The organism is Limnospira indica PCC 8005 (assembly GCF_000973065.1).
In the GTDB taxonomy this organism is placed as follows: Bacteria; Cyanobacteriota; Cyanobacteriia; order Cyanobacteriales; family Microcoleaceae; genus Limnospira; species Limnospira fusiformis.
Genome location: NZ_FO818640.1, coordinates 6079274 through 6136944 on the forward strand (window position 1 = coordinate 6079274; position 57671 = coordinate 6136944).

The 57671-nt window shown below is 44.2% G+C and carries 57 protein-coding genes and 1 pseudogene (2 of these 58 running past the window's edge); 35 read left to right on the top strand and 23 right to left on the bottom strand.

Annotated elements, in window-relative coordinates:
* Both XZ46_RS26945 and msrB read left to right on the top strand, forming a co-directional pair.
* Positions 1-144, top strand: partial view of a DUF2996 domain-containing protein gene (locus XZ46_RS26945; RefSeq protein ID WP_008056402.1) — the 3' portion only. It extends 285 nt beyond the left edge of the window; the window shows 144 of its 429 coding nt (coding positions 286-429); the start codon falls outside the window, past its left edge; its stop codon occupies positions 142-144.
* A 58-nt stretch (positions 145-202) separates the two neighbouring features.
* Positions 203-601, top strand: a complete 399-nt coding sequence (gene msrB / locus XZ46_RS26950) for a peptide-methionine (R)-S-oxide reductase MsrB (RefSeq protein ID WP_008056400.1) — start codon at positions 203-205, stop codon at positions 599-601.
* 87 nt (positions 602-688) lie between these two features.
* Here msrB and XZ46_RS26955 read toward each other — a convergent pair whose 3' ends face one another.
* Complete coding sequence (locus tag XZ46_RS26955) at positions 689-895, bottom strand: hypothetical protein (protein WP_006622460.1); 207 nt, start codon at positions 893-895, stop codon at positions 689-691.
* Between the two features lie 312 nt (positions 896-1207).
* Here XZ46_RS26955 and XZ46_RS26960 point away from each other — a divergent pair, with 312 nt between their 5' ends.
* The 13 genes from XZ46_RS26960 (at position 1208) to XZ46_RS27020 (ending at position 13647) form a co-directional block, all read left to right on the top strand.
* Positions 1208-1648: an Hsp20/alpha crystallin family protein gene (locus XZ46_RS26960; RefSeq protein WP_008056397.1), complete on the top strand. Its 441-nt coding sequence runs from the start codon at positions 1208-1210 to the stop codon at positions 1646-1648.
* 1085 nt (positions 1649-2733) lie between these two features.
* Positions 2734-3714: a DnaJ C-terminal domain-containing protein gene (locus tag XZ46_RS26965; protein WP_006622457.1), complete on the top strand. Its 981-nt coding sequence runs from the start codon at positions 2734-2736 to the stop codon at positions 3712-3714.
* Positions 3715-3749: 35 nt separating this feature from the next.
* Positions 3750-4019 carry a hypothetical protein gene (locus XZ46_RS26970; RefSeq protein WP_006622456.1) on the top strand — a complete coding sequence of 90 codons (270 nt, stop codon included), beginning with the start codon at positions 3750-3752 and terminating at the stop codon, positions 4017-4019.
* A 33-nt stretch (positions 4020-4052) separates the two neighbouring features.
* Entirely contained in the window at positions 4053-5279 is a 1227-nt protein-coding gene (locus tag XZ46_RS26975) for an HhoA/HhoB/HtrA family serine endopeptidase (protein WP_006622455.1), read from the top strand.
* A 116-nt stretch (positions 5280-5395) separates the two neighbouring features.
* Positions 5396-6271, top strand: coding sequence for an ion transporter (locus XZ46_RS26980; protein WP_008056392.1), 876 nt, complete (start codon positions 5396-5398; stop codon positions 6269-6271).
* Complete coding sequence (locus XZ46_RS26985) at positions 6262-6480, top strand: hypothetical protein (protein ID WP_006622453.1); 219 nt, start codon at positions 6262-6264, stop codon at positions 6478-6480. The genes XZ46_RS26980 and XZ46_RS26985 overlap by 10 nt, the downstream gene beginning before the upstream one ends.
* 28 nt (positions 6481-6508) lie before the next feature.
* Entirely contained in the window at positions 6509-7687 is a 1179-nt protein-coding gene (gene bioF, locus XZ46_RS26990) for an 8-amino-7-oxononanoate synthase (RefSeq protein ID WP_008056390.1), read from the top strand.
* 44 nt (positions 7688-7731) lie between these two features.
* Positions 7732-8415, top strand: a complete 684-nt coding sequence (locus XZ46_RS26995) for an SDR family oxidoreductase (protein ID WP_006622451.1) — start codon at positions 7732-7734, stop codon at positions 8413-8415.
* Between the two features lie 50 nt (positions 8416-8465).
* Positions 8466-9758, top strand: a complete 1293-nt coding sequence (locus tag XZ46_RS27000) for an S-layer homology domain-containing protein (protein WP_008056389.1) — start codon at positions 8466-8468, stop codon at positions 9756-9758.
* A gap of 14 nt (positions 9759-9772) precedes the next feature.
* Complete coding sequence (locus tag XZ46_RS27005; protein ID WP_008056388.1) at positions 9773-11023, top strand: peptidase U32 family protein; 1251 nt, start codon at positions 9773-9775, stop codon at positions 11021-11023.
* A gap of 14 nt (positions 11024-11037) precedes the next feature.
* Positions 11038-12198, top strand: coding sequence for a U32 family peptidase (locus XZ46_RS27010; RefSeq protein WP_008056387.1), 1161 nt, complete (start codon positions 11038-11040; stop codon positions 12196-12198).
* 8 nt (positions 12199-12206) lie between these two features.
* Entirely contained in the window at positions 12207-12917 is a 711-nt protein-coding gene (locus tag XZ46_RS27015) for a tRNA1(Val) (adenine(37)-N6)-methyltransferase (protein WP_006622446.1), read from the top strand.
* An 82-nt stretch (positions 12918-12999) separates the two neighbouring features.
* Positions 13000-13647 carry a cyclase family protein gene (locus XZ46_RS27020; RefSeq protein WP_006622445.1) on the top strand — a complete coding sequence of 216 codons (648 nt, stop codon included), beginning with the start codon at positions 13000-13002 and terminating at the stop codon, positions 13645-13647.
* Here XZ46_RS27020 and XZ46_RS27025 read toward each other — a convergent pair.
* On the bottom strand, positions 13618-14229 hold the full coding sequence (locus XZ46_RS27025) for a LysE family translocator (protein ID WP_006622444.1): 612 nt from the start codon (positions 14227-14229) through the stop codon (positions 13618-13620). The genes XZ46_RS27020 and XZ46_RS27025 overlap by 30 nt on opposite strands.
* Before the next feature lie 151 nt (positions 14230-14380).
* On the opposite strand from XZ46_RS27025, the gene cmoA reads away from it, so the two are divergent.
* Together cmoA and cmoB are read left to right on the top strand one after the other, a co-directional pair.
* The gene (cmoA, locus tag XZ46_RS27030) at positions 14381-15136 is read left to right on the top strand and encodes a carboxy-S-adenosyl-L-methionine synthase CmoA (RefSeq protein ID WP_006622443.1); all 756 of its coding nucleotides are present in this window, start codon (positions 14381-14383) and stop codon (positions 15134-15136) included.
* Positions 15137-15195: 59 nt separating this feature from the next.
* Complete coding sequence (cmoB, locus tag XZ46_RS27035; protein ID WP_006622442.1) at positions 15196-16161, top strand: tRNA 5-methoxyuridine(34)/uridine 5-oxyacetic acid(34) synthase CmoB; 966 nt, start codon at positions 15196-15198, stop codon at positions 16159-16161.
* 94 nt (positions 16162-16255) lie between these two features.
* On the opposite strand, the gene XZ46_RS27040 is transcribed toward cmoB, so the two are convergent.
* Both XZ46_RS27040 and XZ46_RS31170 read right to left on the bottom strand, forming a co-directional pair.
* Positions 16256-17836 carry an NAD(P)H-quinone oxidoreductase subunit N gene (locus tag XZ46_RS27040; RefSeq protein WP_006670041.1) on the bottom strand — a complete coding sequence of 527 codons (1581 nt, stop codon included), beginning with the start codon at positions 17834-17836 and terminating at the stop codon, positions 16256-16258.
* A gap of 105 nt (positions 17837-17941) precedes the next feature.
* A pseudogene (locus XZ46_RS31170) lies at positions 17942-18333 on the bottom strand (zinc ribbon domain-containing protein); the annotation flags it as partial.
* A gap of 633 nt (positions 18334-18966) precedes the next feature.
* On the opposite strand from XZ46_RS31170, the gene XZ46_RS27045 reads away from it, so the two are divergent.
* Together XZ46_RS27045 and XZ46_RS27050 are read left to right on the top strand one after the other, a co-directional pair.
* A complete protein-coding gene (locus XZ46_RS27045; protein WP_006622439.1) occupies positions 18967-19704 on the top strand; it encodes a pirin family protein in 738 nt (245 codons plus the stop codon).
* 6 nt (positions 19705-19710) lie between these two features.
* A complete protein-coding gene (locus tag XZ46_RS27050; RefSeq protein WP_006622438.1) occupies positions 19711-20295 on the top strand; it encodes an NADPH-dependent FMN reductase in 585 nt (194 codons plus the stop codon).
* Positions 20296-20378: 83 nt separating this feature from the next.
* Here XZ46_RS27050 and XZ46_RS27055 read toward each other — a convergent pair whose 3' ends face one another.
* Positions 20379-21086, bottom strand: a complete 708-nt coding sequence (locus tag XZ46_RS27055) for a methyltransferase domain-containing protein (protein ID WP_008056386.1) — start codon at positions 21084-21086, stop codon at positions 20379-20381.
* A 103-nt stretch (positions 21087-21189) separates the two neighbouring features.
* Here XZ46_RS27055 and XZ46_RS31175 point away from each other — a divergent pair, with 103 nt between their 5' ends.
* From XZ46_RS31175 to radC, 4 genes are all read left to right on the top strand, one after another.
* A complete protein-coding gene (locus XZ46_RS31175; protein WP_008056385.1) occupies positions 21190-22776 on the top strand; it encodes a sulfotransferase domain-containing protein in 1587 nt (528 codons plus the stop codon).
* A gap of 18 nt (positions 22777-22794) precedes the next feature.
* Positions 22795-24057, top strand: a complete 1263-nt coding sequence (locus XZ46_RS27070) for a glycosyltransferase family 4 protein (protein ID WP_008056384.1) — start codon at positions 22795-22797, stop codon at positions 24055-24057.
* 505 nt (positions 24058-24562) lie between these two features.
* Positions 24563-26554, top strand: a complete 1992-nt coding sequence (locus tag XZ46_RS37715; RefSeq protein WP_008056383.1) for a calcium-binding protein — start codon at positions 24563-24565, stop codon at positions 26552-26554.
* A gap of 206 nt (positions 26555-26760) precedes the next feature.
* Positions 26761-27492 (top strand): RadC family protein, encoded by a 732-nt coding sequence (gene radC, locus XZ46_RS27080; protein ID WP_006622432.1) that lies wholly within the window; start codon positions 26761-26763, stop codon positions 27490-27492.
* Between the two features lie 4 nt (positions 27493-27496).
* On the opposite strand, the gene treY is transcribed toward radC, so the two are convergent.
* Genes treY through XZ46_RS27095 form a run of 3 tightly spaced genes read right to left on the bottom strand, consistent with a single transcriptional unit; the run spans position 27497 to position 33240 of the window.
* Positions 27497-30307: a malto-oligosyltrehalose synthase gene (gene treY, locus XZ46_RS27085; protein ID WP_008056382.1), complete on the bottom strand. Its 2811-nt coding sequence runs from the start codon at positions 30305-30307 to the stop codon at positions 27497-27499.
* A 40-nt stretch (positions 30308-30347) separates the two neighbouring features.
* Positions 30348-32168, bottom strand: a complete 1821-nt coding sequence (gene treZ / locus XZ46_RS27090; RefSeq protein ID WP_006670048.1) for a malto-oligosyltrehalose trehalohydrolase — start codon at positions 32166-32168, stop codon at positions 30348-30350.
* A 22-nt stretch (positions 32169-32190) separates the two neighbouring features.
* On the bottom strand, positions 32191-33240 hold the full coding sequence (locus XZ46_RS27095; protein ID WP_008056381.1) for a DMT family transporter: 1050 nt from the start codon (positions 33238-33240) through the stop codon (positions 32191-32193).
* Between the two features lie 361 nt (positions 33241-33601).
* Between XZ46_RS27095 and sppA the strand changes: the two genes are divergently transcribed.
* A complete protein-coding gene (gene sppA / locus XZ46_RS27100; RefSeq protein WP_008056380.1) occupies positions 33602-34423 on the top strand; it encodes a signal peptide peptidase SppA in 822 nt (273 codons plus the stop codon).
* A gap of 92 nt (positions 34424-34515) precedes the next feature.
* Positions 34516-34902, top strand: a complete 387-nt coding sequence (gene aroH, locus XZ46_RS27105; RefSeq protein ID WP_006670050.1) for a chorismate mutase — start codon at positions 34516-34518, stop codon at positions 34900-34902.
* 92 nt (positions 34903-34994) lie between these two features.
* Here the strand turns inward: aroH and rsmG are convergent, their stop codons facing one another.
* Together rsmG and XZ46_RS27115 are read right to left on the bottom strand one after the other, a co-directional pair.
* Positions 34995-35750, bottom strand: coding sequence for a 16S rRNA (guanine(527)-N(7))-methyltransferase RsmG (gene rsmG, locus XZ46_RS27110; RefSeq protein WP_008056378.1), 756 nt, complete (start codon positions 35748-35750; stop codon positions 34995-34997).
* 5 nt (positions 35751-35755) lie between these two features.
* Positions 35756-36424 carry an ABC transporter ATP-binding protein gene (locus tag XZ46_RS27115; RefSeq protein WP_008056377.1) on the bottom strand — a complete coding sequence of 223 codons (669 nt, stop codon included), beginning with the start codon at positions 36422-36424 and terminating at the stop codon, positions 35756-35758.
* A 138-nt stretch (positions 36425-36562) separates the two neighbouring features.
* Here XZ46_RS27115 and XZ46_RS27120 point away from each other — a divergent pair, with 138 nt between their 5' ends.
* The 6 genes from XZ46_RS27120 (at position 36563) to XZ46_RS27145 (ending at position 42640) form a co-directional block, all read left to right on the top strand.
* Positions 36563-37561, top strand: a complete 999-nt coding sequence (locus XZ46_RS27120) for a Sll0314/Alr1548 family TPR repeat-containing protein (protein WP_048895330.1) — start codon at positions 36563-36565, stop codon at positions 37559-37561.
* A gap of 134 nt (positions 37562-37695) precedes the next feature.
* Positions 37696-38154, top strand: a complete 459-nt coding sequence (locus tag XZ46_RS27125) for a DUF3531 family protein (protein ID WP_174447170.1) — start codon at positions 37696-37698, stop codon at positions 38152-38154.
* A gap of 33 nt (positions 38155-38187) precedes the next feature.
* A complete protein-coding gene (locus XZ46_RS27130; protein WP_006622423.1) occupies positions 38188-38616 on the top strand; it encodes an NUDIX hydrolase in 429 nt (142 codons plus the stop codon).
* Positions 38617-38647: 31 nt separating this feature from the next.
* Entirely contained in the window at positions 38648-39919 is a 1272-nt protein-coding gene (locus XZ46_RS27135; protein ID WP_008056487.1) for a hypothetical protein, read from the top strand.
* A gap of 80 nt (positions 39920-39999) precedes the next feature.
* Positions 40000-40350 carry a photosystem II reaction center protein Psb28 gene (psb28, locus tag XZ46_RS27140; RefSeq protein ID WP_006622421.1) on the top strand — a complete coding sequence of 117 codons (351 nt, stop codon included), beginning with the start codon at positions 40000-40002 and terminating at the stop codon, positions 40348-40350.
* A 631-nt stretch (positions 40351-40981) separates the two neighbouring features.
* Complete coding sequence (locus XZ46_RS27145; RefSeq protein WP_008056480.1) at positions 40982-42640, top strand: alpha/beta hydrolase; 1659 nt, start codon at positions 40982-40984, stop codon at positions 42638-42640.
* A 1-nt stretch (position 42641) separates the two neighbouring features.
* Here the strand turns inward: XZ46_RS27145 and XZ46_RS27150 are convergent, their stop codons facing one another.
* Both XZ46_RS27150 and XZ46_RS27155 read right to left on the bottom strand, forming a co-directional pair.
* Positions 42642-43406: a peptidylprolyl isomerase gene (locus XZ46_RS27150; protein WP_006622419.1), complete on the bottom strand. Its 765-nt coding sequence runs from the start codon at positions 43404-43406 to the stop codon at positions 42642-42644.
* Between the two features lie 122 nt (positions 43407-43528).
* On the bottom strand, positions 43529-44326 hold the full coding sequence (locus XZ46_RS27155; RefSeq protein ID WP_006622418.1) for a TIGR00297 family protein: 798 nt from the start codon (positions 44324-44326) through the stop codon (positions 43529-43531).
* A 200-nt stretch (positions 44327-44526) separates the two neighbouring features.
* Here XZ46_RS27155 and XZ46_RS27160 point away from each other — a divergent pair, with 200 nt between their 5' ends.
* Positions 44527-45654, top strand: coding sequence for an RNA-guided endonuclease InsQ/TnpB family protein (locus tag XZ46_RS27160; RefSeq protein ID WP_008056476.1), 1128 nt, complete (start codon positions 44527-44529; stop codon positions 45652-45654).
* A 37-nt stretch (positions 45655-45691) separates the two neighbouring features.
* Here the strand turns inward: XZ46_RS27160 and XZ46_RS27165 are convergent, their stop codons facing one another.
* Positions 45692-46294, bottom strand: coding sequence for an esterase/lipase family protein (locus XZ46_RS27165; RefSeq protein ID WP_006622416.1), 603 nt, complete (start codon positions 46292-46294; stop codon positions 45692-45694).
* A 202-nt stretch (positions 46295-46496) separates the two neighbouring features.
* Between XZ46_RS27165 and XZ46_RS27170 the strand changes: the two genes are divergently transcribed.
* Positions 46497-46934, top strand: a complete 438-nt coding sequence (locus XZ46_RS27170) for a hypothetical protein (RefSeq protein WP_006622415.1) — start codon at positions 46497-46499, stop codon at positions 46932-46934.
* Here the strand turns inward: XZ46_RS27170 and XZ46_RS27175 are convergent, their stop codons facing one another.
* Entirely contained in the window at positions 46935-47261 is a 327-nt protein-coding gene (locus tag XZ46_RS27175) for a hypothetical protein (RefSeq protein WP_006622414.1), read from the bottom strand.
* A 551-nt stretch (positions 47262-47812) separates the two neighbouring features.
* Here XZ46_RS27175 and def point away from each other — a divergent pair.
* Together def and XZ46_RS27185 are read left to right on the top strand one after the other, a co-directional pair.
* Positions 47813-48376, top strand: coding sequence for a peptide deformylase (gene def / locus XZ46_RS27180; protein ID WP_008056475.1), 564 nt, complete (start codon positions 47813-47815; stop codon positions 48374-48376).
* Positions 48377-48422: 46 nt separating this feature from the next.
* Complete coding sequence (locus XZ46_RS27185) at positions 48423-48623, top strand: hypothetical protein (RefSeq protein WP_006622411.1); 201 nt, start codon at positions 48423-48425, stop codon at positions 48621-48623.
* A gap of 53 nt (positions 48624-48676) precedes the next feature.
* On the opposite strand, the gene XZ46_RS27190 is transcribed toward XZ46_RS27185, so the two are convergent.
* From XZ46_RS27190 to groL, 9 genes are all read right to left on the bottom strand, one after another.
* Positions 48677-49060 carry a hypothetical protein gene (locus tag XZ46_RS27190; RefSeq protein WP_006622410.1) on the bottom strand — a complete coding sequence of 128 codons (384 nt, stop codon included), beginning with the start codon at positions 49058-49060 and terminating at the stop codon, positions 48677-48679.
* A gap of 10 nt (positions 49061-49070) precedes the next feature.
* Complete coding sequence (gene ruvC / locus XZ46_RS27195) at positions 49071-49589, bottom strand: crossover junction endodeoxyribonuclease RuvC (RefSeq protein WP_006622409.1); 519 nt, start codon at positions 49587-49589, stop codon at positions 49071-49073.
* A gap of 45 nt (positions 49590-49634) precedes the next feature.
* A complete protein-coding gene (gene bchI / locus XZ46_RS27200; protein ID WP_006670057.1) occupies positions 49635-50792 on the bottom strand; it encodes a magnesium chelatase ATPase subunit I in 1158 nt (385 codons plus the stop codon).
* A 111-nt stretch (positions 50793-50903) separates the two neighbouring features.
* On the bottom strand, positions 50904-53465 hold the full coding sequence (locus XZ46_RS27205) for an exonuclease domain-containing protein (RefSeq protein ID WP_008056474.1): 2562 nt from the start codon (positions 53463-53465) through the stop codon (positions 50904-50906).
* Positions 53466-53747: 282 nt separating this feature from the next.
* Entirely contained in the window at positions 53748-54047 is a 300-nt protein-coding gene (locus tag XZ46_RS27210) for a hypothetical protein (RefSeq protein ID WP_006670060.1), read from the bottom strand.
* A 102-nt stretch (positions 54048-54149) separates the two neighbouring features.
* Positions 54150-54899 (bottom strand): alpha/beta fold hydrolase, encoded by a 750-nt coding sequence (locus XZ46_RS27215; protein ID WP_008056473.1) that lies wholly within the window; start codon positions 54897-54899, stop codon positions 54150-54152.
* A 38-nt stretch (positions 54900-54937) separates the two neighbouring features.
* Positions 54938-55105, bottom strand: a complete 168-nt coding sequence (locus XZ46_RS35675) for a hypothetical protein (RefSeq protein ID WP_164468737.1) — start codon at positions 55103-55105, stop codon at positions 54938-54940.
* 132 nt (positions 55106-55237) lie between these two features.
* Positions 55238-56266, bottom strand: coding sequence for a chlorophyll a/b binding light-harvesting protein (locus tag XZ46_RS27220; protein ID WP_008056472.1), 1029 nt, complete (start codon positions 56264-56266; stop codon positions 55238-55240).
* Between the two features lie 338 nt (positions 56267-56604).
* Positions 56605-57671: the 3' portion of a chaperonin GroEL gene (groL, locus tag XZ46_RS27225; protein ID WP_006622402.1), read on the bottom strand. The gene runs 571 nt beyond the window's last position; only the last 1067 of its 1638 coding nucleotides appear in the window; the start codon falls outside the window, past its right edge; it ends in the stop codon at positions 56605-56607.

Genomic DNA, 57671 nt, shown 5'->3' on the forward strand with positions numbered 1-57671 from the left:
AAGTTTTTTTCCTGGGCGGCTAATGGTACTCAACCATCGGCGATCGAGGGATTTTTGGGAGATGAGCGCCGGATTACTTTAGATTTGCTGGTGTTTGGGGTGGTTCAGCGCCTGAATGCTCAAAAATGGCTGGCGTTGAATTAGGTTTTAAGTTAGGCTTTAAGTTAGGCTTTGGGAGAACACAAATCGGAGTGACTCATTTATGGTTGAGAAAGTACAAAAAACTGAGGCAGAGTGGAAGCAACAGCTAACACCAGAACAGTTCAAAGTCACCCGGAAAAAGGGGACTGAACGCGCTTTTACTGGCATATATTACGATAACAAAGAAAAGGGTGTTTATCGTTGTGTTTGCTGTGGTAATGAGTTATTCACCTCAGAAACCAAATATGATTCCGGTACGGGATGGCCAAGTTTTTGGGAACCGGTTTCCGAAAATAGTGTCCGATATGAACAGGATAATAGTTTGTTTATGCGCCGGGTAGAGGTACTCTGTGCTAAGTGTGATGCTCACCTAGGTCATGTTTTTGAGGATGGACCAAGACCGACAGGAAAGCGTTACTGCATGAATTCGGCTTCCCTAGACTTTGAAAAGACTGACTAGGTTAATGGGTTTGTAGGAAGTATCACGGAGAATATTTAGATAATCCAGCCCGGTACTTTGGGGCTGGATTTTAATTTGATGGGGGTGCTAATTGAGTTTTAAGGCGCTAACAGGGACATCATCCCAAGACTCGACAGTGCGGAGTTTGGCGACCCAACCCATTTGCTTTTGAGTTTCGGTGAGATTGTTTTGGAAAGACTCATGACATTCCATAGCTTGAGTTTCGTCACAACAAGCAATGCAAGAATAGACAATACCATTGGGATCTAGCTGTTCGTTGACCCAAATTTTCATAGTACCCTCAGTACCCTCAGAGTGTGGATTGTCTAAATATAACGCTGCTGGAGGGGAAAAGGCAAGGCAAGTCGGAAATCAGACTGAGACAGGGGTAATATCTGGATTAATGAATGATGGGGGTGGGTTCACTTTTCACGACCATTAAGGTACGGTTTAACGTACCATAAAGGGAAACTAAAGCAGTTCGGTTATTGCCATATTCTCAGTGTTTAAAACCGAATCCACAACTAAGATAAATTGACTATTCTGTAAGACAAGAGGTAAGAGATAACCTCCAGTAAACCAAGATATAAAACAGGAGCAAAGATTATGGCACTCGTTCGTTTTGGTTGGGAACCTTTCCGGGAAATTGACACTCTGCAACGTCAAATGAATCACTTGTTTGATAGCTTGACTACTACTTCGGAAGATGTGGGTTCGGCATTTGTACCACCAGCGGAACTTCAGGAAACGCCGGAAGCCTTACATCTGAAATTAGAAGTTCCCGGAATGAATCGCGAAGATATTGATGTACAGGTAACAGCGGATTCTATTGCTATCAGTGGGGAACGGAAATTAGAAAGACACACGGAAGAAAAAGGAGTAACCCGCAGTGAGTTTCGCTATGGTAAATTCCGCCGGGTGATTCCTCTACCAATTCGGGTCCAAAATACTAATGTTCATGGAGAATATAAAGATGGCATTCTTAGCCTGACTCTCCCTAAAGCTGAGGAAGAAAAAAATCGGGTGGTTAAGGTCGATCTGGCTTAAATCAGTTATAATGTAGGTGAAGGTGCGAGACGTTTAGGAGTGAAATAAGGCTGCAATGCCTGAAATAACCTCCTAGAGGGAGATAAACTGTCAACCAGTTTACCCCTTAACTGTATATATGTCCCAACGCTTAGGAAGGTGTGATTCTAAGCAAGGTAGGGAACTCATGGTCAATCCCATTTTAAGAAATCGCAATACACCGTCCAAGTATTACCTAGGAGGAGTATTATAACTTACTTGGAGCGATTATGGGAAAGAGTAACGGCGATAGCCACCCCAAGTTTCAGAAATCACAAATCTGGGATTTAAGCGGGGAACGGAAGGCGTGAGGGAAAACCTATTCCCAAAATCCGACCACTGCCAACCATCCATGATTAGGGAAACCGAATGTCTGGCCTGAACCATCGTCAACATTAAGTAGCGAAATAGGTTGACACGCTGCGCTCAAAAGAGCAAGGGGAAAAGTAGGAGTTTCTTCACACTACCTACACAGACCTTTAATTTTACCCCGGTGGAAAGGACAAATCTAAAGATGGAATACCCATATATACGGAACGTTTAAACCCCTATTGGGCTCTCTGCGAGTACATCTCGTAAAGTAGTGAAAAGTGTAAGCGAATGCCCATAAGGGGAAAGGATGTGACTGAAAGCCAATGCCTAACTGTAATGGTTGGGATATGCCCACTAGTCACGGTGTGGATATAGAGACTGCAATAAATAGGAGTATAGTGGCGAAAACGAGTTTAAAGACTACGTGTGGCATAAAGCTCCTAAAGTTGAAGTCATAAAGCGAGGGGTCGTAACCTTGTTCCTACTGACAATAGGGTATCCACATCAGGAGCCGTGTGATGTGAAAATATCAAGCACGGTTTTGAATTGGAGTTAGGGAAGGTGACTTCCCTTTCGACCATAACTGAATGCTGATCTGGCTGGCTGATATGTACTCTGAACCCACCAAACCAGCGACTAGACTGCTAATATAAGAGGTAATAAGTTGGGAATGGGGAAGTAAAGGTGATCTGGCTTTGAACCCAATTCCCAATTTTGTTATCTTGTAGATAAGCGTGCGAAGGAGGTGCTTGCTGATGTCATCTAAAATGAACTATAAAGATTATTATGGGATTTTGGGGGTGGATAAGAATGCCAGTCAACAGGAGATCAAAAAAGTCTACCGGAACTTAGCGCGGAAATATCACCCTGATGTGAATCCTAACGATCGCGCTGCGGAACAAAGATTTAAGGATATTAATGAAGCATACGAGGTTCTTGGCGATCGCGATAAACGACAGAAGTATGATCAATTTGGGAAATATTGGGACCCTTCTAGTGCGGGACCACCACCGGGAGGGGTAGGTGATTTTGACTTTAACCAATATGGTAATTTTGATGACTTTATTAATGAGTTACTAGGCAGGTTTGGCGGTAATCCTCGCCAGCCCTACGGCTATCCCAATGGTAGCGGTTATAGTGCTTTTGATGAGTTTGGCGACTTTTTTGGCGGCGGTAATAGGGGTTATGAACAAGTACCGCCCCGCGATTTTACGGCCACATTGCCTCTGACTTTTTCGGAGGCTTTTAAGGGGGTGGAAAAGAAATTTAACTTGGATGGAGAAACAATTAAGGTTAAAATTCCCCCAGGCGCGAAGCCTGATAGTCGGATTCGCTTAAAAGGAAAGGGGGGAGTTAGTCCGACTTCTGGAAAAAGAGGGGATTTATATTTGACTGTTGAACTGGAACCACATCCGTTTTTTCAGTTTGATGGAAATGATTTAATTTGTGAGGTGGGAATTACTCCAGAGGAGGCAGTTTTAGGGGCGGAAATTCAGGTTCCTACCCCTTCGGGTAAGGTGACAATGAAGGTTCCCCCAGGGGTGGCATCGGGACAGTCTCTGCGGCTGCGAGGTAAGGGTTGGCCGATTCCTAAAGGGGGACAAGGTGATCAGATTGTGCGGCTCAAGGTGGTAGCACCGAAAACTTTAAGCGATCGCCAACGACAACTATACCAAGAACTACAACAAATCAGCAGTTTTAACCCTCGTCAAAACCTAGAAAATTGGCTTAATTAAGTAAGATGTATAACCACTCACCAAAAGGAGAAGCTATGAACTCTCAAACTACCTGGGAAAATTTGGTAATCAATCAAACCGGAGAAGTTCGTGACTGGGTGAAAAGGAAATTAATTGAATCGGAAAATATGGCATCTTCTACCCGTCCGATTCGGAATTTTGAACGGGACGATTGGGAAAATGCCACAGTTGTAGATGTGGAAACTATCGCCTCTGAGGTGGTAGATGATCAGCCTGAAAGGTTATGGCGCAAGGTGAATGGCTGGTTTAAAACAGCTAGTGATATTTTGTGGCCGGCTATCTAAAATATAATCAAATGCTTGTTGGGAGACTGGTTAATGCAAGACAAAAAAGGATCTAATTTTGGTCAGTTTGGCGGTTATGCGATCGCCATTGTGTTGAGTGTAGGGTTAACTTTAGGATTCCTGCGATTGTTTCCTGATTGGTTAACCCCTGTAGCCCAGGCGACCATTAAGCAGGAAGTAGTAATGGCATCAAATACGCCACCGGAAACCGTGGCGCGTGTCCCCCAAAGGGTCGGAAATTTTGTCTCCGATGCTGTCAATCGTGTGGGTCCGGCGGTAGTGCGATTGGATACAGAAAGGACTGTTTCTACTAATATTCCTCAACCTTTTTTTGATGATCCATTTTTCCGGCGTTTCTTTGGGGAAGATATGCCACAATTTCCCCGGGAATATCAACAACGGGGACAAGGTTCGGGTTTTATTGTGGACAGTAATGGGATGATTTTAACTAACGCCCATGTTGTCCGAGGTGCGGATAAAGTTACCGTCACCCTGCGAGATGGTCGCCAATTTCAAGGAGAAGTTAAAGGCGCTGATGAACCTTCTGACTTAGCGGTGGTTAAGATTAATGGTAATAATTTACCAGTGGCTAAGTTGGGAAATTCGGCGGAAGTACAGGTAGGAGATTGGGCGATCGCTGTTGGTAATCCCCTCGGATTAGATAATACCGTGACTTTAGGAATTGTTAGCACTTTAAACCGCCCTAGTTCTCAGGTAGGAATCCCTGATAAACGCCTAGAATTTATCCAAACAGATGCGGCTATTAACCCTGGTAATTCTGGGGGACCTTTGTTAAATGAACAAGGGGAAGTAATTGGCATAAATACAGCCATTCGCGCTGATGGTCAAGGGATTGGTTTTGCCATTCCTATTGATACCGCTAAGGCTATTAAAGACAATTTAGCCAGGGGTGAAAGAATCCCTCATCCTTTTATTGGTATTCGGATGATTACTTTAACACCAGAATTAGCTCAGGAATTTAATAGTGATCCTAACTCCATGGTGATGATTCCTGAAATTGATGGAGTTTTGGTAGTTCAGGTTATTCCTGACAGTCCAGCCGCCAACGCCGGTTTACGTCGCGGTGATGTGGTGACTAAAATTGATGGTAAATCCATTACTCAAGCAGACCAACTACAGAGGGTTGTCGAAAAAGCCCAAATTGGGAAGCCTTTAAGACTGGAAGTTAGACGAGGAAATGCTACGGAACAAATCGCGGTGCGTCCTGGGGAACTACAGGATGCTAATTTGAGTCGGTAACACTGGGGCTATTCCCTAAGTTGACAATTGTGAAAGTGGCGATCGGGTAATCATTACGCGATCGCTGCTTTTCGTGTTTTATAATAAAGTCATCACATTAGCTGGGTTTATGAATCATGCTACCGAAATTAAAAAGACGACTTTTCCTTATTTTTGAAGTCTGGACTATCCATGATTCATTTAGTAAAATTTTTGATTTTTTTATTATTACTTTAATCGTCCTCAATGTCATCGCAGTTTCTTTGGCGACTGTCGCTGACTTGAGACAAAGATATTATGTTTTATTCCAAAACTTTGAATATTTTTCCATTGCTGCCTTTAGCATCGAATATCTTTTAAGGCTGTGGTCTTGTACCATAGATGAACATTACAAGCATCCATTGTGGGGACGAATTAAATATATGTTTACCCCTTTGGCTTTAATTGATTTGATGGCAGTTTTACCCTTTTACTTGCCGATGATGATTCCCGATATGAGGGCGGCGCGTTTATTTCGTTTAATTCGATTTTTGCGGTTTTTTAAACTGACTCGATATCTTAAATCATTTAACCTAATTAAAAGTGTATTAAATAATAAAAAAGAAGAGTTAATTATGACTCTGGGTATGGTGATAATTTTGTTATTTTTCTCCGGGAGTATCATCTATTTTTTGGAAAATGAAGCCCAACCAGAACAGTTTGCTAATATTCCTTTAGCCATTTGGTGGGCGGTAGTCACATTGACGACCGTTGGCTATGGTGATGTTTATCCCATTACCCCCTGGGGGAGATTATTGGGGGCGGTTCTCGCCATCACTGGTATTGGTATTATTGCACTTCCCGCAGGTATTATCGCCTCTGGCTTTGCGGAGGTCATTGAGGAAAGAAAAGCCCAAAAATATCAAGTCACTACATTTATATGCCCCCACTGTGGTAAAATGATTAATAGTAATGACCTAAAACACGCCCGTCATCGAATCAAAAAAGAGGAGATTATAGAAGAATGGGACTAGAAAGAAGAATGTGTAGGGAAATGTTTGAACCCACGGAAGTGGTGGAACTGCGCCAGATGTGTTTTACCCCTAATCGCATTTGGCAAGCCGGACAATATATGGTGGGGGAGTTGCCAGATATTGCCTTTGATATGGGATTAGTGGAAAGACTGCCTTCCGTGCGCGGAAATAGTGCGGATATCGATACTATTAACCCCTCTGAACATTGATGAATTTCCCCGATTAAAAAAACGAGTTATGGTTAAAGATGCTTATGGGTGGATGCAGCGATCGCTCAATACCATTCACCAGGCTAATTGGTATCGTTCCGTTACACCCATTGCTAGTCTTCCCGGTCCTATCATTACTGTAAATGGGCGAGAAATGCTCAATTTTGCCAGTAATGATTACTTGGGTTTAGCAGGGGATAAACGTTTAATAGAAGCCGCCATGAATGCGACCCGTGAGTGGGGGACAGGAACCACTGGCTCGCGACTTTTAACCGGACATCGGGAATTGCACAGACAGCTAGAATTGGCGATCGCCAACCTCAAAAATACTGAAGATGCCATAGTTTTTAGTTCCGGTTATTTAGCTAATATTGGCACTATTAGCGCCCTCGTTAATCAGCGAGATATCATTCTATCTGATGAGTATAACCACTCCAGTTTAAAAATGGGGGCAAAACTCAGCGGCGCGACCGTTTTTAACTATCCCCACAGCGACATTAATCACCTAACCAACCTGTTAAAAAATCATCGCCACCAACACCGCAGAGGTCTAATTATTACCGACACTCTGTTTAGTATGGACGGTGATTTATCCCCCCTACCACAATTAGTAGAACTCGCCCAAGAGTTTGATAGTATGTTATTAGTCGATGAAGCCCACGCTACCGGAGTCTTTGGAAAAAATGGCGCGGGTTGTGTCGAATACTTCCATTTGACCGGGACTCCCCTGTTACAAATGGGAACCCTAAGTAAGGCTTTAGGAAGTTTGGGAGGTTATGTAGCAGGTTCAGCCACAGCCATTGATTTTTTGCGAAACCGCGCCCCTAGTTGGATTTATACAACGGGTTTAACTCCAGCCGATACAGCAGCCGCTTTAACAGCAATTCAAATTGTCCAACAAGAACCCCAACGACGCGCCAAACTATGGGAAAATGTGGCAACTATTCAGGCAAAATTAAAGAATATTGATAATTCTGAAAATCCCAATTTTTCCGGCTTTACCAGTTTTACTTCCCCCATTTTATGCTACCCCCTAAAAAATGCAGCGATCGCTTTACAGGTAGCCCAAAAATTACAACAGCAGGGAATTTTTGCCCCCGCCATTCGCCCCCCCACCGTCACCACCAGCAGGCTGCGGATTTCCTTAATGGCAACCCATGAACCAGAACATATTGACAAATTTATAGAGTTTATTATGGCAATTTAAACGATTATCTGTTACACTAATTAATGGCTAAATAGGAGTTAATGATGAGTAAGATTATTTTAATTACTGGAGTAAGTCGAGGTTTAGGTAGAGTTTTGACCGAGAGTTTTATTGATTTAGGACATACCGTTATTGGTTGCGCCCGTTCCCGGGAACCCATAGACCTGCTGACCCAAAAATATGGAAAACCCCATAATTTTCAAGTAGTTAATGTCGAAGAACCTCAAGCCGTAGAAAATTGGATTAATCACCTATTTAAAAATTATCCAGCCCCCGATATAGTCATTAATAACGCCGCTATAATTAATCCACTTGCGCCCCTGTGGGAAGTGCCACCCCATGAATTTAATCAGGTAATTGATGTCAATATTAAAGGAGTAGCAAATGTGATCCGCTATCTAGTCCCCGCCATGATGAAACGGGGTACCGGTATCATCATTAATCTGAGTTCCGGTTGGGGGCGATCTACTTCTCCCCAGGTAGCCCCCTATTGTACCTCAAAATGGGCGATCGAAGGGTTAACCCAAGCCCTCGCGCAGGAACTTCCCCCAGGGTTAGCAGCCATTCCCATGAGTCCGGGAATTATTCACACAGATATGTTAGAAATTTGTTATGGGGAAGATGCAGCCGCTTTTACTTCCCCACAGGAATGGGTAAAAAAAGCAGTTCCCTTTATTCTAGGACTTAGCCCCAAACAAAATGGGGTTCCCGTAACTGTTCCCAATTAAATTATCAGCCATTTTTTGAGTAATTATCAACCCATTTATCACCAAAAATCGTGAAAATTATCAGCCAATATTTAATCAAACTTATCCCCATCATCGGCATAACTGCCCTATTAAGTAGTTGTGCCAACAGTACCCTAGGAGACTCTTTACAACAATCTTTAGAAGCAGATCCACAACTCCAAGAAAATCCCCCTTTTCAGGAATCGGCTGCCACAGAAAATCAGCCTATTTCACCCCCTGATGATTTTCTGAAATTACCCGAAAATTTCCCCCAGGAAATCTCCATTTATCCCGGTTCCAGCTTACAAGATGTCACCCTCGCCGCCAGCGATACACAAAAAACCTCAACAGTTTGGCGAACCACCGACCCCATTGATTTAGTCAGAACCTACTACCAAAATAGATTGGCATCAGATGGCTGGGAAATAGTTAGCAATGCTGACCAAGAAAGTGATGGTTTGTTGGTGGCGACTAAACAGGATTTACAGGTAACAATTAACCTGAAATTAGACCAAGTATTAGAGGGAAAAACTAAGTTTTCTATAGATTATTCTCGCGACCCAGAAGCGATCGCCTCTCAACCCCAACCTACCCCTTCCGAGTCCCCAGAGTCTCCTGACCCTACAGCCGCCACTTCAAGTCCTACCCCAGAACCTGAAACTACTCCCACCCCTACCCCCACCCCTTCTACAACTGGCGACATTCCCCAGGAATTAAAACAGTTTGCTATGGATGTCGCCAAACTAGGTGTTTTTGAGCAAAATTTTCCTAATCCTAACCAAGCTATTACCAGGGGAGAATTTGCCCGCGCTTTAGTCCAAGCAAACAATAAGATTTATGCTGATATTCCAGGTAGACAAATTCGTTTATCCATTTCTAGTAGTCAACCTGTATTTACCGATGTTCCCGCCAATCATCCCTATTTTGCCGAAATTCAAGGATTAGCTGAAGCTGGCTTAATTCCTAGTTCTTTATCTGGGGATACTACCGCCGTTCAATTCCGCCCAGATGCCCCCTTAACCCGCGAGTATTTAATCCTTTGGAAGGTCCCCTTAGATATCCGCCAAGGCTTACCCCAAGGGACTGTAGATGCCGTTGAACAACGTTGGGGATTTCAGGATGCCTCCAAAATTAATAGTAATGCCATCAGGGCGATTTTAGCAGATTTTGATAACGGAGATAATGCTAATATTCGGCGAGTGTTTGGGTTTACTACCCTATTTCAACCGCAAAAAACTGTCACCAGGGCGGAAGCAGCGACAGCTTTATGGTATTTTGGATTTCAAGGAGATGGGCGAACCGTTAGAGAGATTTTAGAAGTTAATCAGACACCAGTTAGTTAAGCAGTTTTTTGATTATGTGGAAACCAGAACTATTAGCCCCAGCCAAGAATTTAGAAAGATTACAAGTTGCCATTACCTATGGCGCAGATGCTGTCTATCTAGGCGGTCAAAATTATGGATTGCGAGCTAGGGCTGATAATTTTAGCCCCGAAGAATTACAGAGGGGTGTCACATTTGCCCATGAACGGGGGGCTAAAGTTTATGTGACTTTAAATGCTTTCCTCCATGATGAAGATTTTAGCGAATTTGGGGATTATTGTCAACTGTTAGAACAGCTCAATGTGGATGCAGTCATTGTCTCCGATTTGGGAGTTATGCGAGTTATTAAAAACTGTTCTAATCTGAAAATTCACCTATCAACTCAGGCTTCCTGTTTAAATGGATATGCAGCCAGACTCTGGGCTAGATTTGGGGTCGATCGCCTAATTTTAGGTAGGGAAGTTAGCATCACCGAAGCGGGTCAAATGCGGGCTAAATTCTCAGCCGAAAATCCCCAAGCAGCACCCTTAGAAATTGAGATGTTTATTCATGGGGCGATGTGTATGGCATATTCTGGACATTGTACCATTTCTAATTATACCGCCGGACGGGATTCTAACCGAGGTGGATGTATTCAATCTTGTCGCCTTCCTTATCAACTATCTTCTGAGGATTCTACCATTACGTTTATGTCCTCCAAAGATTTGTGGGGTATCTATCAGGTCGGTGATTTTTTCAAACATCACATTTGTTCCCTAAAAATTGAAGGACGGATGAAATCATCCTTTTATGTAGCGATGACTTGTAAAGCCTATCGTCGGGCGATTGATGCTTATTCTCAAGGTGAGTTAACCCCGGAATTATTGCAGGAAATAGTGGCAGATTTACAGTCAATTCCCCACAGGGATTATTTTTCTGGTTCCCTAGAAACGGCGGCGGGTGAGGGTTCGGTTTTTGAGCAAGCCGCCGGAAATAATACCGGAACTCATGATTATTTAGGGATGGTTTTAGATACGACTGAAGAGGCGATCGCTATCAAATTGGTAGAACCTTTATCTGTGGGAGATAAAGTCGAGTTTATCCTGCCCCATGGTCAGCCTATTAATTATCAAGTTAATCGTTTATTTTCCGTAGTCGGTGAGGAGATTAATTTTATGCGAAAAGATGGTATTGTTTGTATTCCAAAATTCCCCGAATTGGCGCAGGTTAACCAACTGCATTTGCTGAGATTATCTCCATCTAAAGTAGAAATAGCAGCCCCATACTCTATGGTTACTGGTAGTTAATTAGGGAATAATTGATGATATTTAATACTTTTGTGGGTAGTTTAGAGGACTTAGATAGATGCGCTAGGGTAGCTAATTTGAGGGAGGTTTTATTAGAACCTTTTTTATTAGCTAGACAGGGAAAGTTAACCGCGCCAGAGGTGTTTTTTCTGGCGGAAGAGGCGAAAAAGCGGGGGTTGCGTCCGGTTTTGGTGTGGGATATTTTAATGACCGAAGGGGTGATGATGCAAATTGTCGATCGCCTCTGTGATTGGGATCTCCTAAATTTTGCCGCTATTCGAGTATGTGATCCCGGCGCGGCAGAATGGTTAATCGTTCATTATCCCCAATTACCTATTCAGTTAATTGTAGAGACAGGAAATCATAATTTTGAGGCATTAACAGGATGGTGTGAACTGTTCGCTGGATGTTTAGAACGTCTGATTTTATCAATTGAAATTCCCGAAAATAAGTTAATTGAATATTGCCAGAAATTACCAGTACCCTGTGAAGTCTTGGGGGTGGGGAGAATTTTGCTTTTTTACTCACCCCGATCGCTATTAGCTGAACATATATCAGAGGAGAATAATCAAGGTTTTCTTGAGGTCAAAGCTAGGGCAGAAGAAAATGGCGATCGCCCCCTTCCAGCGGTAGAAACTCACCACGGAACTTTTCTATTTTTAGATAAAGATTGGTTTATTTTAGATCAACTTGAGGGACTACAAAAGGCGGGTTTACATACCCTGCGCCTAGACCTCAGACATTTCGGGAAAAATGGTAATTTAGCCCCAGATATTGACCAGATATGTGAGCAAATTTTCACCGACCCAGTAACCCTTAAAAACCATTGGCAGACTGAAGCGCGATCGCCATTTTTTAAAGCTAATCGAACTACCTCTATTTTCTCCCGAATGAAGTCAAAATCCAAAATTTCCCATTATCGCAATGATTTATGTGTCGCTGAAGCCTTGGGGGGAGAAAGTGGTAAATATATCGTTTTCCAAGTCCTACGTCCTTTTGATATCTCCGAAATTAATCAAGTGGCAATTCCCACCGGAGAAAAAGTTAATATTCCTGAAACTGTGACATTTAAAAATCTCCAAGGATACCCAATCACAAAAGGCGATCGTGACCAAATTATCATCACCAACTGGATTAAAAAAGTTACCCCAGGTAGTTTAATTTTACGCAATTAATCCTAGGTATGGTCAGCAATAAATTTCAGTTTAAACAGTTTACTATTTTTCAGGATCGCTGTGGGATGAAAGTCGGCACAGACGGGGTAATATTAGGAACCTGGACAGATATAAAATCTGTCGATAATATCTTAGATATTGGGACGGGAAGCGGATTAATTGCTTTAATCTTAGCCCAACGTTCCCCGGCGGAAATTGAGGCAGTAGAAATTGATAAAGATGCTTATATACAAGCCAGTGAAAATATAGCTAATTCCCCGTGGCGATCGCGTCTAAAAATCTATCATAATTCTATCCAAAAATATGCGGATTTCTGTGATATACAATACGATTTAATCATTTCTAATCCCCCCTTTTTTGCCAATGCTTATAAACCCGATAATCATCAAATAGCCCTCGCCAAACATAGCGACAGCCTCTCCCAGATAGATATCTTACAAGTAACTACCAAATTATTAAAACCCACCGGGAAACTGGCAATAATTTATCCCACAGCAGCCGCCATCAAGTTTCAAGAAATCGCCGCCACTTTCGGATTATATTGCGATCGTCAATTGTTAATCAAACCCACAGCTACACATTCCGTGAAACGCATAATTATGGAATTAGGAAAAACTCCAAAAACCTGTCAGACACACACCTTGATAATTGAAAAAGATCGACACATTTACAGTGATGAATTTATCGCCTTAATTCGTGATTTTTATTTAAAATATTAAAGGCTCGAATTGTCATCAGATGAATAGTAGGATAAATCATGCTATAATTAGATAGCAGTTGTCAATTAATGGAGTTATCAACATGGTAAAAATACTCGATATTTCCGTTGGTCTACACTCCCAACTACCTACTTGGCCAGGAGGTTTAAACTTTCAACTTGAGTCTACCAAAACCATTGACCAACATGGGGTAAATGTTTCTAAAATGGCAAGCAGCGTTCATGTGGGAACCCATGTAGATGCCCCCTCTCATTTTATTGATGGTGGTCCTACTGTTGAACAACTATCATTAGAGACGTTAATCGGGCGGGCTTTAGTAATTTCCGTGGCTGATGTTACCGCAATTACTGCTAATTTATTAAATCAATTAAACATCCCCAAAGACACGGAAAGACTCTTGTTTAAAACTGCCAATTCTCAGCTTTGGGAGCGAGGAATATCGGAATTTAAACAAGATTATGTTGCCTTAACTGCTGATGCAGCCCAATGGGTAGTTGATGCTGGTATTCAATTAGTCGGTGTTGACTATCTTTCAGTTCAAAGGTTTAATGATAGTCCCTTAACCCATGAAATCTTATTGACTGCAGGAGTGGTTATTTTAGAAGGCATTAATTTAGCTGAAATTGCACCGGGAGAATATCAGTTAATTTGTCTACCTTTAAAAATTATCGGGTCAGAGGGTGCGCCAGCTAGGGCGGTTTTATTGCCATATAACTGTAGCAATGGCTAAGATGCCAAAACTGATAATTATTAGCCCAGACACTCGATTAACCCATTGAAAAATAGTAGAATTTAAGCGATCGCGAAATAATTCAATGAACCCCACCAAGAGTAACCACCAGAGGGCGGAACCAAAAAAGACTCCTAACACTAACAAAGTGGCATCAAAATAGTTATTGGCTTCCCCTAAACCCAAACCCGAAAAAATACCAATAAACCCTAAAATCGTCATGGGATTAGTGAGAGTTAACAAAAATGTGGAAGCATAAGCACCGAGTTTATGGTTAATTTGAGCAGACTCATTAGCTGGTTTATCCCGAAAAATTTTTAAGCCCAAATAGCATAAAAATAAACCGCCCAATATTCTTAATAATGTTTGTTGACCGAGGAGTAAACTAGAAATTGCGGTGAGTCCAAAGCCAGCCATAAAGCCATAAATTGCATCAGCAGTAGCCGCGCCCAAACCAGATAATAAGCCAACTATTTTACCTTGAGTAAGAGACCTCCTAATACATAAAATTCCAATGGGTCCAACTGGCGCAGCAATGGAGAAGCCAATAACTAAACCTTTAGCCAAAAACATAATATTCATCTGGGTATTTGATGGTTGAACTATTACATGATATTATCAAATTTATAAATTGCAAAAATTATCAGTAATGTCTGTTACCGTCATTATTGATGTTGGGGAGGCAGGTTGGTTGTAAAATATGATTGTATGACCCGATATGGAAAATTAAATTATGACTAATTTCTGGGATACAGAACTTTATCTAAGTTCCGACAAAGACCAACTATTTGAACAGGAAACCTGGCCAAAACCTTTTACTTTTAATGAAGATGTGGTGCGGGTTTTTGATGATATGGTTTCCCGTTCGGTTCCCCTATATAAAGAAGTGGTCGCCTGTGCGGTACAATGGACGAAAGCCTATTATCAACCTGGTACTAAAATTATTGATGTGGGTTGTTCAACGGGGACGTTTTTAGAGTTACTGGGGCGATTTTTAAAAACACCTGCTACCCTAGTTGGTATTGACAACTCGGAACCCATGTTAGCGAAAGCTAAAGAAAAGTTATCAGGTTTAGAAGACATCCACGACATAGAGTTAATCTGTCAAAGTGCGGAAAATAGTAGTTTTGAAAATAGTAGTATTGTGGTGATGAATTATACTCTACAATTTCTGCCAGTTCACCAGAGACAACAGGTTTTAAATGCGGTTTATGAAGGGTTAGTTCCGGGTGGTTTATTATTCCTGAGTGAAAAATTACGATCGCCTTATCCCCAATTCCAGGAAACCATGACCCGCCATTATGAAGCCTTTAAAACCCGAAATGGCTATGCTCAAAATGAGATTGAACGCAAAAAGGAAGCCCTAGAAAATGTCTTGATTCCCCTCACTCAAATGCAACAGGTAGCCATGCTGCATGACAGTGGCTTTGCGGCTGTTGATTCTTTGTTAAAGTTTCACAATTTCACCTCATTTATTGCTCTAAAATAACCCCAAATAAACCTTCCCTAATTATTGATAAAAACTTGACAGGTAATCAGGATTATTATATGTACCATGCTGATGATTATTTAGCCGCCTATGATATCGACATTAACCGTGATGGGATTCAGCAACAGCGCCAATGGGCTTATCCTCGGTTATTTGATGATAAAATCAAGCGGTATAGAGAAGCAGTAGAAGCAGTTGAGGATATCCAAACCCAATGGTTTGATTTTTCGGGTTCGGTGGTGAAAATCGGACGCTTGGGGGAACTTTCCCCAGACCAGCAACAGCGGTTTGAGGCGACATTAAAGACTTTCTGTCCCTGGAAAAAAGGACCTTTTGAATTATTTGGAACGCTGATAGATGCGGAATGGCGATCGCATTTAAAATGGGAAAGAATTACCCCCCATATTCAGCCCCTCACACAGCGAAAAGTAGCAGATATTGGCTGCCATAATGGTTATTATATGTTTCGCATGGCAGACCAGCAACCCGATTGTGTAATTGGCTTTGAACCCTACGCCAAACACTTTTGGAACTTCCAACTAATGCAAAACCTAGTCCGTCAGGAAAACCTACATTTTGAATTATTAGGAGTCGAACATATAGATTATTATCCCCAATTTTTCGATACCATTTTCTGCTTAGGTATTCTCTATCACCACACCGACCCCATTGGTTTATTGCGAAAAATGCGGCAAGCCCTAGCCCCAAAAGGAGAAATCATCATCGACTGTCAGGGTATCCCCGGAGAAAAAGCGATCGCCCTCACCCCTCGCCAACGTTACGCCAACGCCAAAGGAATTTGGTTTCTCCCCACCCAGTCCTGTTTAGAAACCTGGATGATTAGGGCAGGATTTACTAAAGTTCGCTGTATTTTCGCCTCACCTTTATCAGTAGAAGAACAACGCCGGACTCCCTGGGCTAATATCGACAGTTTACAGGAGTTTCTCAACCCCGAAAACCCCCAAGAAACCATGGAAGGATACCCCGCCCCGTGGAGATATTATGCGATCGCCCAACGGGGGTAATTACTGCCAACTACTATGATTTGGGGCGAGTTTAGCCAGATTGGCGACCAACTAAAAAGCTGTCGATATCACCCGCCCCTAAACCAGGTAATCACTAATCCTTAGCGAGTATTGCCGGACTAGAAATCACATCAATAGTTGCCACAGTTTCCGCCTGAGAAATAGCCGCCTGTTGGAATAGGGGACTACGGCTCACAGAATCATTAGCCAGGGTAAACAAAGGATTAGATAAAATCCCCGCCAGAGAGGTGACAATTACCGACAAAACCAAACCCACCTGTAAGGGACGCATCCCCGGCAAATTCCAGCGAATTGGCGGATAATTTTTCACCACATCAGACATTTCGTGAGGTTCCTTAACCACCATCATTTTCACTACCCGAATGTAGTAGTAAATCGAAACCACACTGGTAACTAAACCCAGTAAAACCAGGGCATATAACCCCGCTTGCCAACCAGCCCAGAATAGATAAATTTTCCCAAAAAATCCAGCCAGGGGAGGAATACCACCCAAAGACAACAGACAAATACTCAACCCCAAAGTTAGTAGGGGGTCTTTTTGATACAAACCGCTATATTCACTAATTTGGTCTGTACCTGTCCGCAGAGAGAACAGAATCACGCAGGTAAAACCGCCCAAGTTCATAAACAGGTAAATCAACAGGTAAAATACCATGCTGGAATAACCCGCATCAGTTCCGGCAATTAACCCAATCATGACAAACCCAGCCTGGGCGATGGAAGAATAAGCCAACATCCGTTTCATGCTGGTTTGGGCTAGGGCGACCACATTTCCTAAGATCATACTCAGGATGGCTAGGGCGGTAAACACAAAGTGCCACTGTTCGGACAATACAGGGAAAGCATTTAATAACAGACGAATTGCTAAAGCAAACCCGGCAGCCTTAGACCCCACCGATAGAAATGCCACCACAGGAGTTGGTGAACCTTCATACACATCAGGAGTCCACTGGTGGAAAGGAACCGCCGAGATTTTAAAGGAAATTCCCGCAATTACAAATACTAAAGCAATTACCAGCCCCAGAGATTCACCTACTCCATTATTAGTAATGGCTTGGGCGATCGCATTTAGGTTAGTTTCACCGCCAGATAAACCATACAGCAACGATAAACCATACAGGAACACGGCCGCACTAGCTGCCCCAATTAGCAGATATTTCAGCGCCGCCTCATTAGACCGAGGGTCTCGTTTAGCGTATCCTGTCAGCATATAAGAGGAAATACTGAGGGTTTCCAGGGAGACGAAGATCATCACCAACTCATTAGCCCCAGACAGGAACATCCCCCCCAGAGTCGCTGTCAGCAAAATACAAATAAATTCTGCTAAAGCGGTTCCCGTTTGTTCAATATAGCTAACGGACATCAAAATTGTCACCGCGGCCGACAGGGCAATAATTCCCCGGAATACTATACTCAGAGGATCAGCATTAAAACTCCCCAAAAACGCTAGGGTGTTGGTATTATCCCATTGGGAGTATAAAGCCACGATAGACAGCAGCAACCCACCAATGGCGGCATATGGTGTCCATTTAGCAGATGCTGTCCGCCCTACAATTAAATCACCGATCAAGACCACCATCAAAGTGATCAATACAATACTTTCTGGTAAAATCGCCCCAGCATTCAACTGGGCTGCTAGATTAGAAAAATCCATAGGTTCCCACAGCAATTAAATTCACACACTGATACATTTGGCCCCTAGGGGACAGTCTTGGGTCTGTTAGCTTTCCGATTTTACCACCTGTTGGGTCTGATACATTTACGCGACATTTTTCCGGTTGTTCCCGGACAATGCAACGATAGCACTATTACCCGTTAAGGTAACAGAGGCGGTATCCCGCAAAGCTTTTAGAAAGATTCCAAAAGCACCGTTCCAGTCCCGTGGTAGAGTGAACCCGCACTCCGGACATCGGAACACTTTTGAGCCACCTAGCTGGGAATGGACATGACCACAGTGAGTACAGGTTTTGCTGGTGTATTCTTCGGTCACATCTACAACTGTTCAGTTATTTCCCCTTGATGTCTCAGGGTTAGTTTGAATCGATAATGCGCCCATTTCAGCATGGCGCGGGCAGTCTTAGACCTGATTAGACGCTTCACCTTGGCAACCATATTGGAAGTCTCGAAGGGGGGCAAAAAAATCAGGCTGTGTTATGGGATGGCCAGGGATGCGACCCAATCAACCAAGGGGTTGAAGTCCTCACCGGGTAGTTATTTCGCCCATTTCAGCTCTATTTCATACCCGAAGGTCTCGCACCATACTTGGTATTATACCGTATTGCCGTAAAATGTTAACCTAATTTGAGATTAAATCATGCTCTTTATCTTCCTACCGGAACCCAAGACTGTAGGGGCGGGTTCTGGGGTCAATTACATTGGATACCAGGATATTGGTAAACCCGCCCCACCCACGCCATAAACACTGGGGTCAATTACATTGGATACCAGGATATTGGTAAACCCGCCCCACCCACGCCATAAACACTGGGGTCAATTACATTGGATACCAGGATATTGGTAAACCCGCCCCACCCACGCCATAAACACTGGGGTCAATTACATTGGATACCAGGATATTGGTAAACCCGCCCCACCCACGCCATAAACACTGGGGTCAATTACATTGGATACCAGCATATTGGTAAACCTGGCCCACCCACCCCATATTATTGATTGCCAATTCTCGATTATTCTCGGATAGTTGATTAAGCAGATAATCGAGTTGTGTATTATGATATCAATAGTTGCCCACAAATCACTATTATCTAAAGCCGGGATAATTTTATGATCGAAATTCGGCCTAGTGGCGATCGCGGCCAAGTAAAGTTAGACTGGCTAGATAGTCGCCATACCTTTTCCTTTGGTCAATATTATGATCCCAATCATATTAGTTTCGCTACCCTGCGAGTAATTAATGAGGACCATATCCAACCCAGAGGCGGATTTAAAACCCACTCCCATCAAGATATGGAAATCATTACCTATGTGTTATCGGGGACCCTAGAACACCAAGATAGCCTCGGTAATGGTTCGGTAATTCGACCGGGAGAAGTGCAACGGATGACTGCAGGAACTGGCATTTATCATAGCGAATTTAATGGGTCGGAAACTCAACCAGTTCACCTGTTGCAAATTTGGATTATTCCTAATGAAAATGGACTCCCCCCTAGCTATGAACAAAAAGCCTTTTCTGAGGCTGAACAGTGGGGTCAACTGCAATTATTGGGTTCTCCTGACGGTCGGAATGGTTCGGTCACTATTCATCAGGATGTGGAACTATATGGGGCTAAATTAACTACCGAAGATGACCAGATAAATTATACCATAAAACCGGGAAGAGTTGCCTGGATTCAAATAGCTAGGGGTTCGGTAGTTTTAGGCGATCGCACTCTCAGTCAGGGAGATGGAGTCGCCATAACTCCCGCCGCCGATGAAACCCATATAATCCGATTAACCGGCACATCAGACCCGGCGGAAATCCTGCTATTTGATTTAGCCGTACCCTCAGATTATACCAACTAGAATATCATGGAAACAACACCCAAAATTTTGGCATTTGCTGGCAGTAAACGCGAGGCTTCTTTGCATAAAAAACTGGTCAAAATTGCTGCCGAAGGAGCCAGACAAGCCGGGGCGGAAGTTACTTTTATCGACTTCCAAGATTTGCCGATGCCCCTGTTTGACCAAGACTTGCAAGACCGGGAAGGATTACCGGAAACGGTGCTGCAATTTAAGCAATTATTAAAAACCCATCACGGCTTTTTAATTGCCTCTCCCGAATACAACAGTTCAATTACTCCTTTACTGAAAAATGCGATTGATTGGGCTTCCCGTTCAGAACCGGGAGAACCCCCTTTAGCCTTAACCTGTTTTCGCGGAAAAGTAGCTGCTTTAATGGCAACTTCTCCGGGTGGTTTAGGAGGTTTAAGGGGCTTGTTTCATGTGCGGTCTATTTTAGAAAGTATTGGTGTCTTAGTAATTCCCGAACAGAAGACTTTACCCAATGGCTATCAGATTTTTGACACCGATGGCAATCTGAAAGATGAACAACAACAGCAAGATGTGTTAAAATTAGGAGAGAGCCTTACTTCCCTACTTAAAAAATTGCTGTAAATATCCCCTTGAAATGGGGGTGCGTCAGAGATGATTTCCGCCTGACTTTCTGCTTCAGGTCTGACGCTACCCCGAAGGGATGCCTATCTGGATTTAGTCAAAATGGTAATAAACTCAGATGAGTTTTGAAATAAGCGCTGAACCTCTAAGGGAAAATTAAGGTGGTTTTTCAGGGAAACCAAGAAATCCAAAAAGTTCCGAGACTCCCACACATGGAAATGAATGCTATAATCGCGTTTAATTAACTTTTTGACAATATCCTGAACCTGAGATTTATCAGTTTCTTTAAGCACTAATTCCGCCCATTCTTGATAGTGACTGACCTTAGAATTTTCGGGGCCTTCCTGATAATCTTTCAACAGATGTTCAAAGGAAGTAATAGGCCGATCGCTATCAAAAGAGTAGCGTTTGTCGGGAACCGCCAGATAGAGAATCCCGCCTTTTTTGAGAACCCGGAGTAGATTTTCAATGGTGGTAATCGGGTCTTGACAATGTTCAATAAAATGATTAGCAATGACAAAATCCTGGCTGGCTTCCTCAACAGTTTGGAGATGTTCTCCATTGTCAATAATATCAACCTCAACTAGAGGTTCATCAGCCAACTCAGGATAATGCCGTCTGAGGTCTGCTACCGAGAGGCGATCGACATATTTAATTCTGGCAGTTTCTGGTAAAGCTAGAGGGTGATTAAGCGCCCCCACTTCAATGCCATCTCCATGGAGATACTGATTAGCAAAAAATCTACGATACTGATACAGTAAGGGTTCCGCCTCTATAGTTTCCGTTGACATGGTTTCAATCGCCAAAATACTGTCGGGGACGTGGTGATTGTAGCTGAATTTAGTGTACGATCGCTAGAGAAATTGGCCATTGAGGAAATAGTAAATAGTGGTAATGGAAACCGGAGGGAGTCCTTGGTCTTTGACCCCAGATGAAACTAAAGCGATCGCACCGCCGCCGCATTTTATAATTATCGGAACCCAGAAAGGCGGGACAAATTCTCTGTATCAGTATCTCTGTCAACATCCGCAAATTATCCCCGCAGCCAGCAAAGAAATTCACTATTTCACCCTCAACTACCATCAACCACCCCAGTGGTATCAATCCCAATTTCCCCGCCTACCTCACCCCCAGCAACTAACTGGGGAAGGGTCGCCCTATTATTTATATCATCCCGCAGTTCCCCAGAGACTGCACCAGTATTCTCCCCAGGTGAAACTAATTGTGCTACTGAGGAACCCGGTAGACCGGGCCATTTCTCACTATTACTGGGAAGTGAAGCTAGGCTGTGAACCCCTATCCTTAGAAAAAGCGATCGCAGCGGAAGCCGGGCGGCTGGAAGGGGAACAAGAAAAACTCAGCGCCAACGGAACCTATTACAGTTTCAACCATCAACACTATAGTTACCTTGACCGAGGTATCTATGTCCAACAATTACAAAGATGGATGGCCATATTTCCCAGATCCCAATTTCTGATTATCCGCAGTGAAGATCTATACACCCACCCCGACACCGTAGTTAACCAAGTATTTAACTTCCTAGACCTTCCCCCTTATCACCAAGGCAACTACAATCGCTACAATGCTGGGAACTATTCCCCAGTTTCCCCGCAGTTGCGCGAACAATTGGAGGCTTACTTCCAACCCTACAATCTCAAACTACGAGAATTTCTAGGCCAAGATTTAGGTTGGGATAGTCACGAGAAGTTAAACCTGTCAACTTTACCCCCCCAGGAGGTTAAACCCAAAACCGTGAGCGATACCATGAAAATAGACTATGAAGGCGCTTGGGATGACTACGCCCAAACGTGGGTAAGTACCAACCCCGACTTTAATCATATCGGTGATGAGTGGATTGGTAAAGCAGCAGGAGCGGCCCAATCACGGGCTGAGTATGAGCAAATTATAGAAAATACATTTATCGCCCCGTATATCCAGAAACAGCATAGAGTGCTAGAAATTGGCATTGGCGGCGGTAAAACAGCAGCCCTACTGCTGAAATATTGCGATCGCCTTACCTGTGCGGATATCTCCCATGAAATGTTAAAAGCTACCCGCGATCGCCTGGGAGAAGACAGAGTAAACTATGTAAAACTAGATGGCATTACCCTAGACCGCATTCCGCCAGCCTCCCTGGATGTATGTTTCTGTTATGACACCATGGTTCACATCGAACCCCGTGATATTTTTAACTATCTAACCCGCATTCCACCCCTACTAAAAGGCGATCGCCTGTGTATATTCCACCACACCAACACCCTCAGTGACCTCGGTTGGCAGAAATTCCTAGTAGATTGGGATCAGAACCTGCTGGGACGTAGACAAGGAACCGCCTTTTCCATAATGACCGACAACCTGATGGCTAAATTTCTCAGCCATATCGGCTACGAAATCTTACACAAAGACACCACCACCGTACCCCGTGACTGCGTTTGGATCTGTCGCGCCCCCGTTTCCCCCACAGTCAGTATCACTTCATAGCCCAACTATTCCTTGATTATGCGAGCATTATTCCTACATCCCAACTTTCCCGCCCAATATCGACATATTATCACCGCCCTGGGTGCAGACCCCAATAATCAAATCATTTTCGGTACCAAATACGAACGCCCAGAATGGAAAATTCCCGGAGTTACTAAAGCCCTATTCAGCCCCAACCGGGACAGCGCCCCCGAAACTCACCAATATTTGCGGGGAATAGAAAGTGCTGTAATATATGGTCAAGCCGTCTATCGGATGGCTGAGAAACTCAAATCCATGGGTTTTGTTCCCGATATCGTCTGCGGTCACTCCGGTTGGGGTCCCACCCTCTTCATCAAAGAGGCTTTTCCCGATACCCCTTTACTGTGTTATTTCGAGTGGTTTTATAAGGCTAAAGGTTCCGATGCCGACTTTGACCCCGCCGACCCCCTCACCGTTGATGATATGGCTAGGATTAGAGTCAAAAATTGCCCGATTTTAATTGACCTATACTCCTGTGATTGGGGGATTTCACCCACCTATTGGCAGCGATCGCAATTTCCCTCGGAACTCCAATCGAAAATCTCCGTCATTCATGACGGCGTAGACACCACCTACTTTAAACCCGACCCCAGCGCTAAATTGGTACTACCTAATTTAGACTTGAGTCAAGTTGATGAGATAGTCACCTATGTAGCGCGTGGTATGGAACCTTATAGGGGTTTTCCAGAATTTATCGAAGCCGTGGCGTACATACAGGAAAGACGACCAAACTGCCATGTGGTAGTTGTCGGATCCGAGAGAGTTTGCTACGGTAAATCCTTACCCAATGGCATGAGTTACAAAGACAAAATGCTGGCTCAGATCCCCCTGGATCTATCTAGGATTCACTTTGTCGGTCCCTTGCCCTATGGCCAATACCTGAAAGTGATTCAAGCCTCTGCAGTCCATGTATACTTAACTCGACCCTTTGTATTGTCTTGGTCTATGATAGAAAGCCTTTCCACCGGTTGTCTAGTCATTGGTTCCGACACCCCCCCTATTCGGGAGGTGATTCAAGATGGCTACAACGGCTTACTGGTCGATTTCTTTTCCCCCAAACAAATCGCCGACCGGGTTGATGAGGTATTAGACCACCCCAACCGTATGGCAGATTTGCGAGTCCGAGCCAGGGAAACAGTCCTAGAGCGTTATGATCTGTCCAAATTGTTGTCAAAACAACTGCAACTGATCGAACAAGTCGCTCAAAAATCCCAGCCCACCTCTGGGGAACAGATTTCCTCCCAGCCAGTCATTGCATAGGCGATCGAGGTTTCCCTAACCCGAAACTTTGACCCCAGATTATCTAATTTTGCTACAGCAAAGTTAGTGGTCAGAAATAACATATAATTCCCATCAAATAGACCTTTGACTAGACGAAAAAAGGAGGAGTTCCCGGGCATAAAATCATATCTGAGCGAAATCTTATCAGCGTGCTTATAAGACCCTTTTGGGCTGAAACTGGCTGAAATAAGGAGTGGGCAGGAACATAGTAGGGATATATTTCGTCCCAACAGCAAGAGTACCCAAGATAATCTTTAAGAGTAATGATTACCAGACATTTCTGGAGAAATTGCCCCAAGAACCAATCATAATACACCCAAGCAATCCTAACCACACTACAGACATTGTAGACAGAACAGTGGGGAAGGGACTAGACTTGCTGACGGTAAAAAGGTTAAACTACTGCGGAACAATCTCTGGTGTTTCAGGCAGTGTCTGTAGTCCCAACGGATCAAAAAACATCATTGCGGAGGAGTGAAACAAAATGACATCTGGAAGAGGTCCAACCTTTTTAACTAGCGGACCTGATCAATATAATCAGGACGCACCTTTTGCCCCTAGACCAGACACAATCCTGGGTCTTGGAGGAAACGACACCATTTTCACCTCAACCCTGGGAGGTAGTCTGGTTTATGGAGATAGCCTAGTTGGCAGTGACCTTAGTGGAAATGATGTCCTGGTAGCTCGTGGCCCCGGTGACACCCTATTTGGTGGCCCTGGTAATGACTCTCTGTTAGGTCGTGCTGCTGGGGTGGCTTTAGTGGGTGGAGACGGTCGCGATACCATCGTCGCTGAACAACCAGCAACTCTTTATGGAGGAGCCGGAAGAGACTTGCTAGTTGCAGTCTCTGGCGGCAACCTCATGTTTGGGAATCAGGATGAAGACACCATATTAGGTGGTTTACAGGGTAATGACACCATCTACGGGGGTCAAGGAGATGACCTAATCGGTTTCTACAGCGCCTCTGGTCAGAGCAATGTTGGTCTAGTGGTTCCCCCAGCCGTTGGTGGTGCTAACCAAGGTAACAACTGGGTTAACGGCAACAAGGGCAATGACACGATTGTTGGGATCAACACCGGAGATAGTCTCTATGGTGGTCAAGATAATGACTCAATTGTCGGAGTTGGCAGCCTATCCTACCTTTCTGGGGATGAAGGTAACGACACCCTAAGAATTCAAAACCCCACAGGGTCTATTAGCCCCTTTGATCCTCAGACTGCCTTGGTTGGTATCACCCAAGTAACCATGATGGGTGGTGCTGGTAATGATTCAATTATAGGTCCCATCGGCAGATTCGGAGAAGGCCAGAACTTCCTAGATGGTGGTGCTGGTAACGATACGATTATGAGTTTTGCCGCTGAGGATACCCTATTGGGCGGCGAGGGAGATGACTTCCTATCCACTAACACTTCAGCGCAACTAACCACCCAGGGTATTAATAGTTCCCTATCAGGTTTTGCGGGAGGTAGCGTCCTAGATGGTGGTCCTGGTAACGATACCTTAGTATCTATATTTGCGAGTGACTCCCTATTTGGTGGTGAAGGCAATGATAGCCTGCTGGGGCGACGCTTCAGTATCATGGACGGTGGCGATGGCAACAACACCCTGAACGGTGGCGAGTGGTTGCGTACCGGTACTACTCCCCTAGAGGTTAGCCTGTTTGGTGGTGCTGGTAATGACTTAATTATCGGCGCACAAGGTACTATCACTAACGTTATCGCTGGTGGCGCTGGTGACGATACCATTGTATTGGGAACCACCAATGACATCCTGTTATCTGATACTGCCAATACGCTGGGTAATGACAGTATCACTGCAGCTAATCTTCAATTCTTTAGCGAAGGTAATGAGGGCGTAAGCATTACCAACCTTGAGGGTAACAATACCGTTGAGGGTAGTGAGCGCAATGACCTGATTAGAACCGGATCAGGTAATGACCTGCTGTTAGGTGGCGCTGGCGATGATACTCTCCTCGGTGGCGGTGGTAATGACTTCCTCTTCGGTGGTAGCGGTAATGATTTACTCGATGGTGGACCTGGAGATGATACCCTCGAAGGTGGCTTCGGTGTTAACACCTTAGTTGGTGGTGAGGGTAACAACCAGTTCTTCTATCGCTTCAGTGAAGCGGTTAAAACCACTGGTGCGGACTTTATTACGGACTTTAATCAGGGTGGTAATGACCGACTGGTGTTTGTCAGAGACGCTAGTGTTGGTGGCTTTGGCTTTGCTCTGGTTCCGGGAATCAGCAACAGTGAACTTGGACCGAACCAGTTTATTTACTTGCCAACTGGACTTTATCGCGATGCGGATGCGAGCATTAATACTCCAGTGCTAATTTATGAACAAGCATCTGGTGTGCTGAAGTACGATGAAAACGGCAGTCTGGACGAAGGAGTATTTCCTGTTGCTCAGTTCGGTCAACTGCCGGATGGAACCTTCCCGCGTATTAGCGCCAGTGACATTCTGATTATTTAGTGACATAGGGGTTGAGGAGCGATAGGCGATTGGGGGTGGCGTAAGCTACCAAAAACCAAAAGCGATCGCTTCTATCCCTGAAAAAGGCAAGACCTAAATCAATTCCCCCTATTCGGGGGAATTTTATTTTTATTTCGGAATTAACTGGTCATTTGTGGGCTACAATCGGGGAATGCTTCATCTAACTTACGAGTGTAAATTATGGCATGACCTACAGCCTCAGAGTTGCGGATATCCCTACGAGTGAGAGACCCCGTGAAAGATTAATGGCTTTGGGACCCCAAAGCCTCTCTACGGCAGAATTAATAGCGATTTTGCTGGGAACAGGTCAGGGAAAAGGGAAACTCTCGTCGGTTGGTCTGGGACAATACATATTAAAGGAACTCAGCCAGTATCAGAAAGATCCCCTCTCCGTGATGCCAAATATCAGCGTCGCGGAACTTACTAAAATTGACGGAGTAGGTCCGGCTAAGGCTACCACTATCCTAGCTGCGATCGAATTGGGAAAGCGAGTCTTTCTATCTAAACCCCCGGAATTGACGGTCATTGACAGTCCCCTGGTGGCTGCTAATGCTCTCAGCCATAATTTGATGTGGCAGACACAAGAAAGATTTGCTATCTTGTTAATGGATGTGAAAAACCGCCTATTGGGAACTAAGCTGTTGACGATAGGAACGGCTACAGAAACCCTGGCTCATCCCCGTGACATTTTCCGGGAGGTACTCAAACACAATGCCACCCGTCTGATTATTGCTCATAATCACCCTTCAGGAAATGTTGAACCTAGTTATCAAGATCTTGAGTTGACCCGCCTACTTCTGGAAGGGGGTCAATTATTGTCTTTACCTATCCTCGACCACCTGATTTTGGGGAATGGTAATTATGGGAGTATTCGCCAAAAGACAAAGTTATGGGAAGAATACCCCCAAGGAGACTAGGGAATTATTTGTCGGAAATGGGGACTGATTCATTAATCAGTAAACCGACGGGGAAATACTGGAGAATTTGACTTACGAGAATGTTGGGACTGGCGGCTATGTCATGATTGACGATCGCTTCATGCCAATTAGACCCACTACCTTCTGGAACAATTATAGCGGTATCTCCCCAAATATCACCTAGGGGAAATTGAGGGGGTTCTATAACATCGGTCAAAAACCTCGGTACAATGGCGATCGCTGTCTGTTTACCATGACTGCGCGCTAAAGCTATAATGCGATCGCTATATTTACCAGTTACCGCTACAGGTTGATAGTCTCCCTGTTGGAATACCTCGAGATATTCCTGTCTGGCTTGTAAAACCCGCGCAATTAAAAACAACTTTAAACGACCATCTTCCCAAGTCGCCATTAAATCATCAATTAAATTCTCCATTCCGGTGCGCGATCGTCGCTTAATTTCCTGGAGATAGGACAGGCGACCATCAAAATCGACCGGACGACGGTTATCTGGATCAACTAAACTTAAATCCCATAATTCTGTCCCCTGATAAATATCGGGTAGTCCAGGACTGATTAACTTGAGTAGAGTCTGAGACAGGGAATTAAACACCCCATAAAAAGCGACTTTTTCTTGGAAGGGTCGGAACTCCTGCCAAAATTTATTATCCTCCGAGAAATCCAGGATTTGCTCGACAAAATTCACAAAGCCATTTTCATAATCAGTATCTGGTCGTAACCAAGCCGTATGTACTTTAGCTTCCCGGACTGCTTTAACCACATAATCTTTAATCCGTTGGATATACTCAGGATATTCTTCTTCTAGGAAGGGGAAAGAACCGACCAAAGTCTGATAGAGGAAATATTCATCATTGCGATCGGGAATTATCTTGCTATCAATTTTGGTTTTATGAACAAGGTTCAACTGTGACCAAACCTTCACCCTTTCTTCCCACTGATCAGGTATTTCTGAAATCACATTTAAACGCGATCGGACATCTTCCCCTCGCTTGGTGTCATGGGTAGCCGTCGCATTCATGGCATGGGGCCAACTGTCCAGACGTTGCTGATTAAACTGGTGGAATTCTTCCAGAGAAATACCGAAATGATTAGGCGCACCTCCCACCTCATTTAACGCCAAAAATCGGTAATAAACATAAAACAGAGTATCTTCAATTCCCTTAGCCGTTAACGGACCGGAAAACTGCTGCAATTTCATCACAAAACGCAGCCATAACTGTTGATTTTCCTCACTCAAAAACTCATCATAATCAAGAAACAGGAACTTTTCCATCAAATTAAGCTCATTCAAAAGTTCCGGCAATTTACCCTTAGCTTCCCGAATCGCCTGTTGCACATAGGCGCGGTCATCGTCTCCCACACCTTCCTGATTAATATAAGTCCGATAGACCGGAAACCTGACCAAAAACTCCATAATCGCAGTTTTTAGACCTACTAAAGTGAAATCTCGTCCGTAGCGATAATCACCACAAACCCGCTTGAGTAACTGTGCCAAATTATCAGCATCTCCCGCCAAATTCTTATCAGCAATTAGCCGTTTTTTCGCGACCAATAAATCATTATAATCTCTGGCAAGTCCGGTCATTTGGGCATAGATTTGATTAAACCTTTCCTGATTTTTACTCTGGCAAAATAAGCCATTGACATAATTCAAAAACTCATAACCACTGGTTCCCTGAATCGGCCAGTTAGCGGGTAATTTTTCCTCTAATTCCAGGATTTTTTCAACGACAATATAAATCTCTCCGGTTTTTTCCCGCAGCCAGCGCAGATATTGAACTGGGTTATAAAGTCCATCAATATGGTCAATTCTTAATCCGGTAAATTTACCGGACTTGACAAACTCACCAATTAAATCATGGGTGCGTTGAAAAACCTTATAATCTTCGACCCTAACACAAATCAATTCATTAACGGTAAAAAAGCGGCGATAGTTTAATTCTTCTGCGCCGACCTTCCAAAATGACAGGCGGAAAAATTGATCAGATAACAGGTTATCCAAGAGATTAAAACTCTCCCTTTTCCCGGTATCCCCATTAAAGAAATCAAGATTTTCGTCAATGAATTTCTGAATCTCTGGATTATCTTGATAAATTTCCCACAGCAGTTTTTTGACAAATTCCGCCTGGTCTCGTCGCTGCTGGCTAGAGGTTTCGGAGGGAATATTTTTGAGGATATACAGAACCCCCAACAATTTAATTACATCAGGGTGACGGTTTCCTAGGGTTTGGGAAAGGGTGTTAATTTTATGGCTGATGAGGGTAGCATAGGATTCAATTCTGAGGGGGAATTTGAGATGGTAATAATTGACACTTAACCCGGATTCATTATAGGAAAGTTTCAACTCTCCGTTTTCTAAACAGTTGCCATAAAAGTCTCCCAATAATGGCGCTAGGACTCGTCCTTTGATGTTTTCATAAGCCTGATCCCAATCAATTTCAAAATAATCAAAATATTCGGAATCTGGCCCATGTTCTAACACATCCATCAATAGCTTATTTTCGCTATCATAGGCCATGTGGTTAGGGACGATATCTTGAACCCATCCCATGTCGCGTTTTTGGATTTCTTCGATTAACTCATCAAAGGTTTCTGGGGAACCTAATTCGGGGTTAATTTGGTTGGGGTCAACGACATCATAACCATGGGTACTACCACTTCTGGCTTTAAAAATTGGGGAAGCATAGATATCGGAAATGCCTAATTCTTGCAGGTAAGGGACAATTTTTTGGGCATCTTCAAAATCAAAATTAGGGTTAAATTGGATTCTGTAGGTAGCAACAGGAATACGCATAATTTATGTCGAGGGAAGTAGTAGTTGACTGAATGGATGTTTAACAGTTGTAGAGGATACAACTTTCGGGGTTTAGGGTAATTTCCTGGGAATTGTTAATGGTATCAGGAAGATGAGAACCTGGACCCATCCATATAGAATCAGAGGAATCTAACTTTTTGCGCCAAGTTTGACCAGAATTTTGGAAATGGTAGGTGACTGGTTGTGTATTAAAGTTCAATATACACAGAATTTGAGAGTTATCAGTCCACCGATGGGAAGATATTAGTTTTTGGGATTCGTCGCTGGTGACTTTTTGGCTTTGGCGATCGCCTTTTTTAATAGCGGGAATCTCATGGCGTAGGCTAATCAGTTTTTGATAGAAACCTAAGAGGGTTTTATGGTGTCCCTGGCTGCGTTTTTCCCAATGGAGAATAGATTGCTTAAAGGTCTCAATACTTTGGGCATCTGGGGGTTCTCCGACGGCGTGAAACTCCTCAAATTCCGATTTTCTCCCCTGGCGAACTGCCTCAATTAAATCGGGGTCACTGTGGCTGATAAAATACAGAAATGGGGCGGTTTCTCCGTACTCTTCGCCCATAAATAACATAGGAATATAGGGAGATAACAATACCGTGGCGGCGGCTAATTTTAGGGCTTCCAAGGATGCCAGTTGAGACAACCTTTCTCCTAACATCCGGTTGCCAATTTGGTCATGATTTTGACAGCATACCACAAATTGAGAGGGAGGGCGCGAGCCTGCATAACTACCATGATAGCGATCGCGATTAGGGGAATAATCCCAGGAGTAGACAAAACTCTCGGATAGGGCTTTAGCCAAATCGGCACATTTGCCAAAATCCTTATAATACCCGGTCAAATCTCCGGTAATTAAGGTTCTCAAAGCATGGTGAAAATCATCACTCCATTGGGCATCAATCCCATAACCTCCCAGGTTTTTGGGGTTAATAATTCTCACGTCATTTAAATCACTTTCAGCGATTAGGTAAAACTGGCGACCCTGTGCCTCAGATAGTGCGGCTACCCGGTCGGACATTTCCTCTAAAATATGTTTAGCGCCAAAGTCATAAATAGCATGAATTGCATCTAATCGCAGCGCGTCAATATGATAATCGCGGAACCAATAGAGAACATTCTCTAAGACGAAATTCCGCACCCCCGGACTACCCGCATCATCATAGTTAATGGCACTTCCCCAGGGTGTTTGATATTTAGAAGTAAAATAATGTCCGAAATCACGGGTATAATTCCCCTCCGGTCCGAAGTGGTTATATACCACATCCAAAACCACAGCCATTCCCTGTTTATGACAGGCATTAACGAGAGCTTTTAATCCTTCTGGTCCCCCATAGGAAGTCTGAACACCGTAGGGATAAACGCCATCATAACCCCAGTTCCGACTACCAGGAAACTGGGAAACCGGCATTAATTCAATGGCGGTAATTCCTAACTCTAATAATTCGGGAATGCGGGAAATAACAGCTTGAAAAGTACCCTCTGGGGTAAAAGTGCCAACGTGCAATTCATAGATAATTAAATCAGCCAGCGGGACTCCTGACCAGTTGCTATCTTCCCAATGAAAGCCATGATGATCAACTACCTGAGAGGGTCCGTGTACATCTTCTGGTTGCGACTGAGAGGCGGGGTCAGGTCGAATGGTATCGCCATCAAGTTGATAACGATAGCGAGTCCCTGGTGGTACATCAGAAACGGTCACCCGCCAGTATCCCTGAGAATCCTTAGTCATGGGAACTAGCCGAGGTGATGGTGTCTCGATTTGCAGATTGACAGTTTCTCGAAGGGGGGACCAGACGACAAATTCACAGCGATCGCCTCCTAGATAGTTGGCACCTACTTTCATAGTCTTAGCTCGCAGTTCAGGTTTACAATTTAGGTTCGGACTCCGGGATTTTTACGGGTAGGGATACCTCCATAGGTTGAGTAGTTTCTGAGGGGATAGACTCAGCAGCAGAGTGACCAAATTTGAACTTATCAGCCAAGATATCTCTCTGATTGACCAGATAGATACTGACCAAGGTTAATCCCACCCCCATTGACTGTAAAGGAGTGAGTACCTCTCCCAAAAACAGATTACCAAATAGCAGGGCAAAAATAGGGGTTAGGAAAGTGAGGGAACTGAGGCTAGTTAGGGAACCACTAGAAGCGAAATAAAAGAATAAGCCATAAGCGATCGCACTACCAAAAATAGTCGAATAAGCGATCGCCATCCAACCGCCGCCATCAATATTAACCCATTGGTCAGCTTCCCAGCCACCGGACAACATAAATAGAGGCAAACCGCCAATAATCATGTGCCAACCCGTCCCCACCACCGGGTCACAGTGGCGACACACTCCCCGGACTAAAACCGTCCCCACCGCCATTGACAAAGCGGCCAATAGCATCAACCATTCCCCACTTTCTAATATTGGCGAGGAGGCGACCATTTCTTCTGCTGGTAGTAAGTTAAACCACCCCAAAATCAACTGATCCGGTAAACCGATGGCACTAATACCAATCACCCCAATGACCAACCCTAACCATCCCCAAAAGCGGATGCTTTCATTAAACAGCCACAGACAGAGAATGGCTACCGCGAGAGGTTGGGTGTCAATCATCACCGAACCCAAACCCGCATTAGTTCTCACCAGTCCCTCAGCCAGGAATCCTTGAAATAAAGCGCCATCGACCAAAGCAAATAAGCCAATCCATAACCAGGCTTTCCAGGTTTTAGGTTGAGGTCTTCCTTGGATTAAGCAAAATAACAGAACCAACACTCCCGCCGGAACCAATCTCATCCCCGCCATAAATAGGGGTGTAGTGTGGGGAATTACCCCTTTCATGGCTACCATTGCCGTACCCCACAGGAAAAAGGGCGCGATCAGCAATAATGGTTTTAAGGGTAAATCCGTGTTGGTCTGCTTTGTTAGCATTGGCAAGTTTTCTCCCAGGAATCTTTGAATATGCACTCACCCGATTCGGTGGGGTGAGTTGTGCTATTTATAGCAGTAGACACAACTTGAAGCCTAGATGGTGGCCTTTTGATGTCCGGTGTTCCCGATTCCCTGTCCGCTGCTATATGTAGTTTTGTTAAGTTACTGTTTCTATGATAGGGGTTAACTGCCAAAAAGTCTACTTTAGCTGAGAACATCGGCTAAGACAGCCCCCCGTGGGATTATACTTAAATAAGGTGGCTGTACTCCTCGATATATACGAGGTGTTTAGCTTTAGCCCATTTTAGCTGTTTGCTGGTCTCGGCGATACCCGTCCCATTTGATTAAGCCCCAAAAGTTCATGATTTGGCCATTTAAGTCTCGTTTTCGTAAACAAATTGCTCGCATCGAAATTAGTGGTGCTATTGCTGGTGATACCCGCAAGCGGGTTTTAGAGGCACTGAAAACCGTTGAAGAACGGAAATTTCCCGCGCTACTGCTGAGGATTGATAGTCCTGGCGGCACAGTTGGCGACTCCCAGGAAATTTATAGCGCCCTAAAATCTTTAAGAAAAAAAGTCAAAATTGTTGCCAGTTTTGGCAATATTTCTGCCTCTGGTGGTGTCTATATTGGCATGGGGGCTGAACATATTATGGCTAATCCTGGCACTATTACAGGCAGTATTGGTGTAATTTTGCGGGGAAATAACTTAGAAAGATTGCTGGAAAAAGTTGGGGTTTCTTTTAAGGTAATAAAATCAGGACCTTATAAGGATATTTTGGCTTTTGACCGGGAATTAACGGAACCGGAACAGCAAATCCTTCAAGAATTGATTGATACGAGTTATCAACAGTTTGTCAGCACTGTGGCTGAGTCTCGAAATTTGGAAATTGAGGCGGTGCGATCTTTTGCTGATGGGCGCATTTTTACGGGAGAACAAGCCCTACAGTTGGGGGTGGTCGATCGCTTGGGGAGTGAAGAAGATGCCCGTCGGTGGACAGCGGAAATGGTCAATCTTGACCCGGAGAAAACTGAATGCTGTACCCTGGAAAAGCCGAAATCTTTATTAAATCGGGTTCTCAGTAATAATCTGGCGGCGACTAACAGGATCTCGGATGCCCGAAATTGGGTAGAATTTGAGTTGTCTACCAGTGGTTTACCCCTGTGGCTGTATCGACCTTAAACATTCCCACGCAGGGGGTTAAGCAATCACAGGCGAGGTGGTGTTTGACCACCCGTTAACCTATACTACTAAGCATCATAGGAGGATTTGGCGTGGAGTGGCAAGTTCGAGCGATTCGTGGCGCGACGACAGTTAGGGAAAATTCCATTGACGCAATTCGCGAAGCGGTGACGGAACTACTGGATGAATTGGAAACTCGCAACCAGTTAGATCCAGAACAGATTATCAGTACGACTTTTTCTGTGACTCGCGATTTGGATGCGATTTTTCCGGCGGCGATCGCCAGAGAACGTCCCCACTGGCAAAATGTTCCTCTGTTGGATGTCCAGCAAATGTATGTCAAGGGTAGCCTAGAACGCTGTATTCGCGTACTCGTTCATGTCAATTTCCCCAGCCACAAAACTCAAGTACATCATCCCTATTTACGAGGTGCAAAAAACCTCCGCCCTGACTGGAGTTTAACATCCTTAAATCATTGATCAAATCATGCCCCAGCCGGGGGAAATGGTGGGTCAGTTGTTGCTCACCGGGTTGTCATGGCGATTTCCTGGCTCTGACGCACCCTACCATCCTACGAGTTGGAGGATAGAGACCCTAGGGGTTTTTGGGTGGGAATACCAACAGGACGGGGAAAGCGATCGGGTGTGGGTTTAATTTTCCGTAAATAGACGCAGTGGCGGACACTTTCGGTTACAGGAGTGACAAAGGATTCCACGGAGTCTAGTTTACCGCCCAAGGGAGCGATCGCATTTTGTAGATCCTGCTGTTCTGGGGGGGTCCATTGACCGCGATATAGTACCGCCACGCCGCCAATTTTGAGTAGGGGTAAACTATATTCAGCCGCCACGGTAGCAGCAGCGACAGCGCGTAAGACGACCAGATCATAACTTTGGCGATGGTCGGACTGTTGAGCGATCGCTTCTACCCGTCCCAAATAGGGGATAGCATTTTCCAGACCCAGACGAGGGACGAGAGTTTGTAAAAAAGCAATTTTCTTACCGGTACTATCAAGCAATGTAACTTCGGCTGTGGGAATAGCGATCGCGATCGGAACACCAGGAAAACCCGCGCCAGTACCAATATCAATCACCCGCAAAGGCAATTTATCCCCGGACAACCAGGGTACGACCCCCCGCAAAGAATCCCATAAATGCTTTTCCCAAAACCCCACCGGATCAGTAATGCGGGTTAAATTAAGCCGTTGATTACCCGCCAAAATCTGCTCATAGAGTATATTAAAAATTTCCAGTTGGCGATCGCTAGGTATCCAACCCAGAGTTTCCCAACCTTCCGACTGAATTTCCCCCAAACCCAATTCCTCCAACACTATCGTTACACCACAGCCGGATCAACATTTTTCAGCAAAGTCTGCGGATCAGCAGGTTGCAAATTGCCATGATCAAGTCGCCAACAACAATCTGCAATTTCCAACAGATCCCCCGCATCATGGGTAACAACCAATAAAGTCCAGTGAGATTTTAACTTGTCCAGCAAAGCCACCAACTGCCGCCGCATTGACCAATCTAAACCCGCTGTCGGCTCATCTAACATCAATAAATGAGGTTGTCTGATTAATTGTACCGCTAAGGCTAACCGTCGCTGCTGTCCGCCACTGAGGGAATGGGGAGCCTTTTCTAAGGATAGACTCTCTAACCCCACTTCCCCCAAAGCATTTTGCATCATATCGAGTCTGATTTCTGGGTGTCCCAGTCGCAACTCTTCCAAAATCGAACCACCGCAGAAATGTCGCTCCGGGAACTGAAACACTAAACCCGCGAGTTGTGGTAGTTGTTCAGAAGTTAACTCCTGTTCACGCCAGCGAATATCTCCTTTGGTTTTTTGAGCCAGACCCGCTAAAATTTCTAGTAATGTACTTTTACCAGAACCGCTACTACCCACAATCAAGCCTAACTGTTGCGGAGGCAGTTCTAAATTAATATTATTCAGAATGGGAGCATTGCAGGCGGCCGGATGATAAAGCAAATTTCTGATATACAGCATAGAGAGCAATTCTCAATGTTACTCAAACCCTATCCATCCTGGCACAAACTAGGTGCAGATGATAGCATGACTCGATTCCCCTAGGGGCTGAATTTTGGCAAAACTCCAGCCCATTAGCATTTTCAAGGAAAGATCCCTATGATTAGCTTATCAAATCTTATAAAATCCATTCACTCCAAAACTATCACCCTGTTTGGTATTACCCCTATTGCGATCGCTCTGTTATCTTTAACTGCTACTGCGGCTGACCCCTTCCGCACTAATAATCCTAGGGTTATGGGTGAACAAACCGAAGCCGCCTTTCGGGCTATGTTTGAGCGAGGACACTATGTTGAGGCGCAAAAGTACCTCAAACAGGCTGAACAGCTTGGTACTAACGAACCAATGGTTTTTGCTCTCCAAGCCTCTCTAGCTTATCAGGCTCAAGACTGGGATGCTATGAAACGCTACGCCGACCGAACTCTGCAAACTGCTCAATCTCTTATGGTTTCTGACCCTCTACGGGGAAATCTCTATATGGCGGTGGGTCATTTTTTACAGGGTGCTTATATTGTCCAAACTCAAGGAACTATTAAGGGGGCTCCCCAGGCTTTAAATAAGCTGCAAACTGTGCTACGATTGATGAATGCCGCCGAACAAATTGATCCTCAAGACCCAGAGCTAAATTTGCTCAAGGGATATATGGATTTATTTCTCGGTTTAAATTTGCCTTTTTCTGACCCCATGGCTGCTGTAGAGCGCCTGGAACGTTACGCAGGTCCTCGTTATCTCGCCCTTTGGGGAATTGCGATCGCCTATCGAGATCTTGACCAATTAGACCGGGCTTTAACTGTCGTTAATCAAGCCTTAGAAGAAGTGCCTTTTCATCCAGAATTGTTCTATCTCAAGGCTCAGATTCTCGCCTCTCTCGGTAGGCAGAAAAATAACCCTCAGCTATTGGATGCTGCTTACCAGAGCTTTAGTGTAGCATTATCACAACCTGATCAACTTCCTAAGCTGACTGTCGCTCAGATTTTTTATGAGCAGTGCAAAACACTTAATAATATTGACAGCTTAGACCGCCCTTGTCATCCCCTACGCAATACCATCAGAGATTATAATAGTTTATGGGGACCTACTCAGTTACCGCCTTTATAACAGCCTGATCAACCCCCCCACTAAATCTATCTGCCTTTCCCCATAAGTCGCGGTTATTTTAGGTAATATCATGGCAGACTGGGGGTAAATATGCCTTAATCATGACCAAAAATAGAGAGGTTTCATCTGGTATCATGGATGTAAAGTTTAGAGAGTTTAATCAATTTGATGTCTGGATTTGGTTAAGGTTTAGCACCATTCCTTCCATGATAGAAAGACAGTATATTGAGGAGGTTTTTAATTCCTGGTTTTTGTTGGGAAAATTGGGGGGATTTAATGCAGAAAAATTGCAGGTGCAAGAAGTGGGGGTTGACCTCAATTATATGACTTATGAGAATGACAGAAATCATGATGCTATGATGGCACTCATGCACAATATGGGGGAAGTAGAATATGAGGGATTGTGGGCGCGTTGTTGGTTTGATTTGGGAACCAGTGATGCTTTGGCTTTGGATGTTTTGATTAATTCTTTGGAACAACTCAGCGAAGATTATGTCACGATAGAAGAGTTAATTATTGGGGGACAAAATCAAGATTGGCCGGTCTCAACGAATCGCCATGATCCTGATTTTGCTAACGATGGTATCTCTTGAATGCTGCCGATAAAATCTAATGAACTCAGAATCATGGCTAAACCGAAAATTAGGGTAATTGCATTAGGATTAATTGAGGATAACGATCGCATTTTGGTGTCTCAGGGATACGACCAGGAAAAACAAATAACCTTTTATCGTGCTTTAGGAGGAGGTGTAGATTTTGGCGAACATAGTCGAGATGCACTCCGACGAGAATTTCTCGAAGAACTCAACGCGGAAATTACTGATATAGAATACCTAGATTGCCTGGAAAGCATTTTCGTTTATAATGGTAGTCAGGGACATGAAATTATCCAACTGTATCGATGTAAATTTGCTGATCGCCAATTTTACCAACAGGAACAAATCCCATTTAAGGAAGGCGATCGCCAAAAATTAGCCCTCTGGGTTCCCGTGGAGAGATTTAAGTCAGGAGAAGCTCAACTTGTTCCTGAAGGCTTTATCAAATTCCTGGGATAGTCCTGTCCTTATACTCAATCGGTGATCAATCATGTCACATCAACAACACCATCAACATCAACATCAACATCAACATCACGACCACAACCATGATGTTGAAAAACAAGTTAACCCGATTATTGCCAAACTGAAGGCGATCGCCCAGCCGAGGGTGTGGGGACCCATTGGTGTGATTTCCCTAGTGAGTATATTTGTATGGGAAGTTTCAGAAAATCCCGAACTCTATCGGATTGACTGGGAATCGGAAACCTCCGAAAGCGGACTATCTCCGGAAGAATTGGCGATCGCTGCCGAAATTGACAGTTCAGGCTTACTACTCGAAGAGTTACGCCGAAACAACCCGGAGGATGTTAGCCTGTTTAACAATCCTATCCAAGGCGGAGAAGACGTATTCGAGGAAGTTCGCCGCCGTAACTCTCGGTCCGATCAAAATACCCAAACCCAGAGTTCCCGAAATTTGCGATCGAGTGAAGCAACAACCACCCTACCTGAACCATTCCCCGAAACCACAGCCACCAGTCCCTTCAATGCTACCAGCCAGGCTCTGCAAAATGCCCAAAATACCCAAAATAATAGACCTGCATCCTTTGGTTTATTAGGGTGGGGAACCCCAGCTAACCAGGAGGACAATCAAGAAACCCTAACTAACTCCCCCTTAGCACCCACCCCACTACAGGCGGCGATGGGTCAGTCTTTCTCATCATCAACAAGTGAATCCGAAGGCGAAACCCAAACCCAAACTCAAGGGATGTTCAACCCTCTGATAGTCACTGGAAGCAGCAATAGTCAGGTGGCTACCCCATCATCGACAAATGGGGATAATAACACCGCCTCTGGTATTCCTCTACCCGCATACGCACCCCCAGTTCAAATTCCCGAAGCCAGTTGGGTGGTTCCCAGAACCGTAGCCCCCATTGATGGAACTAATGCAGCCACTGTTGATGTAGCGCCTAACCCATATCAAACTAACCGTTCCCTACCTCAGCCCTTATCTGGAACCCAGCCAGGTGGTTTACCACCAGCACCCGTGCTACCTCCCAACCGCGCTAACCCCCACGGACAATATAACTACACCGGAACTAATCCTTTTGGGCGTAATCAGCCTCAGACGGACAATTCTGGTGGTTTTCCCAACTTTCAGCCCGCCACCCCCAATCCCAATAACTATGTGGTCGGTCCCACCAATTTAAACCCAAATAATCAAAATCAAGTGATCCAGCAACAGGCTCCCTTTACTTCTCCTCGCAGCACTCCCGGTCGCGTGATTGGCGGTGGTAGAATCAACAGTTTCTCTAACCCCTAGAAGTTAAGTTTTATGAGGTTTTGAGTGTTTCTACTTAATTCCGAGTTAAACTTTGGCTAAACTCTATGGAGCAATAGGTTGTGTCTACATCTATCCAGTTTATCGATGGACTTGACGAGGAACTGGGTGGGGTTAGCCTCCGCAAACGCCGAGACAGCAACACCAAGATTGTCGTTTTAGTCTTTAAACAACTCAAGGCGATCGAAAAACTCAGGGCTTATCGCAAACAAATTAGCCATTTATGGCTCCGGGATGAAGAAGGAGAAATCCGCGTAAGTCCCACAGGTGTTAAGTTCTTCTATGTGGGAGATGATGAACTCTCGAAAGCAGAATGTACTTTTGAGGTTGATTCTGAGGATATTTTTGGGCGGGTGATGAGATTTTTGCATCGCTATGCTGATGACCATGGCTTTGAGTATAGTGCCAATTGATTCTTGATACTCCCCGCCCTTTCCGAGGACGGGGCTTGCGTATCACAAAATTGGGTTTTTGTCAATAGGGGGGAAAATGGCGCTGCGATTTTCTCGGAAAACTCGTGCATCGGGAATTTTAAATTTTGCTGAGATACAGCTTGTTCACCAGTCGCTTAATACATTGCCCTCACCCTAAATCCCTCTCCCAGAAAGGGAGAGGGACTTTGTAATACATTGCCCTCACCCTACACCTCTCTCCCAGAAAGGGAGAGGGACTTTGTAATACATTGCCCTCACCCTACACCTCTCTCCCAGAAAGGGAGAGGGACTTTGTAATACATTGCCCTCACCCTAAATCCCTCTCCCAGAAAGGGAGAGGGACTTTGAGAGGTGATCAGATGATTTCTGAACAGGCTGTAATATTCTGGATTATGATAGAATCAGGGTTGTAGGCTTTATTTTCGGATAAGGACACAATAAGCCCTTGGTAACGATTTATTGGAGGATACCACAACCCCCATAATCTCGTCAACTATTTGCGAGGCATTATCAATAAAAATGTATCAATTCTTAACAATACTTTAAAATTTAAATCGATTCGGGTTGATATATTAGCGAAAGTTATTAGATTATGGATTAATTGGAATTTATGGCTGTGGCTGGTAAATGGTTTTCGTCTGTATGGCAAATATTTGGGGTGGGTTTATCGTCTGTAATTTTGAGTGCGATCGCATCAGTAAGCCCCGCTCACAGCGCGGAGGAGATGATCATATCCTATGGTATAGCAAACACCTCAATTTCCATAGCTGAACTGGAAAAATTTGTCGAGTCTGGGGAGAGTACACCGCTTTTATTTGTGTATGGTTATTTACTGAATATCGAAGACCCGGAAGGATTAAGAAGAGGTTTAAAATCCCCTTTTGAAGCGAGTCCTTGGAGTATAGATCGGTTTTTAAATTCGCCAACAGGAGAAACCATTTTGCGGCGCATGGGTAGAGTGGTGAATACTGGAGGCGGCGAAAATGGTTATATGGCTCTAAAAACAGCGATCGCTCAAGCCTCTAAACGTCCAGAAGGTCTAACGATTATGGGTATTCTCCAGGAGTTCCCTGACCCTCAAATTCGCATTGATTTAGATTTTAGTATCGATGTGATCAACGAAACAACTCAGGTGTTATTTAGAGATCAGACAATTATCGAGCAAATCTCACAGCAGAGGTCGGCGGAAAATAGTGCTAACCGGAGACCGCAACAAAGATTCACCATTCCTAACCCCCGGACTATGGGACCCTATAGCTGGAGAGAAGCAGAGGTAGTATTTTTCAATCCTAATCGCGATCGCCCTTCGCCACTGTTTTTATACTTACCGGAAAATATAGACAGACCCGCCCCCCTAATTATTATTTCCCACGGGTTAGGGTCAGACCCAAAAACCTTTAGCTATTTAGCCGAACATCTCGCCTCCCATGGTTTTGCGGTAGCCATTCCCGAACATATCGCCACCAGTGCTAATCGTTTTGAAGGATTTTTACAAGGTTTCGAGGAACCTCCTAACCCTTCAGAATTTGCCGCGCGCCCCACAGATATTAGTTATTTACTAGACTTACTGGAACAAAAATCAGCTTCTGACCCATTTTGGCGAGAAAGGCTAGATTTGCAAAATGTTGGCGTAGTTGGTCAATCTTTTGGGGGGTATACGGTGTTAGCCTTAGCGGGAGCGAAATTGAACCCCCAGATACTGAGCCAGTATTGTCCTGATCTTCCCAATCGGCGCATTACCCTCAATTTATCAATTATCCTCCAATGTCGAGCTTTGGAAGTGGCTTTAGAACGTCAGAACTTTCGGGACCCTAGAATTAAAGCAGCGATCGCTATTAATCCCTTTAGCAGCTTAGTTTTTGGTGAAAGGGGAATGGCTGCTATTAATATCCCAGTGGCGATCGTATCAGGAACCAATGATTATATTACCCCAGCCATTGCAGAACAAATTGAGCCTTTCACCTGGTTAACCAACTCTGACAACATCCTAGTGTTATTTGAGGGAGGGACTCACTTCTCCTTTTTACAAGAAGAGGGGGGACAATTACCCATCCCCCCAGAAATTATTGGTCCTGACCCCAACTTCGCTTATCCCTATTTAAAAGCACTCAGCCTGACGTTTTTTAACCTACATATTCGCCGAGAGTTAGATAACCGCAATTACTTAAATGACGCTTATCTAAATACTATAGGTTCCAGCCTGTTTCAGATGACCATTTTGGAGGAGTTGACTCCTGAACAACTGCAAAGGGCTTTCCCACAGCCCTAAATTAATCACCAATTTGCATTTTCACAGTCAGGGTTTTTAGTTGTTCATTCATCCAGCGATCGAACAATTCATCCTGCAACTGTTTTTTAATGCCTTTGGTTTCCAAAGTCACGTCGATAAATTCTTCAATTCTGAACAAACACCAGCGCCCTTCGACTTCAAAAGGTCCGATAATTTGACCCACCTTAGCCCCTTCAATGGTAGATTTTAAGGTATCTGGTAATGTGGCTTTACTTACGGCTCCCATCATGCCATTAACCCGGCGTTCTGTGGTGAGAGAATATTCCCGCGCTAAGGCTTCAAAACTTCCTTCTCCCGAGGCAATTTTGCTTTTTAAACTTTCAGCCATTTCATAGTCATCAACCACAATTCGTGACAGGACTACGGAATCTAAAAACGGTTTGCGTTCTTGGAAATATTCCTCCAAATTCTCTTTAACTACTGCGAGTTTGAGAGTTTCTCGTTTAAACCCATTAGAAACCTGGTCATGAAAACTTTTATAGGTCAAGCGGTTTTCATCGAGCCAAGTTTGGAAGGCTTGGGGGTCGCTGAGATTACGTTCCAGGCGGAAATTAATCACGGCTTGCTCAATGGCGGCTGCATTGGAGTTAACTTCATCCCGAGATTGCAGTTCTTTATCAATTACATATTGCCTGAGAATATTAGCCAGAAAATCCTGCAACTTGCCGGAATTTTGGAGATATTGTAATGATTGACTCAGGGTAAGAGAGTCGTTATCATTAATGGTCAAAAATGGTTGAGACATAGGTAAAAGTAATTTGAACGTGGTTGTTAATCTAACTGGAGTATACACCCCAGATGAGGTCTACCCCTAATATAGCAATGATCTGGGATTTGGGTATGCTAATACTGAGCTAATCTGGGGGTTTAAAAGTGAATCGGGAGTTGAAAATAGACAACTGCTAACACGATAGCAACGATCGCCCCGATTAGGGTATTGATAAAATTGACGACTTCATTGGTGAGCCACCCCACCTGATTTTGCCAAGTGGCTCCGATCAGGCTTTCTAGGTTAGTAGCGACAAACGCTGCTATTATACACCATAACAGCCCCATGGCATCAATTAAACCCACTGACCAGCCCACCATAGCCATGGCTAGGGATGCTACCACACCAGCCACAGTTCCTTCTAGGCTGATAGCGCCCTCTGTACCGCGCGGCACTGGCTGCATGGTAGTAATTAAGAAAGTTCGTTTTCCATAGGCTTTACCGACCTCTGAGGCACAGGTATCAGAGAGTTTAGTGCTGAAACTGGCAACATATCCCAACATCAGTAAAGGTGTGGCGATCGCAGTTATGGGACTATCAACCATCAGCCCCCTTAACCCCCAAATTCCCAAAGCACAAAGCGCCGCAGTTAAGGCAGATCCCCAGACATTTTCCGGTCCCCTAGCACCCGATCGCTTTTCGGCTATACCCGCCGCCTCTTTTTCAGCCATCCCAATGCGGGTCACTGCTGATCCGATCACGAAATAAAACCCCACCACCATATATCCGGGTCCTTGGAGACTTACCCAGACTAACACGCCTAAAATCCAAGCGTGTACAATACCAGAGGGGGTTAAGAGTTTTTTGGGTAGTAGGGCGACAATTCCCAATAGTAGGGTATTAATAGCGATCGCTGCTACCGCTGGATTCGATAATAATGATAGCTGTGGATACATAAGATTTTAAATCACTTTGCCTTGTTGGAATTTTAGAGCCAGAATTTAATCCAAGATTTGCTTGACATCTTAGGACAATAACGTACAATACCCCAAAAGATTCACAACTCAATAATGAGTATACGGTCAAACCCCAGACCATGCCAAATTTCCCTGACGACATACTCATCAAGTCGGATTCTTCATGGTAAAATCAAATCATGGCTTACAAAGCTTTCCGGACAAAACTAAAACTCAATGACCGTCATCGCACCTTGATGGCCAAACACGCGGGGTATGCTCGATTTGTGTTCAATTGGGGATTACACTTATGGATGTCAGCTTATGAAGAGGGACTCAAGCCTAACGTCAACTCCATCAAAAAGGTTTTTACTCATTATGTGAAACCTCAATATCCTTGGATGTCCGAATTGTCTTCTAGAGTTTATCAATATGCCTTCATTAATCTAGGGGATGCCTTTAAGCGCTTCTTCAAAGGAATAAGCAGTTATCCTAAATTTAAGAAGAAAGGCCACCATGATAGCTTTACCCTTGACAATGGCGGCCAACCATTCAATCTGTCAGGAACTCGCCATAAGCTGCCTTTTGTGGGCTGGGTTTCTACATTTGAGGCTCTACCACCCAGTCTAGTTAAGAAAGTCACTATAACGCGCCAAGCAGGTGACTGGTATATTAGCTTTTTCGTAGAAATCACACCAGAAATCACACCTAAATATCGAGAGAGAATCGGGGTTGACCTAGGAATTAACAATTGGGCGACTTGCTCCGATGGGACCCAATTCTCTAATCCCAAGGCTTATAAAGCAGCCACCAAAAAACTAGCTCGATTACAACGTCATTTAAGTCGCAAAGTCAAAGGCTCGAAAAATTGGGCCAAATGTCTCTTAAAAGTTCAAAAGCTACATCAAAGAGTAGCAAACATTCGGCGGGACACCATTCATAAAATAACTACTTTCTTGGCTAAGAACCACAGCCAAGTCGTCATTGAAGATTTGAATGTGTCAGGTATGCTGAAAAATCATGGTTTGGCGGGTTCTATCGCTGATGCTTCATTTTATGAGTTCCGTCGTCAACTAGGTTACAAGGCAGAACGTTATGGTTCAAAGTTGATTATTGCCGATAGATTTTATCCATCCAGTCAACTGTGTTCTAATTGCGGTTATCGTCAAAAAATGCCCCTAGTCCGTCGGACTTTTGAATGTCCAAACTGTGGCCTGAAGATTGATAGAGATTTGAACGCCAGTAGAAATTTAGAAAAATCGCCTGGTTCCGACGATTACACTTGTGGACGGGGTGCTGCCGACAGTCCCGGACGAAGCCAGAAATAAACATCAATATCCGGCTATGTCCGGTTTTGTTTAAGTTTTATAGAGCAGCAGTTCTCAAAGCCTTCTCCACTGCTGCGATACAATTGGCATCTTTAACCATCCAAGCGTGTAGTGGCACATCAAGGATAATTTCCTCCCCCAAATTTAGGTGTGAACTGTTCGCCGGAACAATCATCAGATCAAATCTAGTCCAGATTGAGGTAAAATTGAGGCGATCGAGCATTCCTATATTGTTATTCAAATCTAACAGTAGGGGGCTGTTGGCGCGCATTTGCGCCGCCGCTTGGGTTGGATAGAGGTTAGCTGTCATCGTTCCGTTATGGGGGGACGAAATGGTAATTAATCTTTGGACTCGTTCAATTCCCCCTAGCTTCTGTACATAGTAGCGACTGACAATTCCCCCCATACTAAAACCTACCAGGTCAAAGGGTTGATTGGGGGCAAAGTTTTGATCAGCATATTCGACAATTTGCTCTGCTAGGCATTCTATGCCACTTAATCCGTAATTGGGACACAGGTTGAAGCTATGAACCTCCCAGCCTTTTTGTCTCAGATGCCTAGACATCACTTGGAAAATGGCGATCGTGTCGAAAATACCATGAATCAGTAAAACCGGATTAAGGGCTTGATTGTTCTTCATGTGGAAATTATGAGAATTTGTGAATAAGTGTAAACAATTATCTCAATTTTGCCTCTTATTGTCACAAATTACCCTCACTTGATGGGATTTTTGTAAAATTTTGTAAACAATTGTGGACAAACCTTGCAGATAATTTTAATCTGAAATTTAACTTGTTAGGCAATGAGTGTCAATTTTATAAAAACTGAACGGAGTAGGTTTAATGTTAGCCATTGGTAAACTGTTTGGGCGTGGTCAAAAATCTGATTATTTTTTAGAGTTTGATGAGGCTAAGGGAACCACCGCAGAACCGAGTCCAACTGTCGCCCCCAAAGCTGAAGCCCCCAAAGTAGAAGCCCCCAAAGCTGAAGCCCCCAAAGCTGAAGCCCCCAAAGCTGACAAGCCAGAAAAAACGAAGAAATCTGTAGCGAAGAAATCCCCAGAAGCAGCAAAAGCGGATGTACCTGCCACCCCAGCCCCGGCTGCTGTGGCTAAGGTAGCCCCATCGTCTGCGCCCCTAAATGGTGGTATGAACAAAACCCCGGAGGGTATGACATTTGCTACAGACTACTTACTTCCCAAGTCCACAGCGACCCGTCGTCGTCCCGGTCCCAACATGAATATGTTTAGGGATATGGCGCGTCAGATGTCCTCGAAATAATTAGTATCGATCGCAATTGACATTAGCAATAATCGTGTCATAGGACAAAAGCTGGAAATTGATCGAACCTTGGTCTGTCTTAACTGATATCAAGTTTTTGGGAATGTTGAGGGTAACTTGGTGATAACCCCAAACCCTCATCTGCTTGATCACCTCGCCAGCTTTACAACCAATAAACCGTTTAAGTTCTTGGCTACTAGGGACGTAGTTAAGAGAGTTTTGCTGCTTATGTTCAACGGGTGATGGGTTGTTGGGGTATGCACAGGTGGGGCTGTTGATTAGATCGCTTTTTTGTCTTAGGTGAGCAAAATAGGTGAGAGATGCCATGTCTTAATCTCCTGAGAATGAGTTGAGGAAGATTTTTAGCTTATTACCTAGGATGGAGAATTACAGAGATGCAGTCAATGGGGACTCCAGCCAGAATCTGAATTGTCTACTCTCTAGGTCAAGCTGTGAAAGTTCACCCACGAGGCTAAAAACAGGAGGAGGTACACTGTGAAACCCCCTAGCAAATGGTGGAGCAAGAATATCCCCCCTGTTTTGAGGATATCTAGTTACCGAATATCACCCGGTCAGGTGATGTCAAAATAGTCGGGAACTGATACATTAACAACTGAGATGCTACGAATAGGTGAGTTATCCATCAGCCGCAAGCTGGTGGATTTTTTGATCCAGAGTCAATTATCGCCATAAAAGACTTAAACGTAAACCGATTTGGCTCAAATACAGGAAAACTTAGCAAAAATTTAATTATTGGGGGTGATTGAGAATCTTAGCCAGGATACTGAGATCCAATATGTAGCGATCGCTCTCCCAAACCCCGATTGCGATCTAAAATCAAATATGAATAAGTGTTAACGAAAGCGAGTAAGGATTTCATGACGTCTCAAGTTCTGGTGGAAAAGCAAAAGTTAGAAAAACCCCCCCTGGATATTCACTATTTGGGCGATCGCGTTTTGCGACAGCCAGCCAAACGGGTTTCGCGCATTGACGATGAAATTCGGCAACTGGTGCGGGAGATGTTACAAACCATGTATAGTGCCGATGGTATTGGTTTAGCTGCTCCCCAAGTAGGGGTACACAAACAGGTAATCGTGATTGACTGCGAACCTGATAATGCAGCGACTCCCCCCCTAGTGTTGATTAACCCCACCATCAAAAAGTCAAGCCGCCAGCTATCACCTTTCCAGGAAGGATGTTTAAGTATTCCAGGGGTTTATATGGATGTAGTCCGCCCAGAAGAGGTAGAAGTTGCCTTTAAGGATGAAAACGGCCGTCCTCGGAGCATATTGGCTACGGAGTTACTTTGTCGAGCCATTCAACATGAAATCGATCACCTACAGGGGGTGTTATTTGTCGATCGCGTTGACAATCAATTAGCCCTGAATGAGGAATTGGCTAAATATAAGTTTTCTCCGAAAGCAGTCAAGCCGGTTAAATAGCACGATTACACTCAACAAGTTAAATAATGTGGGGTCAAAACTGATCATGGTTGGAACGCCAAAAAGTGGTTTATTATTAGCCGGATCGTGTATTACAGCGATCGCCGCCGTTGGTTCAATTTTTGAACTTTCCTCTGGGGAACCGGAATTAGGGGGATTAATCACAGGGGTGATTCTAGCCTTGAGTATACCCCTATCAGTGCTACTATTTTGGGCAGCGGTTCAAGATGCCCGCGCCAATCAGTAGACCAACACGCCCAAAGACCGTAGGGTTAAGGCTCTACGGTCAGTATTTATCAGTTAAATTTTTTTGTATTTTAAAGGCTCACAAAATTGTTCAACCCCAGTTTTTAACACATAAATAACCACGGGAGTGACCAGTAGTGGCGGGCATTGATTTTGGTAAATTAAATGAGCGACTATCGGGGCTATATTGGACTGTAATAAATCCTCTTGATAGCTAGGTTCACAGATAGTAACTCGGTGGCGCTTGGCTAAACCATCAAGCCAATTTTCCGATGTAGTGGGAGATTGACCGACATTAATCGCCATAGAAATCGCGGCATCTTCGATATCACCCTCGCAGTCTTCAATCATATCTAAGGCTTGTAATGCCGAGGAATATTCAGCCAATTGGGAACGAAATTGAGCAATTTCTTGAGAAGTCAGAATGAGATTAGACATAGATTATCAATCAGCTTAAAATTGAATCGGAAACCCGATCATGATCAAACCAAGTCGCCAAAGCGATCGCCAAAGCATCCGCCGCATCATCCGGTTGAGGTATCGCCTGTAAGTTTAACTCCCTGGCTACTGCCTCTTGCACCTGATATTTCTTAGCATTACCATATCCGGTTAATGCCTGTTTAATCTGAGCCGGGGTAAACTCAAATATAGGAAGGTGTCGTTGAGCCAAAACCAACAGCAAAACCCCCCTAGCTTGAGCGACTGCGATCGTATTTCCCATGCGGTAAAAAAACAATTTTTCGACACCGACAAGATCCGGTTGCCATTGTTCGAGTAGGGTATGGAGGTCAGCATAAATAGTTTGTAGGCGATCGCCCAGGGGTTGATTAGCCTCAGTTTGAATCGCCCCAAAGTCCATCACCGAGAACAAAGACCCTCCCCTAGCTTCTTCGCAAGTGTGACATTCAATAATCCCAAACCCCAAAGTTGCTAGACCGGGGTCCAACCCCATAATCCGAACCACCATAACCCGATACGGTAACACAGGCAAAGTTGCCTGTGATGTTGTTAACTAATTTTGATCCGGTTCGGGTAATCCAAACACTTGGCGAAACACCTTCTGGACTTTGTTTCCAGAATCAATAGACTCCAATGGATCTTTCCGCAGTCGGTGGCGCAGACACAAAGTAATCACCCGACCAATATGGTCAACAGTGACCTCTGTAGCCCCTTCAAACGCAGCTAAAGCCTTCGCCGCCCTGTTAGTGACAATATCTCCCCGCAGTCCATCTACATCTAATTCTGAGCAGACCTGAGAGATTTTCACCCGCAGATCATAATCAATATTAATCCCCGATAGTCTCTCTTGGGCTTCTACTATGCGCCGTTGTAGTTCTTCCTGGGATAGTTGATACTCTCCTAAGAACTCCGGCGGGTTTTGGTCAAAGGCTGTCCGCTGTTCCACAATTTTGACTCGCAGACTAGGTTCTTTCACCGTGCGAATTTCCGCGTGCATTCCAAAACGGTCTAATAATTGGGGTCGCAATTCCCCTTCTTCTGGGTTTCCTGAACCCACCAGGACAAAACGCGCCGGGTGGCGGATAGAAATGCCTTCTCTTTCCACCGTATTCCAACCACTGGCGGCGGAGTCTAGTAGGACATCGACTAGGTGATCGTCGAGAAGGTTTACCTCGTCAACGTAGAGGATACCCCTATTGGCTTTGGCTAATAGTCCCGGTTCAAAGGCTTTTACCCCTTCAGCCAACGCTTTTTCAATGTCAATGGTTCCACAAACCCGATCTTCTGTCGCCCCTAGGGGTAGGTCGATCATTTGTACCTTGCGACGGGTCACCGGGATGGCTTCGGATAAACTCATGCGTTCTCGGACCCCATCACTCATCAGTTCAGGATCGCTGGGGTGACTGTTAAAGGGGTCGTCGGCTATGACCTCTATTTCTGGTAGCAGGTCAGCTAGGGCGCGAATGGTGGTCGATTTACCTGTACCTCGATCGCCCATAATCATTACGCCGCCGATCTTGGGGTCAATCACGTTCAGCAGCAGGGCTAATTTCATTTCTTCTTGACCAACGATCGCCGTAAAGGGAAAAACGGCGCGACGGCTGGTTTGGGATATTTTGGCTGTATCAGTTGTGACGGCTGTTGGACTCACAATTGTTTCTCTAGTTTCCGGTATACCGTTTTCTATTGTCTCATATTGGGGCGATCGCATAGCGTGCTAATTCAGACCCCTTGCTGTTTGTCATTGATACCCACCCCCCGCCGCGCCACTGGTCCGACCATTTTTTCAGGAAGTGGGGCGATCGCTTCCCCCATTCTACCATTAACTCAGGCACTTAATCAACCAATAATCTGGCAGTTTCATCGACAAAAAATCAACTATATCTTCCAGAGTTATCCCTACAGCAAACTCGCGATTTTCCCAATCAATAATCGCTTGATATATACACTCAAAACAAATGCGATCGCTCCTATCCATAATCACATATTCCCCATGGTTAACCGCATCAAGTATCTGAATTTCTCGCAGACCAACATCTCCCCTTATCGGCGGTTCCACAGCATCCCGCATTAACCGAAACCGCATTTTTTTATGAGCAAGAGCCAATCGATTAAAATTTTTAATTCTCCCAGTAAACGCACTCCCTGAACCATGCAAAAATGCCAGCACATAAGTTTGTTGACCTGTTTTAATACACAAATGCTCTGGTATTTTTCGCTGTCCAAATGACAGTTGTTCAACCTTCAGCGGATATCGGTTATTAAATGCCGAAACAATCGCCATTAGTTTACCCACATCATCCGTATCACTAATAACCCGAGGTTTATCATAGTCCTTTTCCCATTGGTTTAACAGGTTCTGCCAATATTCATCTAATTGCAAATCGACCAATTTTTCCGATTCCGCATCAGCTTTTATGGCAATTTCCGGCTCTATAGGTCGCCCTTCCGTCGCCTTTTCCTGTCTCTCTTCTTCAGGCAAATCCTCCAAATCTAATTCCAGTTCCTCCGTTTCCGGTAGTTGCTGTTCCGGGGGAGATAGAGTCAGATTATCGAACGTTTTAATCACCTCTTGTACCGCTTGATAAAGTCCTTGTAATTGCTGTTTAAACTGCACCGCCTCCACTGTGATAGCCTTCCGGGGTGCAATAATTGGCGGTAGGGGAACACCCTGCACCTTATGGCGGAAGTAGTCAGAAGCACGTTTGATAACTGCGCGAATTGAGGGTTGATTGACAATTTCTGTGAGTTCCTTTTTCGTAAACAGCACTTCAATATCAACCGTAGCGTGGGGGGAATTAGTTTCAATTTTCAGTTGACAGAGAGTTTTGAGTAATTGATGCAGTTGTGCTTTAGATGGTCTTGCCAATGTCACCACAGACTGAGAAACACGGTCTATCACTGAACCATCAAATTGTTCTTGAAAACGCTCCCAACGGTCAGGAAACAAATTCAGAATAATTAAGCTATTCGGAACGTGGGTTAAAATTTCCTTCACCGTCGAACCGAAACTTTCTAAGGTTGATTGGTGACGTGCTTCAAATAGGGACTCTAGTTGGTCAAAAATTAAAATCAGCGGTTCATCTAATAGGGACAGTTGACCTAGGGTTTTGATAGCTTCTAGGGCAAATTCTTCCCGGTTAAAATCTTCCCCCCAGGGTTTTAATCCCACCTGGTTTAATTCTTCCGAGAAGTCAGCATCTCCATTCCCAGATAACCAATAGCGCACCAGGTTTTTTCGGCTAATTTCCGTATACCGACAGAACCGTATAATCCCTATTAAGACTTGGGAACTGTAGTCCGTGGAGAGTCCATATTTAGCCCGCCACCACCCTAAAATTTTCTTTTCTATCGCATCCCAATTTTTGCGATAGCGGTCTGTTCCCGGTTGTCCTACCCGTTCATATAGCGAGAGGTTATCATCCTGTAGTTTAGCGATCATTAGTCTACCTTTTTCGCTATTTACCCAGTCAGTTTGGCTCAGGATATTGACAAAACTTTTCGCAAAAAACTGTTCGAGTTGCGTCAGCTTCTTCTGGGGAATTTTTTCGGAAAATGATTCTAGGATTCTCGTATATGTATGGTAGTTCACCGCCTCAGCATTAGTCGGGTGGCGGATAAAAAATAGGCGGTTTGTCTTCAGGACTTGTTGAGCCAGTCGCATCATTAAATGGGTTTTACCAGAACCCGGTTCTCCCAAAACTATGGCTCCTTGGCTTTGATGGTTGGGGGATTCTTTTATTTCATGAATTACGGCTTTCAGTGTGTCAAATTGATGGCTGTAAATATCAGCATAGTCCGGGTGATATTCAAAGGGTGTATTAACTCGGATACTGCTGAAAGGATTAGGGGTATTCTGGTATAGTTGGGCAATATTTTCAGACATTTTGGGTGATTTTAATGGATTTAAATAACGATAAAGTTGGTAGGTAAATTGTGCATCATAACTAGCACGGTGAGCATAGCGATCATCAAAGCGATCGCCATTTAATCGCAGGTCTAACGTTTTACATAAATAACTTAATCTATAGTCGGGAAGGTTTGGTAACTGCTGTTTGGCTAACTTACAGGTACAGATAAATTGATAATTAGGATAGGGAATTGCTACTTGTTCAAAACTGCGCTCTAATATCCTTTGATCATGTTCAGCATGATGGCAGATTATTACTTGATTATGGCACAGATTATCGACTTGTTTAACTATATCTAGCAGTGTGGCAATGTTCAGCCTAAATGTCGGTTCTGGATGGTTTTTGGCAACAAATGCTTGATAGCAAATTGCTCCCTGATTATCCACCAGCGCCACTTCGGTTAAGCTGTTTTTTCCTTCCGTATCTAATACAATAAACGAACTTGTATTGAGGTGGTAGTTATCCCTGGTCATGTAAAGTATGGATCATTAGATTTTGGTTTAACCTATTTCTCCCGGTCTCTGATTTTTCGCCAAGGGTTAATTATATGCCTTCACTGGCATTGTCAGCACTCAAAATTTACAATCCTTAATAATTCGGGAGGATACCACAGTTTTAAGATTTCCTCAAAAATTCCCCAAGCTGGCGTGATCACAGCAAAAAAGGGAATTGAGGCTCAATGCCCATTTCCCTAGAGTTAGAGTCAAGTCAGGGGCGATCGCCAAAAATCCTCAACACCCGACTATGCTGGTATGTTATTTTTCTAAAGGTGGTCGGTTCCGCGCCGGACCGGTGTTTAATTCAAAATCTCTACAATTAATTGCTTCTTCTGATAAGGCTTTACAGGGATGAACGGTACATTTTAAGCGATAGTCTCCCGTAAAAAAAGCGCAGCGACTACAGGGAATATCATGGAGTTTTTTTACATTTTTTAATCCATCTTTTATCGCGACAATACACGAGTAAATAAATCCCATCAATGTCATGAATATAAACAATGGAAATATGGGATTAATGGGCAAATAGTTAATTGGTGTTAATGCGGGTTCAGTCATGATTATCTCCTGGGTAAAATTGAGGTGAATTGTGTCAGCACAATCTTTGCTGTAACTGTAATCAGTTCAGGCATTCTAAGGAAAATTAGTCGATTATGTTATTCAGTCATAAATAAGAGAATCGGCGGGGCAGATAACATCTGAAGATTTCAGGAGATTATCCCAAAAATTAACAATAGTCTCACCGACTTTTTGGGGGTCAAAATAATGGCAAAAATAGCGACCATTTGGACATTGCCAAAGGCGATCGCATGGTTTAAAAAACCTTGACCACCCCTGCCATAAATTCTGGTCAATAACCACATCATGTTCGCCTCTACATACCAGTAAAGGAACCGGGACACCACCAGGAGAAAAACTCACCCGTTTATATAAAGTATGGGGAGACAGGGAACTAATCATATCCTCTTTCAAAATACCAATCAATTTTTTAGTAATGGGAGGACATTGACAACCAAAGAGGTTATAAACTGTTTGAGTTAACAGTTTTTGTTGACTACAATTGAGAAGTTGTCGTTGTACATAATAATGAGCCTGCCAATCAACAGACGGATAAAACCCCACAGAAATTAAAGTAAGCGATCGCACCATTTCTGGATGTTGACGAGCATATAATAACCCCAACAATCCACTCATACCATGTCCAATTAAATGCACAGGATAATCACAATTTTTGAGATAGTTATGGAGCCAAATTAATGGCGTATTAAATGACAGCGGTTCATCCAGACTCAGATAATACTTATATTGGCTAAGATAAGCAGATTGAGACAAAAAATTTAAGCAGGGTTGGTTAAACTCTTGGAAAGCAGGACTGACATTTAACCACACTGCATCATGTAAGACAGCCATGAATTTCTCCTAATGATATTTCCGGGCAATTGTATCGATTAATGAGGGCAGGTAGGGGAGTGCTTTTCCGAATAACTAGCCTCAAATAAGAGTCGGTCAAGAGTTTCTGAAGCTGGCAAAGTCAGGCGACAATTTTGGCATTGCCAATACAAGCCATGATGGCTACAATGTAGCAGTAATTCTCCCGAACAACAAGGACAATTCATTTAACCTATTTCCATTGGCGAAAGGATATGATACCAGGGGGGGAAATCATCTCTAATCGAGTAGTGGATGAGTCAATAGATATCCAGAGATGAAACTGACCCACCCACCCGTCTAGGGGGACTTGCTCAGACTTAAACTTCGATAGAGTTTAAAGCTCGTTCAACCCGACGAAAATCAAATCCCAAGGCTCTCAGAGCGTGCCAAAGATGTCCTTGGAGGAAGAAGAATGCTAAGAAGAAATGAGCATTAGCTAACCAACAGCGGGGGGTATGATCGCCCATTGGTAGGACTGTTGTATCTGCAAAGTAAGGCGCAATTCCGAGTTTAATATCCAGAGGCGGACCGTAGAACTCCACAGGATAAGCCAAAGTATTGACCGCGCAGAAATAAGCCGCCACAAAACCCGCTAAAGCAATGCCACCCAAGGAATAAGACAGGATAGCTTCTCCTGAAAAAATCAGGACTTTTTTCGCCCATTTGAGGGGGGGAACTAAGATATGCCAAACACCGCCAGCGATGAGCATCACCCCTACATAAATATGACCCCCAACCAAATCTTCAAGATTATCGATAGTGGCAAAATGGGTTTGATAGCCATAGATAGTTGCGGGGTTAAGGGTAGGTTCTGTTACCAGACGGACGGTTTGAGTGGCTGCATCATACAGTCCGCCAAAATACATAGCTTTGGCGACTAGCAATAAGGCTCCCATACCTAAAAACAGTAAGTGATGCCCTAAAATTAAGCCCAACTGTTTTGGGTCTTCCCAATCAAAATGAAATTTCTGGGCTTGACCCTGGGCGGTTTTTAAATCTTCGGGTGCTTTGAAGGTGTGAAATAGGGCTCCCGCACCTAATACCGCTGAGGAGATTAAATGAACGGCTCCCACCACAAAGAAAGGGTAAGTATCTACCACTTGTCCACCATCCCCGACACCTAATCCCAGGGTGGCTAGGTGAGGTAGCAGAATTAGCCCTTGTTCTCCCATGGGTAGGGTGGGGTCGAACCAGGAAACCTCAAACAGGGTAAAGGCTCCAGCCCAAAATGCAATTAAGGCTGATTGAGCAACGTGGGCGGCAATAAATAGCCCAGACAGGTTAGCAAAGCGCGCATTACCCGCCCACCAGTCATATTTTACGGTTGGATTTTCGTAAGTCTGCATAGTGCTACAACGTTATACATCTTCCCAGCTTATTGCATAAGTATCTCAATAAGCTGTTAAGCCTTATTGTAAATAACTTTCAATAAAATGCAAGTTAAGTTTTGTTACGAATAGCTATAAGCCATATATATCAGGACTTTTAGCCAAATAACCTTAGATATTGGCTTAAATTTATTATCAATAATCAATAATATAGTGAATAACTAAAAGTATTAATTATCAATTAAAGTGGCCAGAGACAAAAAAAGACCCCGATAGTATCGGAGTCCCTGGTTTTTGATTAAGGGGGGCCAACCCCAAGGCAGCCCGAAACCTTAACCGATATCCTAACTTAAATCTTAGTAGTCGAAGTCGCCACCCATGCCAGCGCCTGCGGGAGCCGCGTTGTCTTTGGGTTCTGGCTTGTCAGCGACGATACACTCGGTAGTTAACACCATGCCAGCGATAGAAGCGGCATTTTGGAGAGCAGAACGAGTCACTTTAGCGGGGTCAACAATACCAGCCTCGAACATATTGACATATTCGCCATTAGCTGCATTGTAGCCCACATCAAAGGATTTTTCTTTCACCCGTTCAGCAACCACAGCGCCATTTTCGCCGGCATTTTCAGCGATCCGTTTCAGGGGAGACAACAGAGCGCGAGCGACAATCATAGCACCAGTGAGAGCCTCACCAGTCAATTGATTGCTACTTGCCCACTCTTCGACCTGGGGAGCCAAGTGAGCGAGAGTTGTACCACCGCCGGGAACAATTCCTTCCTCAACAGCAGCTTTGGTGGCGTTGATGGCATCTTCCAGGCGCAGTTTGCGATCCTTCATTTCGGTTTCAGTAGCAGCACCAACTTTGATAACTGCTACGCCACCAGCCAATTTAGCCAGACGCTCTTGTAGTTTCTCTTTGTCATAGGAAGACTCGGTTTCTTCCATTTGACGGCGTAGCTGCTCACAACGAGCTTTAACACCAGCTTCGTTACCTTCAGCGACAATGGTGGTGTTGTCTTTGGTGATGGTGATGCGGCGAGCTTTTCCAAGCATATCAATCTTGGTGCTTTCCAGTTTCAGACCAGCATCCTCAGTGATGACTTGACCACCGGTGAGAACTGCAATATCTTCTAACATGGCTTTGCGGCGATCGCCAAAACCAGGAGCCTTAACAGCAGCCACATTCAGCACACCCCGCAGGCGGTTAACCACCAGGGTAGCCAGAGCTTCTTTTTCGATATCCTCAGCAATAATTAACAGAGGACGACTAGCGCGCGCTACTTGTTCGAGAACCGGAACTAAATCCTGAACCAAGGTAATTTTCTTATCGGTGAGCAGGATATAAGGCTCATCGAGGATAGCTTCCATGCGCTCGGTATCGGTAGCGAAGTAAGGGGAGATATAGCCCTTATCAAAGCGCATAC

Bases quoted from the DNA above. Each gene is read 5' to 3' on its own strand.
- msrB (WP_008056400.1), top strand. From the start codon at position 203: ATGGTTGAGAAAGTACAAAAAACTGAGGCAGAGTGGAAGCAACAGCTA.
- XZ46_RS26955 (WP_006622460.1), bottom strand. From the start codon at position 895: ATGAAAATTTGGGTCAACGAACAGCTAGATCCCAATGGTATTGTCTAT.
- XZ46_RS26960 (WP_008056397.1), top strand. From the start codon at position 1,208: ATGGCACTCGTTCGTTTTGGTTGGGAACCTTTCCGGGAAATTGACACT.
- XZ46_RS26965 (WP_006622457.1), top strand. From the start codon at position 2,734: ATGTCATCTAAAATGAACTATAAAGATTATTATGGGATTTTGGGGGTG.
- XZ46_RS26970 (WP_006622456.1), top strand. From the start codon at position 3,750: ATGAACTCTCAAACTACCTGGGAAAATTTGGTAATCAATCAAACCGGA.
- XZ46_RS26975 (WP_006622455.1), top strand. From the start codon at position 4,053: ATGCAAGACAAAAAAGGATCTAATTTTGGTCAGTTTGGCGGTTATGCG.
- XZ46_RS26980 (WP_008056392.1), top strand. From the start codon at position 5,396: ATGCTACCGAAATTAAAAAGACGACTTTTCCTTATTTTTGAAGTCTGG.
- XZ46_RS26985 (WP_006622453.1), top strand. From the start codon at position 6,262: ATGGGACTAGAAAGAAGAATGTGTAGGGAAATGTTTGAACCCACGGAA.
- bioF (WP_008056390.1), top strand. From the start codon at position 6,509: ATGGTTAAAGATGCTTATGGGTGGATGCAGCGATCGCTCAATACCATT.
- XZ46_RS26995 (WP_006622451.1), top strand. From the start codon at position 7,732: ATGAGTAAGATTATTTTAATTACTGGAGTAAGTCGAGGTTTAGGTAGA.
- XZ46_RS27005 (WP_008056388.1), top strand. From the start codon at position 9,773: ATGTGGAAACCAGAACTATTAGCCCCAGCCAAGAATTTAGAAAGATTA.
- XZ46_RS27010 (WP_008056387.1), top strand. From the start codon at position 11,038: ATGATATTTAATACTTTTGTGGGTAGTTTAGAGGACTTAGATAGATGC.
- XZ46_RS27015 (WP_006622446.1), top strand. From the start codon at position 12,207: ATGGTCAGCAATAAATTTCAGTTTAAACAGTTTACTATTTTTCAGGAT.
- XZ46_RS27020 (WP_006622445.1), top strand. From the start codon at position 13,000: ATGGTAAAAATACTCGATATTTCCGTTGGTCTACACTCCCAACTACCT.
- XZ46_RS27025 (WP_006622444.1), bottom strand. From the start codon at position 14,229: ATGAATATTATGTTTTTGGCTAAAGGTTTAGTTATTGGCTTCTCCATT.
- cmoA (WP_006622443.1), top strand. From the start codon at position 14,381: ATGACTAATTTCTGGGATACAGAACTTTATCTAAGTTCCGACAAAGAC.
- cmoB (WP_006622442.1), top strand. From the start codon at position 15,196: ATGTACCATGCTGATGATTATTTAGCCGCCTATGATATCGACATTAAC.
- XZ46_RS27040 (WP_006670041.1), bottom strand. From the start codon at position 17,836: ATGGATTTTTCTAATCTAGCAGCCCAGTTGAATGCTGGGGCGATTTTA.
- XZ46_RS27045 (WP_006622439.1), top strand. From the start codon at position 18,967: ATGATCGAAATTCGGCCTAGTGGCGATCGCGGCCAAGTAAAGTTAGAC.
- XZ46_RS27050 (WP_006622438.1), top strand. From the start codon at position 19,711: ATGGAAACAACACCCAAAATTTTGGCATTTGCTGGCAGTAAACGCGAG.
- XZ46_RS27055 (WP_008056386.1), bottom strand. From the start codon at position 21,086: ATGTCAACGGAAACTATAGAGGCGGAACCCTTACTGTATCAGTATCGT.
- XZ46_RS31175 (WP_008056385.1), top strand. From the start codon at position 21,190: ATGGAAACCGGAGGGAGTCCTTGGTCTTTGACCCCAGATGAAACTAAA.
- XZ46_RS27070 (WP_008056384.1), top strand. From the start codon at position 22,795: ATGCGAGCATTATTCCTACATCCCAACTTTCCCGCCCAATATCGACAT.
- XZ46_RS37715 (WP_008056383.1), top strand. From the start codon at position 24,563: ATGACATCTGGAAGAGGTCCAACCTTTTTAACTAGCGGACCTGATCAA.
- radC (WP_006622432.1), top strand. From the start codon at position 26,761: ATGACCTACAGCCTCAGAGTTGCGGATATCCCTACGAGTGAGAGACCC.
- treY (WP_008056382.1), bottom strand. From the start codon at position 30,307: ATGCGTATTCCTGTTGCTACCTACAGAATCCAATTTAACCCTAATTTT.
- treZ (WP_006670048.1), bottom strand. From the start codon at position 32,168: ATGAAAGTAGGTGCCAACTATCTAGGAGGCGATCGCTGTGAATTTGTC.
- XZ46_RS27095 (WP_008056381.1), bottom strand. From the start codon at position 33,240: ATGCTAACAAAGCAGACCAACACGGATTTACCCTTAAAACCATTATTG.
- sppA (WP_008056380.1), top strand. From the start codon at position 33,602: ATGATTTGGCCATTTAAGTCTCGTTTTCGTAAACAAATTGCTCGCATC.
- XZ46_RS27115 (WP_008056377.1), bottom strand. From the start codon at position 36,424: ATGCTGTATATCAGAAATTTGCTTTATCATCCGGCCGCCTGCAATGCT.
- XZ46_RS27120 (WP_048895330.1), top strand. From the start codon at position 36,563: ATGATTAGCTTATCAAATCTTATAAAATCCATTCACTCCAAAACTATC.
- XZ46_RS27125 (WP_174447170.1), top strand. From the start codon at position 37,696: ATGGATGTAAAGTTTAGAGAGTTTAATCAATTTGATGTCTGGATTTGG.
- XZ46_RS27130 (WP_006622423.1), top strand. From the start codon at position 38,188: ATGGCTAAACCGAAAATTAGGGTAATTGCATTAGGATTAATTGAGGAT.
- XZ46_RS27135 (WP_008056487.1), top strand. From the start codon at position 38,648: ATGTCACATCAACAACACCATCAACATCAACATCAACATCAACATCAC.
- XZ46_RS27145 (WP_008056480.1), top strand. From the start codon at position 40,982: ATGGCTGTGGCTGGTAAATGGTTTTCGTCTGTATGGCAAATATTTGGG.
- XZ46_RS27150 (WP_006622419.1), bottom strand. From the start codon at position 43,406: ATGTCTCAACCATTTTTGACCATTAATGATAACGACTCTCTTACCCTG.
- XZ46_RS27155 (WP_006622418.1), bottom strand. From the start codon at position 44,326: ATGTATCCACAGCTATCATTATTATCGAATCCAGCGGTAGCAGCGATC.
- XZ46_RS27160 (WP_008056476.1), top strand. From the start codon at position 44,527: ATGGCTTACAAAGCTTTCCGGACAAAACTAAAACTCAATGACCGTCAT.
- XZ46_RS27165 (WP_006622416.1), bottom strand. From the start codon at position 46,294: ATGAAGAACAATCAAGCCCTTAATCCGGTTTTACTGATTCATGGTATT.
- XZ46_RS27170 (WP_006622415.1), top strand. From the start codon at position 46,497: ATGTTAGCCATTGGTAAACTGTTTGGGCGTGGTCAAAAATCTGATTAT.
- XZ46_RS27175 (WP_006622414.1), bottom strand. From the start codon at position 47,261: ATGGCATCTCTCACCTATTTTGCTCACCTAAGACAAAAAAGCGATCTA.
- def (WP_008056475.1), top strand. From the start codon at position 47,813: ATGACGTCTCAAGTTCTGGTGGAAAAGCAAAAGTTAGAAAAACCCCCC.
- XZ46_RS27185 (WP_006622411.1), top strand. From the start codon at position 48,423: ATGGTTGGAACGCCAAAAAGTGGTTTATTATTAGCCGGATCGTGTATT.
- XZ46_RS27190 (WP_006622410.1), bottom strand. From the start codon at position 49,060: ATGTCTAATCTCATTCTGACTTCTCAAGAAATTGCTCAATTTCGTTCC.
- ruvC (WP_006622409.1), bottom strand. From the start codon at position 49,589: ATGGTGGTTCGGATTATGGGGTTGGACCCCGGTCTAGCAACTTTGGGG.
- bchI (WP_006670057.1), bottom strand. From the start codon at position 50,792: ATGCGATCGCCCCAATATGAGACAATAGAAAACGGTATACCGGAAACT.
- XZ46_RS27205 (WP_008056474.1), bottom strand. From the start codon at position 53,465: ATGACCAGGGATAACTACCACCTCAATACAAGTTCGTTTATTGTATTA.
- XZ46_RS27210 (WP_006670060.1), bottom strand. From the start codon at position 54,047: ATGACTGAACCCGCATTAACACCAATTAACTATTTGCCCATTAATCCC.
- XZ46_RS27215 (WP_008056473.1), bottom strand. From the start codon at position 54,899: ATGGCTGTCTTACATGATGCAGTGTGGTTAAATGTCAGTCCTGCTTTC.
- XZ46_RS35675 (WP_164468737.1), bottom strand. From the start codon at position 55,105: ATGAATTGTCCTTGTTGTTCGGGAGAATTACTGCTACATTGTAGCCAT.
- XZ46_RS27220 (WP_008056472.1), bottom strand. From the start codon at position 56,266: ATGCAGACTTACGAAAATCCAACCGTAAAATATGACTGGTGGGCGGGT.